The organism is Nonomuraea sp. NPDC050394, from assembly GCF_044459065.1.
GTDB lineage: Bacteria > Actinomycetota > Actinomycetes > Streptosporangiales > Streptosporangiaceae > Nonomuraea.
In genome coordinates, this window is sequence record NZ_JBITIO010000001.1 from 837385 (window position 1) to 893553 (window position 56169).

Consider the following 56169-nt stretch of genomic DNA (forward strand, 5'->3'; position numbering starts at 1 on the left):
GTACGTGGCCGGGCTGCTGGCCGCGCTCAAGCTGCGCGCGGTGCCGATCAACGTCAACTACCGCTACGTCGAGGCCGAACTGCTCTACCTCTACAACGACTCCGACATCGTGGCGCTGGTCTACGACGTGGAGTTCGCGGGACGGGTGGCGGCCGTGGCGCCCGAGGCGGCCAAGCTGCGTCACCTGATCTCGGTGGGCGGCGAGGCGGCCGGGGCGGTGCCGTACGAGAAGGCGCTGGAAGGTCAGCCGGAGACGCGCGGCTTCCCCGGGCGCAGCGGCGAGGACGTCTACATCATCTACACCGGCGGCACCACGGGCATGCCCAAGGGCGCGATGTGGCACGTCGAGGACCTGTTCATGGCGTTCGGGGGCGGCAATCCGTACGGCGAGCCGCGCGCGACCCCGCAGGAGGTCGTCGACGAGGCGGCCAAGGCGAACCCGATGGTGATGATGGCGGCGCCGCCGCTGATGCACGGGGCGGCGCAGATGGGCACGTTCATCGCCTGGTGGATGGGGGCGACGATCGCGTACGTGCGCCGGTTCGAGGCGGGAGACGTGTGGCGGACGGCCGAGCGCGAGCGGGTGTTCACCATGAACATCACCGGAGACGCGATGGCCAGGCCGCTGGCCGAGGCGCTGGAGGGCGGCTCCTACGACCTGTCGTCGTTGTTCGTGATCAGCTCGACCGGCGCGATCCTCAGCGGGACCGTGCGCGACCGGCTGCAGGAGCTGCTGCCGAACGTGATGATCCTCGACAACTTCGGCTCCACCGAGTCCGGCTACACCGCCTCCGGCGTGGCGGGCTCCACGCCCGAGAAGGGACTGCGCTACCAGCCGAACGCAACCGCCAACCTGGCCGTGCTGGACGAGAACCTCAAGCCCGTCGCCGAAGGGCAGCTCGGCACCGTGGCCAAGTCGGGGCGGGTCGCCTTCGGCTACTACAACGACCCGGAGAAGACGGCCCGCACGTTCGTCACCGACGCCGACGGCACCCGCTGGCTGCTGACCGGCGACCTGGCCACTGTGGACGCCGACGGCACCGTCAACATCTTCGGCCGCGGCTCCCAGTGCATCAACACCGGCGGCGAGAAGGTCTTCCCCGAAGAGGTGGAGGCGGTGCTCAAGGGGCATCCGGCGGTCTTCGACGCGGTCGTGACCGGGATCCCGGACGAGCGCTGGGGCAGCAGGGTGGCCGCGGTGGTCGAGCCCAGGCCGGGGGTGGAGGTGGCCTCCGCCGACCTCGACGCGCACTGCAGGGAGCGGTTGTCGAGCTACAAGGTGCCGCGGACCTACGCGTTCGTGGAGGAGATCATGCGCTCGCCCGCCGGAAAGGCCGACTACCGCTGGGCACGCGAGACGGCCGAACAGGCGTGGCGGTGAGCGCCATCGCGGCAGGGCCTCTATAGAGTTCCATGACCCCCCGAAACGGTCATCTATGTCGGGGGAAGAGTGGACGCGCTGCTGTTCGACTTGTTCGGGGTCATCGCGCCGGGCCAGACCGCGCAGGACCGTGCCGGGATCGAGGCGGCGGCGGGGATCAAGGGATCGGTGTTCTGGAACGCCTACTGGGACGCGCGCGACGGCTACGACCGGGGCGAGCTGACCGGGCGGCAGTACTGGCGGGCGGTGGGCGAGCGGCTGGGAAGATCGTTCGACGACACGGACGAGCTGGTCGCGCTGGACGTGGCAAGCTGGAGCCGGGTGGACACCGAGTTGATCGCCTACATCCGGACCCTGGCCAACCGAGGCATTCGCGTGGGTTTGCTGTCCAACATCCCCAGCGATCTATCCCAATATTTCGCGACTTATCATGCCGAAGTCTTCAAGATCTTCGAGGTCCTGGGACTGTCGAGCCGGATCGGCCACGCCAAGCCCTCACCCGAGGCGTACCTCTGGTGCGTCGAGCGGTTCGGCCTGCCCGCCGACCGGATCATGTTCGTGGACGCGCGCCCGGCCAACGTGGCGGGCGCGCTGGCCGAGGGCATGCAGGCGCACCACTACACCTCGCTGCCCACCCTGCGGGCGCACCTGCTGGCGCGCACGTACGGGATGCCTATGCCTTCTCGCCGGTGAGCATCGCGGCCAGGCCGATGTAGATCACGCCGCTGCCCACGTCGAGGCGCCGCCTGGCCTTGATCGAACGGCGCATCCGCCCGGCCAGCGCCGAGGAGGCCAGCGCGACCACGCCGTCGGAGGCCAGGCCCAGGACCACCCAGATGGCGCCGAGCAGCAGGATCTGCGGCCCGATCGGGCCCGATTCCGGGCTGGTGAAGTTCGGCAGGAAGGCCAGGAAGAAGATGGCCGTCTTCGGGTTGAGCACGTTGACCACGAACCCCTCCCAGAACATCCGCCGGCGCGACTGGACGGGGAACTCGACCGCCTCCTCGTCGGCCGGCTTGGACAGCAGCTTCCTGACGCCGAGGAAGAGCAGGTACGCGACTCCGGCGAACTTCACGATCGTGAACGCCGTGGCTGAGGCGGCCAGCAGCGCGCTGATCCCGAGGGCGGCGGCGGCCACGTGGACCAGCGAGCCCGCGTGCACCCCGAGAACCGACACCATCCCGGCCGCCCGCCCTTGCGCGACGCTCCGGGTCACGATGAACAACACCGCGGGTCCCGGCACGACCAGAATGGCCAGCGTGGCCACCGCGAACAGGGCAAGAGTCGAGATGTCCGGCATAACCCGAGCGTAGGGGCCCACCACCCCAACCGCCACAGATTTCCCACCCGGTCCCCACCCCCAGGCCCCACCCCCGGTCCCCACCCCCAGGCCCCACCCACGGTCCCCACCCCCTGGATGTCACCCCCCTGGATGTCACCCCACGGGACGTCACCCCACGGGACATCAGGCCCCGGATGTCGCCCCGGCGCGCGTCCTCGCCCGTGGCGTCACCTCGCCCCGTGGCATCACCCCCTGGCATCACCCCCTGGCGTCACCCCCGCCCTCGGCCCCGGCCCTCGCCCCGTCCTCACCCGTGGCGTCACCCCCGGCCCTCGCCCTCCGGCGTCGCCCCTGCCCTCACCCGTGGTGTCACCCCCGGCTCTCACCCGCGCCCCGGGCCTCACCCCCGCCCTTGGTCCCGCGCCCCGGTCTCGGACCTGGCGCTCGGCTCCGGTGTCACCTCCAGTCTCAGCCTGGCCAGGCGTCGGTGAGGGCGGTGAGCAGGGCCTGGGTGGCGGGTGGGTAGGGCGGGTCGCCGTATGTGGCGGCGAAGACGTGGCGGGTCGAGCCGGGTATCTCGGCCACCTCCACCGCCGCACTGCGGTGGGCGCTCAGGGCCAGGCCGGGCAGCACCGTCAGGCCCATCCCGGCGGCCACGAGCGCCTGGACGGCCACGATGTCGTCGCTGGTGAAGGAGATGCGCGGCTCGAAGCCCGCCTTGGCGCAGATGTCGAGCAGGTGGCTGCGGCAGCGGTCGCAGCCCGCGATCCACATGGAGTCGGCGTGCTCGGCCAGCGGGCCCGGGGGGTCGGGGGAGACCAGGTAGCTCGGGTCGTCCAGCAGGTGCAGCATCTGGACGCCGGTGTCCTCGGGGGCGGTGTCGTCGTAGCGGAACATGACCGCCACGTCCACCCGTCCGGCGCGGAGCAGGCGCAGGGCCTCGGGCGGCTCGGTCTCGATCAGGCTCAGCTGGAGCCCGGGGTACTCGGCCGACAGGCGGCGGACCGCTCTGGGGACGAAGGTGCCGAGGGCGGAGGGGAAGGCGGCCAGCCGTACGCGGCCGGAGCGCAGGCCCACGTGGGCGGCGAGTTCCTCCGCGGTGGCGTCCAGGCGGGTGATGATCTCGGCGGCGCGTTCGGCGAGCAGGTGCCCGGCGTCGGTGAGGCGGATGCCGCGCCCGACGCGCTGGATGAGCTGGGCGCCGGTCTCGGCTTCCAGGCGGGCCAGGTGGTGGCTGACGGAGGGCTGCGAGTAGTGCAGTTCCTTGGCGGCGGCGGTGACGGAGCCCTTGCGGGCCACGGCGACCAGGACCCGTAGCCGGGTGACATCAAGCATGTCTATGAATATCCCCAAATACTTCTGTTGGACCTATGAATCTCATTAGAGCACTGTAGAAGGGGAAGGCGGAATAACACCATTCCCTAGGGGGAAACCATGGAAATCATGCTGGCCAGGCCCGGACTCGATCAGCTCGTGTCCGGAATCAGGGACATCGTGGCCAAGGACCTTTCGCCGAGGGACACCGCCTTCGCCGTAGCGGACTTCCTGCGGCTGAACCTTCCGGGCCTGGACGTGCTCACCGACGAGGAGCGCGCGGGGGACCCGGAGACCTACCGCTCCTTCCCGTTGCACACGCAGGAGGAGTTCTCCGTCGTGGCCGTCGTGTGGCGGCCCGGCCAGCAGACGCGCATCCACGACCATGTGTCCTGGTGTACGTTCGGCATTCTCAGTGGCGTGGAGTACGAGACGCTTTATCGGGACATGGGCGACCACCTGGTGGAGATCGGCCGCGCCGCCAACCAGCCGGGCGAGGTCAGCGGCTTCGCGCCGCCCGGCGACATCCACAAGGTCGAGAACACCAGCGACGAGATCGGCGTCTCCCTCCACGTCTACGGGGCCGACGTGGGCAGGCTCGGCTCCAGCGTCCGCCGCTACTACGACCTGCCGATTCGTTAGCGGAAGGACCCGAAGGGCCGCCCAGCACACCCGGGCGGCCCTTCGCCGTTTTCGGTAAGCGGCTATTGACATCCTCCGACGTGTGGGACTACTAAATGCATTTAGTTCCCTACGTCCAACCCAGGGGTGCCATGGCCAGCGAGACACCTCCGACGATTGCCGACGTTGCGCGCCTGGCCGGCGTGTCGAAGGGCGCCGTGTCCCTGGCGCTCAACGACAAGCCGGGCGTCAGCGACGAGACCCGGCGCCGCATCAAGCAGGCCGCCCAGGACCTCAACTGGCGTCCGAGCATCCACGCGCGGGCCATGCTGAGCTCACGGGCGTTCGCGGTCGGGCTCGTGCTCGCCCGCGACACCCGCCACCTGGCCGTCGATCCGTTCTTCGCCGGCTTCCTCGGCGGGGTCGAGACCGTCCTGCAGGGCAGCGGGTCGGTGCTGGTGCTGCAGGTGGTGGGCGAGGACGAGGAGGTCGAGGCCGCCGCCTACCGGAGGCTGGTCACCGAGCGGCGTATCGACGGCGCGTTCCTGCTCGACATCCGCGACGGCGACCAGCGCCCCGCGCTCCTCGGCGAGCTCGGGCTGCCGACCGTCGCGGTCGGTCCCGCCGGTGCCGACTACGGGGACATGCCCGCGGTGGGCGTGCGCGACGGCGACGGCATCGCCGCCGCGGTCGGCCATCTCGTCCGGCTCGGCCACCGCGACATCGCCTTCGTCGAGGGCGCGCCCGCCTACCGGCACTCCACCTCCCGCCTGCTCGCCTGGCGCCGGGCCATGGAGGATCACGGGCTGCCCGCCGTACTGCGGGATGCCGGGCACTTCACCGGCGACGGCGGCGCGGCCGCGACCAGGCGGCTGCTCGAACACGGACCCACCGCGATCGTCTACGCCAGCGACCTGATGGCCATCGCCGGCATGTCCGTGGTCAGGGAGAAGGGCCTGGACGTGCCCGGCGACATCTCCATCACCGGCTTCGACGACAACCCCGAGGCGGCGCACCTGCACCCGCCGCTGACCACCGTCCGCCAGGACCCGATCGGGATCGGCGCGACCGCCGCCGAACTGCTCCTGGCCAGGATCGACGGCCGGCCGGCCGACCCCGACCCCCCTTCGCCCGAGCTGATCGTGCGGGCCTCCACCGCGCCACCGCGGGTCACCCCCTAACACCGAAGGAACCCCCATGTCAGAATCCCGTCACCTGTCCCGGCGCGGCTTCCTCGCCGGCGCCCTCGCCACCTCGGCCCTGGCCGCCTGCGGGACCTCCAAGAAGAGCGCCTCGACCGGCAAGGGCGCCGAACTGACCCACTGGGACCAGATGGTCAGCCAGGAGCCCTGGATCAAGAAGGAGATCGAGCTCTTCCAGGCCGCCCGCCCCGACATCGTGGTCAAGCGCACCCAGCAGGCCAGCGGCGACCTGGAGAAGCTCCTCGACCTGGCCTGGCGCGGCGGGAACGCGCCGGACATCTTCAAGGTGCCCAGCGACAAGCTCGACGACTACGTGGAGGAGGGCCGCGTGCTGGCCCTCGACAAGTACGCGACGCTGGAGTGGCAGAAGACCTTCCCCGCCTACTCGTTCGTGGAGGGCGTTAACGCCATCGGCGGCAAGGTGTACGGCGCGCCGTTCGACGGCGAGGCCCCCTGGGTGCAGCTCTACGTCAACAACAAGGTGTTCAAGGACGCCGGTCTGGTCGAGGCGGACGGCACCGTCAAGATCCCGAAGACGTGGGACGAGGTGACGCTGTTCGCCGAGCAGATCGTCAAGAAGGGCAACGGGAGCGTTCACGGGCTCGGGTTCGGCAACAGCGCGTTCGCGATGATCCCGTGGTGGACGGAGCTGTTCACGGCGGGGGCCGGATACCCGGGTTCGATGCCGCCCGGTTTCCCCGGCGGGCTCGACCCGCGTACCGGGAAGTTCACCCGGAGCACCGACCGGGTGGTCAGCGACTTCCTCACGCTGTTCCTGGAGTGGAAGACCAAGGGCTTCATCGTGCCGAACGCGCTCAGCGTGGACGACGAGATCTCCCGCCAGCACTTCGCCCGCGGCAAGTTCGGCATGATCGTCGGCGGCGTCTGGAACCAGCCGGGCTGGACGGAACTCGGCTTCACCGACTACTCGGTGACGACCCTGATCACGCCGGAGGCGCAGCAGAAGAGCTTCTTCTACCACGGACCCGGCAAGTACAGCCTGGCCATCTCCGCCTCCACCAAGAACCCGGACCAGGCGTGGGAGTGGTTCAAGTGGTACCACGGCCCCGACGCCGGCAGCAGGTGGGTCCAGGAGCTCAAGGGCGGGCTGTCCTCACACCCCGAGGCGAACGACCCCGGCAAGATCGACTTCGCCCCCTTCGCCGCCTACGTCGGCATGGCCAAGCTCATCCTGCCCGGCCCCAGCCCGGCCCTGCGCAACCCGGCCACCGCCAACGTCGTGCCCAAGAAGATCACCCCGGACTTCGACGCCATCACCACCGGCCTCTACACCGGGCAGATCAAGGACCTGGCCGGCGCGCTCGCCAAGCTCGCCGAAGAGCAGGAGCGCGTCTTCACCGAGGCGCTGGACAAGGCCGGGAAGAAGGGCCACAAGGTGAGCCTGGACGACTACGTGTTCGCCGACTGGGATCTCACCAAGCCCTACAAGTGGGACATCCCCGAGTACATCGGCGCCAAGTAGGAATGGCGACGGCACAGCTCACCCGGGTGAGCGCCCCCACCCCCACCACCCAGCGTCCAGGCCCCGTCCGCCGCCACGGCTGGACCTACGTCTACCTGGCCCCGTTCGCGATCCTGACCGCGGTCTTCGTGATCTACCCGATCTTCGCCTCGCTCGGATACACCCTGTACGAGTGGGACGGGCTCGGCGAGCCCACCGACTTCATCGGGCTGCGGAACTTCGCCGACGTGGCGGCCGACGAGTTCTTCTGGAGCTCCTTCCGGCACGCCGCCCTGTACACGCTGGTGCTCGTACCGGTGCAGCTCGTGCTCGCGCTGGCTCTGGCCCTCGTGCTCAACAACCCCAAGCTGCGCGGCTCCACCTTCTACCGGGCCATCTACTTCCTGCCCGCGGTCACCTCGGTGGCCATCGTCGGCATCGTGCTCAAGCTCATGCTGTCGAACTTCAGCGACGTGCTCAGCCGGCCGCTGATGGCGGTGGGCCTGACCGACCAGCCGCTCGACTTTCTCGGCGACCCCGGCACCGCGCTCTGGGCGGTGATCGTCATCGGCATCTGGAACACGCTCGGCTACAACATGGTCTACTTCCTGGCCGGGCTCCAGACCATCCCCAAGGAGCAGTACGAGGCGGCGCAGATCGACGGAGCCGGGAAGATCGCCCAGTTCGTGCATGTCACCGTGCCCGGCCTGCGCGGCGTCGGCGTGGTCATCGTCTTCCTCGCCATCATCGGCAGCCTTCAGGTGTTCGACCTGGTGATGGTGCTGACCGGCGGCGGGCCGTACTTCGCGACCGAGGTCGTGAACACCTACATCTACCACCAGGCCTTCGGCGGCAGCATCGGCAGCGGCGGCTCGGCCGAACCCAACGTCGGCTACGCCTCGGCGGCCTCGTTCTTCTTCGGGATCATCCTGCTCGTGCTCACGCTGGGACAGATGTGGGCCATCAAGGTCATGCGGGCGCGGAAGGCGGCACGCGCATGAAGGTGACACGGCACATCCTGCTGCTGGGCTTCGGGCTCGCCTACGTCTATCCGTTCCTGTGGGCGCTCGGCAGCTCGCTGAAGACGCCCATGGACTTTCTCGACGGCGGCCTCAGCCTGATCCCGCCGGAGATGCGGTGGGAGAACTACGCCAAGGCCTGGGACCAGGCCAGCTTCGGCACGTACTTCGTCAACACGCTCGTGATCTCGCTCGTCACGGTGGTCTTCACGCTGCTGCTGACCGCGATGGCCGGCTACGCGCTGGCCCGGCACACCTTCCCCGGCCGCAAGACCCTGCTCTTCGTCATCGGCGCGACGTTCCTGCTGCCGCACGGCTACACGATCATCCCGGTCTTCGACATCGTGAAGGCCCTGGGACTTCTGGACACCATCTGGTCGGTGATCCTCGTGCAGGTAGGTGGCGGGCTGGTGTTCGGCACGTTCATGTTCATGGCGTACTTCCAGGCGATGCCCAAGGAACTGGAGGAGGCGGCCCGGGTGGACGGCGCCGGCTACAACACGCTGTTCTTCCGCGTGATCCTGCCGCTGTCGCGGCCGATGGCGGCGACGCTGGGGTTGTTCACGTTCATCGGCTCGTGGAACAACTTCTTCCTGCCGCTGGTGTTCACCCTGGGCAAGCCCGAGCTCCGCACGCTGGGAGTGGGCCTGTACGCCTTCACCAGCCAGACGTCCACCAACTGGACCCTGCTCTGCGCCGCCGCCATCATCTCCCTCGCGCCCATCGTCGTGGTGTTCGTCGTCGCCCAGCGCTACGTGGTCGACGCCATCGCGGGCGCGGTGAAGGCGTGACGTCTCTCTTCATCCCGTACGGCAAGCCGCCCCCACGCCACCCGCCGTCGCGGGCGGGCGCCGATCGTGGGGGTCGCTTCTCACGCCGGACACACGCCCCGCCGCGACGGCACGGGAAACGGCGTCAGAAGTTGCTCACCACCGCGGTGAACACCTGGTCGATGCTCCCCGGTTTGCGGGAGTCGTAGGCCGCCGCGTCCGTGGCCTCGGAGATCCGCTTGAGTACCCCGAGGTCGGCGTCCTTGCCGTAGGCGATGGTGAACAGGCGGACCGTCTCCGCGCCCTGTTCCGTCTTCAGCTTGGGCAGCAGGTTCTTCAGGGAGATGCTCTTCTTGTCCTCGTTCCGGCCGTCGGTGAGGAAGACCACGGCGTTGATCGCGTCCTGGCTCTGGATGCCGGACACCTGCCGGTGGGCGGCGAGCGCGGTGTCGTACAGGCCGGTGCCGCCCGCGGGGGCCAGGCCCTCGATGCGCCGCCTGATCTCGTCGCGGTGCCGGGGCGTCATCGGCGCGATCTCGGCCAGGCGCAGGTGGTCCTTGTCGCCGTCGCGTTTCAGGGAGAACATCCAGAGTCCCACCCGGTCGGCCGGGCCGAACTGGGGAAGTGTCTTGACGGCCGCCTGCTGGGCCAGTTCGAGCTTGCTCTTGCCGGTCTTGGGCGCCGGCGCGCCCATCGAGCCGGAGGTGTCGATCACGAGCAGCACGTTGGCGGGCTTGCGGAGCTCGGCCCAGCTCCGCAGCACCTTGTCGAGCACGTCCGGCGCGGGGGGCTTGAGCTCGGTGGCGGGCCGGCCGGGCAGCAGGCCGTTGGCCTCGGTGATCAGCTTGCCCGGAGTGCCGTCGTGGCCGCGGAAGGCGTACTCGGCGAAGCGGGCCTGCTGTCCGGGTGCCTGGAGATATTTCACGAAGTCAGCGGCGGCCTGTGCTTTTGCCGGGTTGAGCAGGGCGAAGGGGTTGTCGGAGAAGAGGGTGCCCTCCTTCGGATAAATGGCCACCAGCGGGACCTTCGGCTTGGGGTGCTTGCCCAGCGTCTTCGGGTCGCCGGTCGGGTTGCCCTGGTTGTAGTCCCACACCGACTTCTCCTCGACGGTCACCGCCGAGATGTAGGTCAGGCCGGCGCCGGCGTCGTCGGCGCGGCGCAGGTTCGACAGGAACGTGAGCGTGGTGTCGCCGTAGTGCACGATCGAACGTTCCATCGCCTGGACGAACCTGCGCGTCCCGGCGTCGGCCACGTTCTTCTCGGTGAGGTCGCCGGACAGGCCGGTGGCGGCGAAGTAGGCGCCCACGGTCGCGTTCAGGCCGGAGGTGGAGAAGTTCGGGTTGGTCTTGCCGAGGCGGAAGCTGCCCCACTCCGGCCGGCCGTACTTGGCCCAGCCCTGCCCGGACAGTTCGAGGATGTCGGACCAGCCGAGCGCTTTGTCGGGCCAGCCCAGCGCTTCGGCCATGGGCCGTGGCATCGCGATGACCAGCGGCGTCCTGGCGATCGACGGGTTGTCGCCGGCGACCGGCGAGGGCTTGCCGGCGGCGGCCGCGCGCTGGCGCAGCAGTGTCAGCCAGCTACTGCTCGCCGGTGACCAGACGTCGGGGCGGGGGCCGTCGAGCCGCTTGTCCCATGTGGTGGCCAGCGCGGTGAGCGCGCTGCCGCTGGCCTTGGTGACGACGACCACGTCGGTGCACGAGCCGCCGGAGCCGCGCCGGTTGTAGGCGGCGGCCATCCTTTCGAGCAGCTCGGACTTCTCCGGCGAGGCGAGGACCCTGAGCTTGGCGCCGTCGTTGTCGTCGCAGGCGTACTGCCGGTCCGGTCGCGGGGCGGCGTCCGTCCCGACCCCGACGAAGATCACCCGCAGCGCCACGATGAGCCCGCCGGCCAGGATGGCCACGACGACGACGCGCCCTAACCAGCGCCTGCGCCGCTGAGTCGGTGTGTACACCCCAGCCTCCCCGTGTCGCTACCTGTCCGACGAATGAGAACCCCGCGGAGTTGCAGCGCGCTTTCGTGGGTGTACGCTGAAATTTGTACTGACTGGTCAGTTCAAGAGGTGAGTGTCGTGATTGTCGCCGGCGGGTTGGCGGTGGACGGGGTGTTTCCCGAGGTCACGTTCGAGTCCGGAAAAGGGACTCTGACGGTGGTCGCGGGTCCGGCGGGTAGCGGGCGGACGAGCCTGCTGCTCACGCTGGCCGGCCGGATGAAGCCGACGGGGGGCACGCTCAGCGTCGCCGGGCACACCCGGCCGCGCGCCATCCGCAAAGCCGCCGCGCTGGCGCTGGTCGACGGGGTGACCGACCTCGACCGGTCGCTCACCGTCCGGGAGCACCTGCGTGAGCGGCGGCGCAAGCCGTACACCCAAGTCCTGAAGAGGGCGGGCGTGGTCGCGGACGAGCGCGCGCTCACCCGCGAGCTCGACCGCGAGCAGCGTGTACGGCTCGGCCTGGCCCTCGCCCTTCTCGACGATCCCCAAGTGATCATCGCCGACAACGTGGACCTCGGGCTGCCCGACGACCGGCGGCTCGCGCTCTGGCAGGTCCTGCGGGACCTGGCCGCGGCCGGGCACACCGTGGTGGCCTCCGCGGTCGAAGCCCCGGCCCGCGTCGACACCCTGGTGGAGCTGTCATGAAGGCGATGTTGCGCTCCCGGCTGACCAGGGCGGCGCTGGCGGCCGTGGTGGTGCTGCCGCTGCTGTACGCGGGTCTGTACCTGTGGTCGTTCTGGGACCCGCAGGGCAACCTCGACCGGGTGCCGGTGGCGCTGGTCATGGAGGACCGGCCGGCCACCGTGGACGGCAAGACCGTCGACGCCGGAAGGGAACTGGCCGACGAACTGGCCGGGCGCGAGGTCTTCGACTGGCGTCGCACGACCGCTCAGGAGGCGGCCGACGGCGTCAACGACGGCAGCTTCTACCTGTCGCTGACGATCCCGCGCGACTTCAGCGCCAACCTCGCCTCGCCCTCCGACGACAAGGGCACGCCGTCTCCCGCCCAGCTCGGGCTGCGGGTGGACACCGGGCGCAGCTACATCGTCGGCACCATCTCCGACGCGGTCTTCAACGAGGTGCGCTCGGCCGCCGCGCGCACCGCCGTACGCGACTACTTCGACAAGGTCTTCGTCTCCATCGGCGACATCCACGACAAGACCACCGAGGCCGCCGACGGCGCGGGCGAGCTGCGCGACGGCACGGTCAAGGCCGGTGACGGCGTCTCCCGGCTCAACACCGGCCTCGGCAGCGCCGAGGACGGCGCCAAGCAGCTCTCGGTGGGACTCAACAGCGCCAACACCGCCACCGGCAAGCTCCAGAACGGCTCCGCCAAGGTCACCCAGGGCATCGGCAAGGCGACGGACGCGATGGGCAGGCTCAAGAAGGGCCTGGACGAGCTGGGCGACGGCGCGGGGAAGCTGGCCGGCGGCAGCCGGCAGGCGTACGAGCGGGTGCACGCGCAGCGTGGCACGGTCAACCAGCTCGCCGGCAAGTACGTGCCGGTGCTCAACGAGTACGGGCCGATGGTGGCCGAGTCGGCCAACGCGGTCGCCGACGCCGCCGACCAGCTCGCCGACGGGCTGGAAGGGCTGGCCGGGCGCGCCGGCGGCAACGCCCGGGAGGCCGCCTCCCAGGCACGGGCCGCGCTCGACCTGCTGGACGGCGAGTCCGACCCTCAGCTGCGCGGCCTGCTCAGGAGCACGGCGAACGCGGCCGAGCGCGCCGCCGAGCAGGCGGGGCAGCTCCAGGAACGCTTCGGCGGCACCTCGGACCTGCCCGGACGAGCCCGCGAGCTGGCCGGGAACGCGCGCAAGATCGCCGCCCTGGCCCCCGAACTCGGCCCCAAGCTCGACCAGGTCAGGGAGCAGGTCAACGCGCTCGACGCGGGCCTGGCCAAACTGGCCGACGGTGCGGCGAAGCTGGACGCGGGCGCCACCAAGGCCGGGCAGGGCGTCACCAAGCTGCACACCGCCGCCACCAAGCTCCAGGACGGATCCCAGCAGGTCACCGACGGGATCGGCAAGCTCGGCGGCGGACTGGTCAAGCTCGGCGACGGAGCCACCCAGCTGCACTCGGGCGTCGGCAAGCTGCACGACGGCGCGGGCAAGGTCGACGACGGCATGACCAAGCTGACCAAGGGCTCGCAGGACCTCGCCGACGGCCTCGGCGACGGCGCCGAGAAGATCCCCGACTACTCCAAGCAGCAGCGCGAGTCCCGCACCGACGTCATGAGCGACCCGGTACGGCTGGCCAAGACGGTTGACAACGAGGTGCCGAACTACGGCACCGGATTCGCCCCGTTCTTCCTGCCCCTGGCGCTGTGGGTGGGCGCGATGATCGCGTTCATGGTGCTGAAGCCGCTCAACCAGCGGCTGCTGGCCGGCGCCTCGGGCCCGATGCGGATCGTCATGGCCGGCTGGCTGCCCGCCCTCGCGCTGGGCGCGGCCCAGGTGGGCGTGCTGCTGGCCGTGCTGAGGTTCGCCCTCGGCCTGGAGGCGGCGCATTGGGCGGGCGTGGCCGGGTTGCTGCTGCTGACCGCGGCGGCGTTCATGGCGATCGTCCAGGCGGTCAACGCGCTGCTCGGCGCGCCCGGCCGGGTGGCGGCGCTGGCGCTGCTCATGCTGCAGCTGACCTCGGCGGCGGGCACGTACCCGATCGAGACCTCGCCCGGGTTCTTCCAGACGATCTCGCCGTGGCTGCCGATGAGCTGGGTGGTCTCGGCGCTGCGCCGGCTCATCAGCGGCGGGGATCTGACCGTGGTGTGGCAGGCTTGCGGGGTGTTGTCAGCCTTCCTCCTGCTCGCGCTCGCGCTGACCGCGCTCGCCGTGGAGCGCGGCCGCGTCTGGTCCGTGAAACGCCTGCACCCGGAGCTGTCGCTGTGAGTCGCGCCGACACCCGCATGAAGGTGTTCGGCGCGGCCGTCGCGCTGATCGCCGAGCAGGGCTACTCGGCCACGACGGTCGACGCGATCGCCGAGCGGGCCGGGGTGGCCAAGGGCACCGTGTTCTACAACTTCGGCAGCAAGGAAGGGCTGTTCGGCGCCCTGCTCGAGCACTCGATCGGCAAGCTGGCCGAGGCGCTGTCGGAGGCGGCGGTGGGCGCGAGCGCGCTGGAGCGCCTGGACGCGGTGGTGCTCGGGCAACTGCGCTTCTTCGAGCAGTACGGCCCCTTCGCCCGGGTCCTGCTGGCCGAGATGTGGCGTACCGCCTGGCAGGAGGCGGTGGCCCAGCTACGCGCGCGGGCGCTCGGCGTCTACGCCGAGGTGCTGCGCCAGGCGGCCGACGGCGGCGAGGTCCGTGCCGACCTCGACGTGGAGACGGCGGCCACCGCCATCTTCGGCATGGTGCTGACGGTCTCGATCGAACGCCGGGTCATGCACCCGGAGCGTCCGCTGGAGGAGACGCACGCGACGCTGGTCGAGCTCCTGCACGGCAGGGTCCGCTAACCGGGACGTGTAATATCCCGGTTATGCGGATCGGTGAAGGGGTGGAGTGGGGGCTGCACTGCTGCCTCACGCTCGCGTGGCTCGGTGAGCGGCCGGTGTCGACGGCCAAGTTCGCGACGTTGTTCGAGCTGCCGCCCGCGTACCTGAAGAAGAGGCTCCAGGCGCTGGTCAGGGCGGGCATCCTCACCTCCGCGCCGGGGGCCAAGGGCGGTTTCCTGCTGGCCAGGGCGCCCGAGCGGATCACGCTGATGGACGTCGTGACCGCGCTCGAAGGGCCGGACGAGGCGTTCCGCTGCACCGAGATCCGGCAGCGCGGGGTGGAGCCGTCCCCGGAGTTCGCCCGGCCGTGCGGGGTGGCCACCGCCATGCGCAAGGCGGAATTGGCCTGGCGGCGGGAACTGGCCGGGCAGACCGTGGCCGACCTCGTGGCCACGGCGCCGCCGGGCGCGGCGGCCCGGATGCGTCAGCGGTTCGCACGTCTGTAGTTTTCTCGTGAGGAGAATAGGGATGTCTACTATCCCGATTAGAAGCTGGGTGCTGGCACTCGGGACGTTCGCCGTCGGGACCGACGCCTTCGTGGTGGCCGGGTTCCTGCCGGAGATGGCCGCCGACCTCAGGGTGTCCGAGGCGGCGGCGGGGCAGTCGGTGACGGTGTTCGCGGTCGCCTACGCGCTGGGCTCGCCGGTGCTGGCCACGCTGACGGCCCGGGTGCCGCGGCGCAGGCTGCTGGTGGCCGCGCTGGTCGTGCTCGGGCTGGCGAACCTGGGGTCGGCGCTGTCGTCCGATCTGGGCGTGCTGATGGTGACGCGGGTGGTGGCCGCGCTGGGCGCCGCCGCGTACACGCCGAACGCGGGCGCCGCGGCGGCGGCCCTGACCGCGCCGCAACACCGGGCGCGGGCGTTGAGCGTGGTGGTGGGCGGGCTGACGATCGCCACGGCGCTCGGCGTGCCGCTGGGCAGCCTGGCCGCGCAGCAGCTCAGCTGGCGCGGCGCGCTCGCGCTGGTGGCCGTGCTCGCGCTGGCCGCAGCGCCCGCGGTCCGCGCCGTGCTGCCCGAACTGCCCGGCAACCCGCGCGTGCCGCTGCGCGAGCGGCTGGCGGTGCTGCGCCACCCCGCCGTCATGCGCGTGCTGCCGCTGACCGTGCTCGGGATGGGAGCGGCGTACACGGCCTATGCCTACAGCGTCCCCGCGCTGGCGGGCGTCGGGGTGGGGGCGATCGGGCCGATGCTCTTCCTGTACGGCGCGGGCGCCGTGGCGGGCAACCTGCTGTCCGGCTACGCCACCGACCGGTGGGGCGCCCGTCCTGTCCTGGCCGCGGGCTACACGGTCATGGCGCTCACCATGGCCGCCCTGGCCTGGCTGGCCGCGTCGGGCGTGCGGCTGCCGGTGCTGGTGGGCGTCCTGATGGCGGCGTGGGGCGCGAGCAGCTGGTGCCAGACCCCGCCGCAGCAGCACCGCCTCATCGCCGCCGCGCCGGCGGAAGCCGCGCTCCTGGTCTCCCTGAACTCCTCGGCGATCTACTCCGGCATCGGGCTCGGCACCATACTCGGCGGCCTGGCCCTCAGCGCCGGAACCCTCTGGATGTACGGCGCCGCCGCCCTGCTCGCCACCCTCTCCCTGGCCTACACGGCGCAACATGCCGATACGGAGATGTCGTCTTGACGGCGGCGGACACGCAGGAGAAGGGTGAAATGCCGCGGACGGAGGAGTGGGGCATGTCCTGGAGCCGGTTCATCGTGCCGACCGCGAAGCAGGTGCGCAGGACCGTGACGCGTGAGCAGACGGTGCCGGCTGAGCAGGCCCTGGAGCGCACCGACAGCAAGACGACGCCCGCCAAGCCCGCCGAGAGCGTCCGGCGCTTCATGGCTTCGCGGCACGAACCGCTCGCGCGCCTGCGCAAGGCCGTGCGCGAGGTGGAGAAGCAGCCACCGGCGCCGCGCAGGACCGAACAGGCGCAGCGGCTGCTGACCGAGGTGAATAGCCTGGAACGCCCCGCAGGGCCGCAGGCTGAGCTGGCGAAACTGAGGCAGCGGCTGGAGGCGGTCATCGCCCCGCCGCCCCCGGAGACGACGCTGACGGCGGGGCGGCAGGACGCGGGCGGCGTCACCGTCGAGGAGACCGTGCTGGACGGACGCACCCGCAAGGTGGACATCGACGGGTCCTTCGGCGTGGTGGTCGGTGACGACAACCGGCAGGACAACCACTTCCACTACGAGGTCGCCGACAGCCCGGTCTCGCTGCCGGAGCTGCTCACCGCGACCCCCGCCCTCGAACGCGCGCTGGCCAACCTCATCGAAGACCCCGGCAACGCCCGCGCCGCGCGCACCATGAAGGACCTCCTGGAACAGCAGGCCGACAAGCTCCTGTCCGGCAAGGGCGCCATCACCACCACGTCGGAGCCCAAGCGCGCCCGCCTGACGGGCGTGCTCGGTCCCGGCGGCGAGGTCGTGGTGACCCGGTCGAAGGGCGTCGTCGTCGGCAGGGGCAACGTGCAGAAGAACCACTTCCACTACCGCGTGGAAAAGCCGCAGGCGCTCCTGGCCAGGGCCCTGGCCCAGAACGCGGGCGCGCTGAAGCGCATCGCCGAGGTCTACGGCAAGCCCGGGACCCGGGACGCCGACCGGGATCTGGGTGCCATGCTGGCCAAGCTCATCACGGCGAAGCCGCAGGTGAATCAGGTCATCGGCAGCGCGCCGGTCAAGAGTGTGCGGAACGCGACAGGTGTCACGCTCGGTGCGCGCAACCTCCGCACCGACACGGTCCACCCCCGGCTCCGCTACAAGCTAGGGGTGACCGTCCGTGCCGAAGGTCGCCAGCAGTGAGGGCACCAGGTCGTCGGCGCCGGAGCGCCATTCGTCGGTGCCGCGCAATCTGAGCAGAGACAGGTGATGGCCGTCGCGTAGGACGCCGATGGCCAGGTGCGCCAGGCGCCAACGGACGTGCATGCCGCGGGGCCGCCTGACCAGGGCGGTCCGCACGACCATCTCGGCGATCAGCACACAGCCGTGCACATTGTCCGGCCAGGTCACCTTGGTCAGTTCCGTCCTGAGGTCACCCCCGGGCAGCGGGGTGAGCGGGATCGCCAGGAGGGTGCCGGGCGGCAGGTCCGTCAGCTCGTCCAGGGGGTAGGCCGTGTCGAGGTAGGTGTCGCGGTCGGTCAGGGCGTACAGGCGGCGCTCGCCGTCCCAGCCCTCGGCATCGGCGTCGCGCTCGGCGGCGATCACCGCGGCGGCCAGCGCATCGTGATCTGCCATGCCGGGATCATCCCGCCGCACGGGCGCGAGGGATAGCCCCTCTCCGGTCAGAGGTAGGACTCCAGGCGGTCGGCCAGGTCCTTGGGGCGCGACAACATGGGGGAGTGGCCGCCGTCCATCTCGTCGGGGACGACGCCGAGCCGTTCGCGCGCCATCCTGCGCATGAACGCGGCCTCGAACCACCGGTCCTCCCGGCACAGCAGGAACCGGGTCGGCACGTCGGGCCAGGCGGCCAGCGGCCACGGCTCCAGCAGCGCCTTCTCCTTGTGCTCGCGCCCCGTCGAGACCACCTCGGCGGCCAGGTCGGGTGGCACGTCCTGCAGGAACAGCGCGATCTCGTCGCCGATGTCCTTCATGCCGAAGCCGGAGTTCGTCCACCAGTCGGCCGGCGGCTCGCCCGGTACCGGGACCATCGCCGCGACCAGCACCAGCAGCCTCGCGGCCGGCAACCGGTCGCAGACCAGGGGGCCGATGAAGCCGCCCCACGAGTGGGCCACGACCACCACGTCGTCACGCGGCCCGAGCGCCCGCACCACCGTGTCGGCGTAGTCGAGCAGCCCGGCGTCCGGGTCCTCCACCGGCAGGTCGACGGCGACCGTCTCGTGCCCGCGCGATCGGAGCTGGGCTTCCAGGAGCCGCCAGTGCCAGGCGTTCCCGCCGCCGCCGTGGATCAGTGCGAAAGTGGCCATGTGCCCCATCCTGGCAGGCGGTCACAGCGCGTTCAGCAGCATCTGGACGAAGACCAGGTTCGTCACCACGTGGATGAACACCGGCACCCACAGGTTGCGGTAGCGCGACCACAGGTATCCGGTCAGCAGCCCGAACACCCCCTGGAAGGCGATGATCGTGGCGATGCCGAGCAGCGGGTCGTCGGGCTTGATCCGGGAGGTGTGCATGAACGCGAACAACAACGAGGACGCCATGATCGCCGGCCACCTGCCGTACAGCACCTCCAGGCGCGTCTGCAGCCACGCCCGGTAGAAGAACTCCTCCAGCACGCTCGCCGTCAGCAGCGTGAGCAGGGATAGCACCACGAGCGTGACCATGTCCGGCAGCTCACCGGGCGGCGGATGCGCCAGCGGCCCGATCTGCGACAGCACGAACCAGGCCACCACGGCGGGCAGCGGCGCCAGCCACGTCACCGGCTTCGGGATCGCCCTGGCCTTGGGCTCGCCGCCCCGGATCACCCGGAAGGCCACGAGCGGGATGAGCAGGAGGAAGACGACCTTCGCGCCGTGGTAGAGAAGCCCCTGGGCGAACGGCGCGGCGATCGCCATGAGGACGGCGGCGCCCACCAGAACCTGGGTCTCCCTGACCAGCCGGGCACGGGGCAACTCTGCCAAGGGCAGCGGCGGCTCGGTCCTCGGTGACACCAGCATCGCCAGCACGATCGCGGCCAGCGCGGGCACGAAGGCGGACCACAGGGAGATGCCGGGCGCGCCGGAGCCGGAAGACGGAACGATCTCGGTGTGGCCGGTCAGCACCAGCCAGCCGTACGCCAGGACGAAAAGGGCGCCGCCCGCCACCACGAAGGCGAGGTGAGAACGGGACGTCTGGGACACCGTGGAGCGCATGGGGACCATCATCGCGGGATTTGGTCAGCCTGACAGTCCTCCAAAAGCAGGATGCCCTAGCCTGCTTGTGATGATCTCCGACTGAAAGGTGTCACGTGAAGAGAGCCCTGCCCGTCGCCGCCGCCGCAGTGAGCCTCGTCGCGCTCCTCGCCCCGCCCGCCGCCGCGGCGGACACCCACAAGAACGCGGACACCTACAAGAACTACGCCGACCTGGCCGCGCACGAGCGCGAAGGGACGGACTACCGGCGGATCCAGCGATTCCCGAGTGGGGCCAAGGTGGCGCACATCGCCATCCACGGCGGCGCCATCGAGTCGCCCACCACCCAGCTGGCCGACCACGCCGCCGGTTCCAGGTACGCGTTCTACTCCTTCGTCGGCCTCAAGCCCGACGGCAACAGCAAGCTCCACATCACCTCGACCCGCTTCGACGAGCCACGCGCGCTCAAGCTGGTCGGCGCGGTCGGCACCACGGTGTCCTGGCATGCCGCCGCGGGCGACAACGTCACCACGTACGTGGGCGGCAGGGACAAGGCGCTGATCAAGAAGGTGAGCCGCGCGCTGCGGGCGGCCGGGTTCCGCGTGGCGGCCGAGGTGCCCCAGGAGATCGGCGGCGACGACCCCCGCAACATCGCCAACCGCAACCGCCGCGGGATGGGCGTGCAACTGGAGATCAGCAGGGGACAGCGGGAGCGGTTCTTCGAGGACGGGAAGCTGGCCAGGGCCTGGGTCGAGAACCCCGCGCACCGGACCAAGGACTTCTACTCCTACGTCGCGGCGGTCAACCGCGCGCTGCGCTGAGCCGAAGGGCCCGCCCCCGGCCGGGAGCGGGCCCCTGACGGCTAGACGCCGAGAGCGGAGGGCAGGCTCAGCTCGTGGAGGAACAGGGCCTCCGTCGTGGCGATGCGGCGCAGCTCCTCCAGGTCCACCCGCTCGTTCGGGGCGTGGATGGCCGCGTCCTCGTCCTCCGCGCCGAACAGCAGGATCTCCGCCGCGGGGAACTGCTTGAGCAGCGTGTTCACCAGCGGGATCGAGCCGCCGGCGCCCACGTCGCGGGGCGGGCGGCCGAAGGCGCGGTCCATGGCGCGGTTGAGCGCGGAGCGGGCCTTGCCACCCGAGTCGGCCTGGAAGCCGGAGCCCACCGTGAAGTCGGTGAAGCCGACCTGCGCGCCCCACGGAGTCGCCTGGCGCAGGAAGTCGACGACCGCGTCCACGGTCGTCTTGGGGTCGGCGGCCGGCGGGATCCGGACCGTGACGCGCGCCCTGGCCGCCGGCTGGACGGCGTTGACCGCGCCCGACACCGACGGGACGTCCAGACCGGTGACGGTGATCGCGTACGACGACCAGAGGCGGTCGGCCAGGCTGCCCGAGCCGACCAGGCTCACGTGGTCCAGGACACCGGCGGTCTGGCGGAACTCCTCCTCCGACGGGCCCTGGCCCAGGAACGTGCCACGCGGCAGGCCCGGGACGCGGATGTCGCCGTTGTCGTCGTGCAGGGTGGTCAGCATGCGCATCAGCGCCGACAGCGCGTCGGGCGCCGCGCCGCCGAACGAGCCGCTGTGGACGGCCTCCTTCAGCGTGCGCACCTCGATGGTGAAGGCGGCCATGCCGCGCAGCGACGTGGTCACCGACGGGTCGCCGATCTTCGGGTTGCCGGTGTCGGCCACCACGATGGCATCGGCGCGCAGCAGGTCGGGGTTGCGCTCGACGAAGGCCTCCAGGCGCTCGCCGGCGTACTCCTCCTGGCCCTCGATGATGACCTTGATGCCCACCGGGAACTGGCCCTGGAAGGCACGTAGTGCCAGGACATGGCTGATGATGCCGGACTTGTCGTCCGCGGTGCCCCTGCCGAACAACTGGCCGTTGATGAGCGTCGGCTCAAACGGCGGGGTACGCCACGCCGCCGGGTCACCCGCGGGCTGCACGTCGTAGTGCGCGTACAACAGGACGGTTGGGGCGCCGGGAGGCGCGGGGGCCTCGCCGTACACCGCGGGAAAGCTTCCCTCGACCGCGATCTGCTGGACGTGCGGGAGGCCGGCGGAGCGCAGCAGTTCCTCGGTTACGGCAGCCGCGGCGTGAACCGGCTCTGCGGGGTGCCCGGGAAAGGCCACGGAGGGGATGGCAGCGAGGCGCTTGAGTTCCTCGACGGCCTGCGGCATCGCGGCGGCGACGGCGCTCTCGATCTGGTCAGGAGTCACGGGACGGTCCCCCGGGTCGGTCTAACAGTACAACTCATTGGATCACAGAAGGTTCCACAGGGTGGAAACCGACCAAGCTAATCTACCTGCGGATTTCGTTGCCGTTACATATAGGTTCTGCGGATCTCGGTTTTCTTGCATATTGGTGCGACGCTTTCACTTGGCAATACCCCAGGTGAAAGGGCAGACTGTTGGGAGCTCAGACACGAGGGAAGATAACCATGACGCAGCCGGAATCCGACATCCTCAAGGCCGCGCAAGACAACCTGTGGCTGCACTTCACCAGGCACAGCGCCTACGAGCAGAACGAGATCCCCACCATCGTGCGCGGTGAGGGCTCCTACATCTACGACATCCACGGCAAGCGCTACCTCGACGGTCTCGCGGGGCTCTTCGTCGTCCAGGCCGGGCACGGGCGTAGCGAACTGGCGGAGGCGGCCGCCAAGCAGGCCCAGGAGCTGGCCTTCTTCCCGCTGTGGTCCTACGCGCACCCCAAGGCGATCGAGCTGGCCGCGCGCCTGGCCGAGCACACGCCGGGCGAGCTCAACCGCGTCTTCTTCACCACCGGCGGCGGCGAGGCGGTCGAGACCGCGTGGAAGCTGGCCAAGCAGTACTACAAGCTCGTCGGCAAGCCGCTCAAGCACAAGGTCATCAGCCGCCAGATCGCCTACCACGGCACCCCGCAGGGCGCCCTGTCGATCACCGGCATCCCCGCGTTCAAGCAGATGTTCGAGCCGCTGGTACCCGGCTCGATCCGGGTGCCCAACACGAACCACTACCGCGCCGAGGAGATCTCCGGCGTCGCCGGGATGACGGCGGAGGAGTACGGCCGCTGGGCCGCCGACCGCGTCGCCCAGGCCATCGAGATGGAGGGCCCGGACACCGTGGCCGCCGTCTTCGCCGAGCCGGTGCAGAACGCGGGCGGCTGTTTCCCGCCCCCGCCCGGCTACTTCCAGCGCCTGCGCGAGATCTGCGACGAGTACGACGTGCTGCTCGTCTCCGACGAGGTCATCTGCGCCTTCGGCCGGCTCGGCACGATGTTCGGCGGCCAGAAGTTCGACTACGTGCCCGACATCATCACCTGCGCCAAGGGCATGACCAGCGGCTACTCGCCGATCGGCGCGATGATCGCGCACGAGCGGCTGTTCGAGCCGTTCAAGAGCGGCGACACGATGTTCGCCCACGGCTACACCTTCGGCGGCCACCCGGTCAGCGCCGCCGTGGCCCTCGCCAACCTCGACATCTTCGAGCGCGAGGACCTGCTCGGCCACGTGACCCGCAACGAGCCCGTCTTCCGCGGCAAGCTCGAAAGCCTGAAGGACCTGCCGATCGTCGGCGACGTCCGCGGCGCCGGGTACTTCTGGGGCATCGAGCTGGTCAAGGACAAGGACACCAAGGAGACCTTCGACGCGGACGAGTCCGAGCGGCTGATCCGCGGCTACCTGTCGCACGCGCTCTACGACGCCGGCCTCTACTGCCGCGCCGACGACCGCGGCGACCCCGTGATCCAGCTCGCGCCGCCGCTGATCGCGGGTGAGAAGGAGTTCGACGAGATCGAGTCGATCCTGCGCTCCGTCCTCACCGAGGCGTGGAAACGCCTCTGACACCCTCCGTCCGGCACAGCGTGGTGCCGGAGAACGAAAGGAACGACCCATGAAGATCGGCGTGCCTGCCGAGGTCAAGAACCACGAGTATCGCGTCGCCGCCACCCCCGCCGGAGTTCACGAACTCACCCGCGGTGGCCACGAGGTCTTCGTCCAGCGTGGTGCCGGACTCGGCTCGTCCATCACCGACGAGGAGTTCCTCGGCGCGGGCGCGAAGATCCTCGACACGGCCGACGCCGTGTGGGGCGAGGCGGACATGGTGCTCAAGGTCAAGGAGCCCATCGCCCAGGAGTACCACCGCATGCGCGAGGGCCAGGTGCTGTTCACCTACCTCCACCTCGCCGCGGGCAGGGAGTGCGCCCAGGCCCTCCTGGACAACAAGGTCACCGGTATCGCCTACGAGACCGTCCAGGTGGGCAACGCCCTTCCGCTGCTCGCCCCGATGTCGGAGGTGGCCGGTCGGCTGGCTCCGCAGGTCGGCGCGTACAACCTGATGCGGTTCAACGGCGGGCGCGGCGTGCTGCCCGGCGGCGTGCCCGGCGTCTCGCCCGCCAAGATCGTCGTGATCGGCGGCGGCGTGTCCGGCCTCAACGCGGCGCAGATCGCCGTCGGCATGGGCGCCGACGTCACCGTCCTCGACACCAACGTCGACCGCCTGCGCTTCATCGACGCCATCTACCAGGGCCGCCTCAAGACCCTGGTCTCCACCTCCTACGCCATCGAGCGCGAGGTGCTGCAGGCCGACCTGGTGATCGGCGCGGTCCTCATCCCCGGCGCCAAGGCCCCGACGCTCATCTCCAACGAGCTCGTGTCGCGGATGAAGCCGGGCTCCGTGCTCGTCGACATCGCCATCGACCAGGGCGGCTGCTTCGAGGACTCCCGCCCGACCACGCACGCCGAGCCGACGTACATGGTGCACAACTCGGTGTTCTACTGCGTGGCGAACATGCCGGGCTCGGTGGCCAACACCTCCACCTACGCGCTGACCAACGCGACCCTGCCGTACGCGGTCAAACTGGCCAACCGGGGGTGGAAGGAAGCCCTCAAGAGCGACCCGGCACTCGCCCTCGGCCTCAACACCCACGACGGCGCCCTCACCAACGCTCCTGTGGGCGTGGCGCTCGGCCTTCCGTCTGTTTCCGTCGCTGAGGTGCTCGTTTAGCTTCCCCTTTTTTGGTTGCGGCTCTCGGTTACGGCCGGCCCGGCTGCCCCCACCCCCGCACGGGGCTGGGGGCATTCCAGGGAAACGGCAGGCAGGCCGCGCGTGGCGGGCCCCCGTAACGTGCGCACCGCCGGCCGGCATCCACCAACCGGGGCCCACCCGCCGCCTCCCGGCCACCTCTGCCCGGGTGTTGCCGACCGGGGCTCATCCGGCGCGGGTCGCCCGTGAGTCGCCGGCCCGGACTCGCCCGCCACGGTCGGCCGCGAGCCCGGCACGGTCGGCCGCGAGCCGGCCGGGGTTGCCTGCCGTCGCCGGTTGGTCGCCCGTTGTTGTCTGGGCGGTCAGCTGGGTTCTTCGGGGGGTTGGTGGGTGGGTATCGCTGGGGTTTGGTCGATGATGTCGTCCGGGGTGAGCTGTTCGCGGGCCGTCGTCACCGCCCACCGGTGGCCGAACGGGTCCCGGATGACCCCGTACTTCTCCCCCCAGAACGCCTCCTGCACCGGCATCTCCGAGACGGCGCCCGCGTCGAGGGCACGCCGTTCGACCTCGTCGGGGTCGTCGATCTCCAGCAGGATCAGCACCGGACTGCCGCCCACCGTCGGCGGCGCCAGCGCGCCCAGTTCGGGCGTCTCCTCGCTCACCAGCAGCCGCCCGTCGCCGACCTGCAGCTCGACGAAGAGGATCGCCCCGTTGGGCAGCGTGTTCCTGAACACCTCGACCGCCCCGAACGCGGCCTTGTAGAACGTGATCGCGCTCTCGGTGTCGAGCACGAACAGGTGTGGGCTCAGCCCCTGCGGCCTCATCGTCGTCACGTGACCAGTCCAGCCTCTCGTGCGGCCGTCACCATGCGGGCCATGAGCTCGGCCTCGGCGCGCGCGGCCGCCTCACCCGCCCGGGTCAGCCGGTAGTAGCGGCGCCGGGCGTCGTGGGGGGCTGCCGGATCGCCTTCCTCCGTCTCTTCCACCAGTCCGTCGGCCAGCAGTCTGCTGATGGTCCGGTAGAGCGTGCCCGGACCCAGTTTGACCGCTCCGCCGCTGACGTGCTCGACGAACCGCATGATCGCGTAGCCGTGGGCGGGTTCGCCGGCCAATGCCAGGAGCACGTGGAACCCGGCGGTGGTGAGCATGCTTGACACCATAGCACCACAGTGGTTATATCCGAACTGGATATAACCAAGGAGAATACAATGACGATCAACGTCACCAAGGTCACGCTCTACGTCCAGGACCAGGCCGCCGCCCTCGACTTCTGGACCCGGAAAGTCGGCTTCGAAGTCACCACCGACCAGCCCTACGGCCCCGACACCCGCTGGATCGAGGTCTCCCCGCCCGGCGGCGGCGTCGGCCTCGTCCTGTTCAAGGCCGGCCCCGACTGGCCGGCACTCAGCCAGGACCAGCCGAACTACGTGCTGTTCGACACCGAGGACATCGTCAAGACCCACGAGAACCTGGCCGCCAGGGGCGTGACGTTCGACGCCCCGCCCAAGGAGGAGCCCTGGGGCTGGTCCGCCGTCTTCCTCGACAACGAAGGCCACCGCTTCCACCTCAGCCAGCGCTGACCCCTCCGCCCGGTTTTCGGGCGGACTTTCCGTTACGGCTCCCGCCCCACCCACCCGCCCCGCCGACGTGGGCGCGCGGCTGTCGAGCGATGGTCGTGAGGGCTCACGGGCTCCTCGCCGTAACAACTCCGCCCTGGGCCGGTTACCGGCCCCCGAAGACGGCATCCCGAACCTCCGCGAAAGGGCGCAAACGCGAAGGGACGGAGACGCGTAAGAGCGGAGACGCGAAGGGTGCGAACGCGAAAGGGCGCGAAGGGGTTGGCTACAGGGGGCCGTAGAACAGGCGGAGGCCGGTTCTGGCGTCGAGGACGGGGCGGTCGCCCAGAGGGGTGCGTAGTTTGACCGGGCGCTTCTCGATCGACGCCCATCCGGAGCACGCCGCCCCGTACGGCTGGACGCGCGGCTCGACCACGACCGCGTCCGGCTCCTCGTGGACGTTCATCCCCAGCAGGCGGCCGCACTTCAGGTGGATGAGGTGGATCGTCAGCGTGCCGTCCGGCGCCTCCTCGAAGCTGCCGTCGAACGGCGTCGTCGGCCCGAGACCGGGCGGCATCGGGTCGACCGCCGCGTCGGCGACCGCCACCCGCCGGATCGGTCCCGGCAGTCCGTCCACGTCGAAACGCCAGGCCGGTGCCTCGGCCGGGCCCCGGTGCGTGCGCACGGTGACCGTCTCCAGGCTCACCCGGGTCACCTTCGCCTGCCGGCAGTTCGCCGGGTCCTCGCCGGTCTCCTCGCTGCGCCGTTCTCGCTCCTCCTCGGTGATCCCGCCCTGGCACACCGGGTTCACCGACGGCCTCCCGGGGATCTCACGTGGGTTGGCCACCTGGTAGGCGGCGATGTCCGCGGGGGTGAGCGGCACCTCCAGCGTGCGGCCGTCGGCCCATCGGACCGTCCCCTTGGCCGGGCTCGTCACGGTGGGCTGGTCGTAGACCAGGCCAAGATCAGGATTTCCGAACCGGGCCGCCGCGACCTCGGGTGACATGATCGTCAGGTCCTGCCGGGGGTTGAAGCCGGACCGCCACACCGCTCCCGGACCCGCTCGCCAGGTCATCAGTGCCCGTTCCGCCCGTCCCTCGAAGGACGCCGGCGGCCCTGCCTCGTTCCGTGCGCCCGGCACCACTGCGGCCAAAAGCACCAGGATCATGAAATATCTGATCATCAAGCCCACCTAAGATCACCAGCTCACCCTCCCTGAGACGCGCCACACCCGTCTCCGGGCCCACGGCCGGGGATGATCAGCTGATGTTCTGTGCGCCCGCCCAAGGGATCTGTGCGCGCGCCCAGGCGCGGCGTCAGCGCAGGCCGAGGCGGGTGCGCAGGTCGCGGGCCGTGGCCAGCACGTGGCCGACCTCGCCGGGGCTCGGCCACGGGGCGGAGCCGGGGCGGATCAGGGTGGTGCGGATCGAGGCCAGGTGGTCGATGGCGCCCGCGTGCAGGCCGCTGCGTTCGACCAGCCACACCACCACGTCGGCGTGGTCACGCAGCGGACGGGTGACGAGGTCCCAGGTGCCGAGGATCTCGGTCAGTTCGGGCACGCTCAGCGGGACCCCGCCGCGCCGGCCGGTCGCGGCGGCGGCGAGTTCGGCGCGGGCGTGGAGTTCGGGTTCGGCCAGGCGGTCCCAGGTGGGCTGGGGCGGGTCGGCGAGCCACTGCTCGGCCTCGTGGTTGTGGCCCGCCGCCGACAGCAGGCCGCCGAGCTCCATCGCCGCCCTGTGGTGGCCGGACAGCGCGGCCTGGCGGAACCAGTGCTGACCCCCGGCCAGGTCGCCGAACTCGGCGATCAGCAGCAGGCCGAAGTTGAAGGCCGACTCGGCGTCGCCGCTGGCCGCCGCGCGGCCGAACCAGTGGCTGGCGGCCGGCGAGTCGCTGAGCTCGACGCAGACGAACCCGGCCATCCGCTGGTCCTCCAGCCGCCCGGCGTTGGCGGCGCGCTCGAACCACGCGCGCGCCGTGCGCAGGTCGCGCCGGGACAGGGCGATGCCGCCGAGCTGGGAGGCCGCGCCGGGGTGCTCGCTCTTCGCGGCCAGCCGGTAGTAGGCCTCCGCGCCCTCGGGGTCGCGGCTGGCCTGCAGGAACAGGCCGAGGTGGTAGGCGGCCTCGGCGTGGCCGCCGCGCGCGGAGAACTCCCACCACTGGACGGTCTCCTCGTCCTCGCCCGCCGAGTAGGCGAGGAAGCCCAGGTCGTGGCCGGAGGCGACGTCGCCGTCCACGGCGGCTCTGCGGTGCCAGTCGCGGGCCGCGGCCTGCTCGCCGGCGTCCTCGCAGAGCAGCGCGAGACGGCGGGCGGCGGTGCGGGAGCCGGCGCGGGCGGCCTTGTCGTACCAGGACTTGGCGCCGGCCAGGTCGCCGCGCTGCTCCAGCAGGAGCGTGGCGAGGTTGAGCGCGGCCTCGGCGTCGCCGGTGCCGGCGGCCAGCTCGTACCAGGACACGGCCTCCTCCAGGCTGCCGTGCTTCTCGTGCCAGACGCCCAGGTTGTAGGCGCTGTCGATGTTGCCGGCCGCCGCGGCGCGCTCCCACCAGTGCCGCGCCGCGGAGCGGTCGCCGCGCTGGGCGTAGAGCTTGCCCAGGCGATGGGCCGCCTGCGGGTCGCCTGACTGGGCTTCCGCGATCAGCTCGGGTTCGTCTCCGGTACGGGGCGCCGGAACGGCCGCCTCCGCCACCTCTCCTTGCCACCACGCCATCCACTCAGCGTGACATGTAATCAAGCGACTGCGGAATGTAATCGCGGAGCTGGTGCTCTAGGAGAAGCGAATGAAACCGGTGTACATGCCCATGGAGCAGACGTAACGCAGGGTGCCGGGGGGCTGGGGCGGGAGCCGTACCGTGGCGGGAAGGGTGTGGTCGCGGCCGGCGAGCGTCACCGTGCGGGTGCATCCTTGGCCGGCCAGGTGGAAGGTGACCTCCACGGGCACGCCCGCGCGCGCCTCGACCATCGCGGGACGGTAGCCGTCGCGCATGGCCCAGATGTCCACCTTCTGTTCGCCGCGTGCGGTCATGGCCAGGGCGGGCGCGGGGGAGGCGGGCAGCCAGCCGCCCAGGCTGACGCCGGAGCCGATCGTCCAGAGGCCGACGGCGATCGCGGCGGCCCCGGCGAAGGCGGCCAGACGGGTACGGGACAGTCGTCGCAGGATGTAGCCGAGCAGGGCGAACGCCGGTGAGGTGCCCAGGACGAACCCGGCCATCACCGCCGCTCCTGACAGCGCCGAGCCGGTGGAGACGGCCACCATCTCGATGCCGAGCGTGACGCCGCACGGCAGCAGGATCGTCGCGGCGCCCATGACCGGCGCGGCGGCCCGGCGCGGGGTGCGGTGCGGCGCGCAGGCGGCGCGCCGCCGGATCAGCCGGACGGCGAAGGCGATCACGATGATCCCGGCCGCGACGAGCAGTCCCGCGCGTGCCCGCGGCGGCAGTTGAACGGCGGAGCCGAGCCAGCCGAGCAGCGCCCCGGCCAGCACGTACGCCGCCAGCCGTCCGGTCAGGAACTGGGCCACCAGCCAGGGCCGGGCCTTGCCGTGGCCGCAGTCCTCGCGGCATCCGCCGCCGGTGAGGCCGACGAGCAGGCCGCCTTGCACGGCCGTACAGGAAGCGGTCCCCGCCACCAGTCCGGCGGCGAGGCCACTGACGAACAGTGCGCCCGGCCCCATGCTCAGGGTGAGGGGGCCGGGGTGTCGGGCCGCATGGACGCAGCGTAACCCGCGCCTGTCAAATGCGGCCAGTGACACTTCTTTCACTCTGTGGAGCGCTTAGGAGCGGAGCACCGACATGCGCTCCATGTACTCGTCGTCGCTCATCTCGCCGCGCGCGTACCGCTCGGCGAGAATCTGCTCGGCCGACGCCGTGGGGCTGGCTGCCGCGGTACGGCGCGGCCCCCACCGGCCGGTGCGCTTGGCCCAGATGACCAGCCCGATCACGGCCACCCAGAACAGTCCCCAGAAAGCCGGGAAGATCGGAAAGAAGTGTCCATACATGTCGCTCTCCTCCTTCGGTGTCGTACCTCCAGAGTCGGCGGGAAAGCGGGCGGGCGAATCAGACGCCGGTCGCGCTCCCCTGTACATCGCTGGCCGTATCCCTATACTCCCGCCTTGAGGGGAGTGATAGGGAGTGGATTTCACCGTGAGCCAGGTCGCGGACCTGCTGGATCTGCACGTCAAGACCGTACGCGGCTACGTCCGCGACGGCCGGCTGAAGGCCGTGAAGGTGGGCAAGCAGTACCGGATCTCCAGGGCGGACCTGGAGTCCTTCACAGGTGCGCCCCTCGCCTCCCGCCCCAGCCGGGACCGCTACGTCGAGGTCTCCACGATCGTCCAGGTGGACGCGGTCGCCCGGCATGACCTGGACCGGCTGAACACCGCCGTCATGGCGACCGCCACCGGGCTGCGGGTGGAGATGGTCTACAACGAGGAGCGCGCCACGCTCAAGGTGATCATCCTGGGCGATCCCGGCCGCACCGCCGACGTCCTGCGGCTGATCGAGGCGCTGACCTAAGCGTTCTTCTCAGAGCCAGCCCGGCTTGACCAGCCCCGACTCGTAGGCGATCACCACGAGCTGCGCCCGGTCCCTGGCGTGCAGCTTCATCATCGCCCGGCTCACGTGCGTCTTCGCCGTGGCCGGAGACATGAACAGCTTGCTCGCGATCTCGTCGTTGGTCATCCCGGTGCCCACCAGTGCCAGCACCTCGCGCTCCCGGTCGGTGAGCTGGTCCAGGCCCTCGGTCGAGACCGGCGCCTTGGCCCGCGTGGCGTACTCGGCGATCAGCCGCCTGGTCACGCTCGGCGACAGCAGCGCCTCGCCGTCGGCCACCACCCGGACCGCCTGGATCAGCTCGGCCGGTTCCGTGTCCTTCACCAGGAAGCCGCTGGCGCCGCCGCGCAGCGCCTCGAAGACGTACTCGTCCAGCTCGAACGTGGTCAAAATAATGATCTTCGGTCCCGGCGGCATCTGGCGGGTGGCGGTCAGGCCGTCGGTGCCGGGCATCCGGATGTCCATCAGCACCACGTCGGGGGAGTGCTGGGCCGCCAGCCGTACCGCCTCGGCGCCGTCGGCGGCCTCGGCCACCACGCTCATGTCGGGCTGGGCGTCCAGCAACGCCTTGAACCCCGCGCGCACCAGCGCCTGGTCGTCGGCGAGCAGCAGTTTGATCATTCGTTCTCCTCAGGTAGGGGCAGCCTGGCCTCGACCTGGAAGCCGTTGCCGACCGGGCCGGCGACCAGCGAACCGCCCAGAGCCGCGGCCCGCTCGCGCATGCCGGGGATGCCGTTGCCGCTGCCGTCCTCCGACAGCGGGGCGTGCGAGGTGGCGCCGGTGTCGGTGACGCGGACGGTCAGCTCGGCCGTGCCGTACTCCAGCCTGACCGTGACCTTCGCGCCGGGTGCGTGGCGCGTGACGTTGGTGAGCGACTCCTGCACGATCCGGTACGCCGCCCGCTCGACCTGCGCGGGAAGGGGCCGCGAGCCCACGCGCTTCAGCGTGACGTCGAGGCCGGAGCGCTCGATGAGGTTGTCCAGATGGTCCAGGCCCGAGGTGGGGGCGCGCGGGGCGCCCTCGCGCAGCACGTTCAGGACCGAGCGCATCTCGCCGAGCACCTCCTTGGACGCGGTCTTGATCGTGGCCAGCGCCGTCCTGGCCTGGTCGGGCCGGTCGTCGATGAGGTGCAGCGCGGTCGAGGCCTGGACGTGGATGAGCGAGATGTTGTGCGCGAGCACGTCGTGCAACTCCTGCGCCATGGTCAGGCGCTCCTCGCTGGCCTGCCGCCTGGCCTCCTCCTCCTCCGCCCTGGTCCGTTCGGCACGGCGTTCGCGCAGGATCCTGACCAGCTCGGCCATGACCATGAGCAGCATCATCGCCGTGGAGATCCACACGGCGTGGAAGAGGTTGCGGTTGCCGATCACCCACGCGTAGACCTCGAAGAAGCTGAACATGCCCGCCGCCAGCAGCCAGGCGACCAGCCGCCGCCCGTCGATCACCAGCCAGAACAGCATCACCGCGGGCGTGAAGAAGATCGGCCCGTAGGGATAGCCGCCGACCAGGTACGCGCCGGTCACGAGCAGCGTGATCGCGGTCGTCGCGACCGGATAGCGGCGGCGCACCAGGATCAGCGCCGGACCGATCAGCAGCAACGAGTAGGCGTACCAGTCGAGCGGCGCCCTGGTGAGGCGCTGCCCCCACTCGGCGCCCTGGCCGATCACCACTTGGGCGACCGCCAGCACGAGCGCCAGATAAGGGTCGAGACGGGACTTCACGGTCCTACGCTATTTCAGCTCCCTGACCAGCGCATCATCTGGATGTGGCAGGGGGCCCTACCACCGGAGGCGTACCTGGTCCATCGTGGAGACCATGCGCCGAGTGATCGTTCCCGCAGCAGCAGTCCTCGTCACGCTCACCACCGCGCCACCCGCCATGGCTGAGCCCCAGCAGAAGGTCCCGGTCGCCGAGGGGTACGGCGGCGCCGTGTCCACCGTCGACCTCGACGCCAGCAAGGCCGCGGTGGCCGTGCTGAAGAAGGGCGGCAACGCCATGGACGCGGCCGTCGCCGCGGGCGCGGTCCTGGGCGTCACCGAGCCATATTCCTCCGGGCTGGCCGGAGGCGGCTTCATGGTCTACTACGACGCCTCCCGCCGTAAGGTCTACACGATCGACGGCCGCGAGACCGCGCCGCGCGCCATGACCTCGACCTCGCTCGAAGGCATCCCCTTCGACGAGGGCGTCACCAGCGGCCTGTCGGCGGGCGTGCCGGGCACGGTCGCCCAGTGGGAGACGGCGCTGCGCCGCTTCGGCACCATCAGCCTGAGACAGGCGCTCAAACCCGCCATCGACGTGGCCTCCAAGGGCTTCGTCGTGGACCAGACCTTCCACGACCAGACCGCCGCGAACGCCGCCCGCTTCAAGGACATCGCCTCCACCGCCAAGCTCTACCTCCCGAACGGCGCGCCGCCGCCCGTGGGCTCGGTCTTCCGCAACCCCGAACTCGCCGACACCTACCGCGAACTGGGCAGACGCGGCACCGACTGGCTCTACAACGGCCGTCTCGGCCAGGAGATCGTGGCCACGGTCAAGAAGCCGCCGCTCACCCCCGGCACCACGCGCAACGTGCGGCCCGGCCTCATGGAGATGTCCGACCTGCGCGCCTACCGCGCGCTGATGCGCGAACCGAGCCGCGTCGAGTACAAGGGCCTTCAGGTGTACGGCATGGCGCCCCCGTCCTCCGGCGGCTCCACGGTCGGCGAGGCGCTCAACATCCTGGAGGCGCTGCCCGGCGTCGGCCTGCACGAGTACCTGGAGGCCTCCCGGCTCGCCTTCGCCGACCGGGGCAAGTACGTCGGCGACATCCCCGGCGTCCCCATGCGCGAACTCCTGTCCGACGGCTTCGCCAAGGAACGTTCGTGCCTGATCGGCGAACGCGCCATGGCCCACCCGGCGGCCCCCGGCTCGCCCGACGGCTCCTACTCCGACTGCGAGCAGCCCACCGGCACCGCCCCCGACGTCGCCGCCGAGGGCCCGGAGACCACGCACCTCACGGTCGCCGACAAGTGGGGCAACGTGGTGGCCTACAACCTGACGATCGAGTCCACCGGCGGCAACGGCATCGTCGTGCCCGGCCGCGGCGTCCTGCTCAACAACGAGCTGACCGACTTCACCTTCGGCCCCGCGCCCGGCGACCCGAACCTGCCCGCCCCCGGCAAGCGCCCCCGCTCCTCGATGGCGCCCACGCTGGTGTTCAAGCACGGCAAGCCGGTGCTGGCCGTCGGCTCGCCAGGCGGGTCCACGATCATCACGACCGTGCTGCAGATCCTCGTCAACCGCTACGACCTGGGCATGAACCTGCCCGACGCGCTGGCCGCACCCCGGGCCACGCAGCGCAACACCGCCGCCACCCAGGCGGAGCCCGCCTTCCTCGCCCGGCACGGGGCCGCCCTTGAGTCGCGCGGGCACGTGTTCGCGCCGAACCCGGAGATCGGGGCGGCGACCGGGCTGGAGTTCCTCGGCCGGGGACGGGTACAGGCGGTCGCCGAGCCCGCGCGGCGCGGCGGCGGCAGCGCGCTGGTGGTGCATCCGTCGCGATGAGCGAACCGTCCGGCCCCGCGCCTCAGGTGCGGCACGTCGTCGTGTTGATGCTGGAGAACCGGTCGTTCGACCACATGCTCGGCTACCTCGTCCATCCCGATCCCGGGTATGACGGATTGCGGGGCGGCGGGCCGTACACCAGCCCCGGCTGGGACGGCGGCCCGCCCGTGGCGGCCTCGGCGGACGCGGGCCCGCTCGCCACGATGGACTTCGACCACTCGCACGACGCGGCGATGGAGCAACTGGGCGGCGGCTGGGTCAGCGCGCACGAACGCAAGGCGCGCGGGCTGGCGGAGCCGCGGTTCGGCGGGTTGCTGGGGCCGCTGATCGGGTGGCTGTATCCGAAGTTCGCGAAGAAGGAGCCGGTCTTCGGGGTCGGGCCCGAGGTGATGCGCTGCCAGGACCCCGCCGGGGTGCCGGTGCTGGCGACGCTGGCGCTGGAGTTCGCGGTGTGCACGCGGTGGTACTGCTCGGTGCCGGGGGAGACCTGGCCCAACCGCAACTACCTGCACGCCGCCACCTCCGACGGGATGACCAACATCCAGCCGCGCTTCTACACCGACCCGACCATCTTCGAGACGCTTGAGGCGGCGGGACACGGCTGGCACGTCTACCACGACGACGTGCCGCAGGTGTGGGCTTTCTCCAACCTGTGGAACGACGCCGACCGGATCGCCCGCTGGTTCGACATCTCGGAGTTCACCGCCCACGCGGCGGCCGGAGAGCTGCCCGCGTACTCCTTCATTGAGCCCAACCATCGCCCCCCGGTCCGCCTGAACGACCGCCCGTCCAACAGCCAGCATCCCGGCAACAACCAGATCAAGGACCAGGTCGGCGCCTCGACCGACTTCGCCCGCGCCGAATCGCTGATCGCGGCCGTGTACGAGGCGCTGAAGTCCAACCCCGAGGCGTTCGGCCAGACCGTGCTCGTCATCACCTACGACGAGCACGGCGGCCTCTACGACCATGCCCCGCCGCTGACCGGCCTGCCCGATCCCGGCTCCGCCCCCGGGCTGCTGGCCCGGATCCTGCGTCTGCTGGCACACAAGAAGAGCGCCGCCTTCGACTTCTCCTCCTCGGGCGCACGGGTCCCCGCCGTGATCGTCTCCCCTCTCATCCCCAAGGGGACGATGAGCAGCACCCCCATGGAGCACGCCAGCGTCCCGGCCACGCTACGCGCGCTGTTCGCCCCCGACCGCCCGCCTCTGACCACCAGGGACGCCGTGGCGGGCCGCTTCGACACGTTGCTCACGCTTGCTACTCCCCGCACCGACCTACCCGACCTGACCCGCTACGCCCTCCCCCTGGGCAGCGCGTCGTCCTCCGACGGCGACCCCGCCCACGACACGACCGCCGCCGCCCAGCCTCCTCGGGACCACCTGCCCGACCACTGCCGCGACCTGGCCGTACTGGCCCGCCGCGTCCGCGCCCGCCTCCGCGGCCGTCCTGCGGTCTTCGCGGGGGTGAGCTGGCGCGCCCGCGACCACCGAGCCCTGGCCCAGGCCCTCCCCGCCTTCCGCACCGCCGCCACCAACGCCCGCCACCAAAGCCCCCCACCCTGACCCCGTCCCGCACCCCCCGCATCTCACACCCACACCCACACCTCGCGCCTCGCCTCCGGCACGCCAAGCCCTCGCGCTCCGTAGGCGCGTCCTTGGTGCCGCCCCTCCGCGCTTCTTGTCGCCAAGAGCGCATCCTGCGGGGCTGGTTGGGCGGGCTTCTTGTCAGGGGATGAGGGCCGGGGCGGTCAGGTAGGTGTGGAGGCGGCGGGCCTGGCGGACCAGGTCGCTGGTGCGGGTTCGGGTGGCCAGGTCGGCTATGGCGGGGAGTTCGCCGCGTGCTCCCGCCCAGGCGGCCGCGTCGGCGGCGAAGGAGACCAGGCGGGTGTGGGTGGTCGTGGCGCGTTCGGCTTGGAGGTAGGCGGGGAGCAGGCCGGTCATCACCTGCCATACCTCTTGATGGGCCCCGAGCTCCGCCAGCTCCCGCAGGGTGCGTAGCGCGTCGGGGAGGTCGCGTCTCAGGTGGGGGAGCAGGGCGGCGAGTTGCCTGCCGATCTCCTCGCCCGGCAGGTCGCCCGAGGCCGCCAGCCACAGGAACGGCCTCTTGGCCACCGCGCCACCATCTCCGCGCAACAGCGACCAGGCCAGCAGCAGCGCGATGCCCGGCCCGGCCGGCCCGTCGGCGCGTGCCAGCCGGCGCAGGTCGTCCGTGTCCGGCCGGGCGATCGGCCAGGCGGACAGCAGCCCGTACACCGACCGCGCCGCCGCCACCTCCCGGTAGCCGGCCAGCACGGCCAGCATCCGTCCGCACGACTCACCGTGTGTCCGCACCGTCAGCAGGTCGCGGAAAAGGTCGCGATCCTCCGGCGCCGGGATGATGTCGGCGACGACGCGCGGGTCGTCGCCGTGCATCGTCCACCGCAGCGTCACCTGCGGCTCCGCGGGCCGGGCGGTCAGCCGCGCGGCCACCATCCGTCCTGCCTCGCCGGGCAGTCGCCGGGCCCGTGCCACCACCCCCTCGCTCGCCGTCCTTCGCAGCCGCAGCAGTGCCTGCCGCAGGTCGGTGGGGAGCGGGAGCATGCCGTCCGGGTATGTCGCCAAGCGCTCCACCAGCACCGCCGCGTCCAGCCCGCCGTCCTCGCGGCTCGGGGTGGCCAGCAGGTACGGCGGAAGCCGTTCGTCGAGCAGAGCTTGGTAGACCTCCGCGTAGCGGGCCAGCGGCAGGTACTTCGAGGCGTCGCACTCCGTGGGGCCGGGGACGCGCTCGGCGATCGTGCGGGTGGGAACGCCGCCCAGGTTGGACAGGATCTGCTCGCCCACCGGGCTCCCCGCGGTCGCGGCCAGGCCGGCCCGGGAGGGTGCGGTGCGTTCCGCGCCCGGCTCGGTCAGCTCCCTGGCCATGGCGGCGGCCCAGTCGGCGGTTTCCCACCACGGCGACGTCCAGTACTCCAGGTCCTTGCAGCGGGCGGCGAGTCCCGCCAGCCCGGCGGCCAGTGCGGCGCGGTCGCCTGCGGCCAGCCGGACGAACGCGTCGAGCCACGTCTCCTGGCTCGGCCAGTCGAACTCCGTGGGCAGGAACACCGCCAGCTCCCCGGGCGTGGACGGCGGGGCGGCGAACGGTCCCGGCTCCGGGGCCGGAGGCAGCGGCCGGACCGGCAGCGGCGCGGGAGCCTGGTCGGGGGAGTTGGCCTCGCCACCGAAGGCCGTCGCGAGAGCGGCGCCCTGGTCGGCGGGCAGGACTTCGACGACCTGCCTGATCGTCTCGGCGCCGAGCGGGCTGAACCGGGCCACGTGTTTGACCGCCAGCTTCACCGCGCGATCACGGACGACGGCGGACTCACCGGCCAGCGTCGTGGCCAGCGCGGAGGCGTAGTCGTCGAGGTCGTGGGCGGGGTCGCGCAGCAGCCGTTCCAGCCAGCTCAGCCCGGCGCCGACCAGTTTGCTCTCCTGCCGGAACAACAGCCCCAGCACCGCCTCGCTCGCCTCGTGGGCGGGCAGTTCGCCCAGCCTGCGCACCCGCTTGAGCGCCAGCTCCGCCACGTTGCCCGGCGCGGTGGGCAGCAGCCGCAGGTAGTCGCGCCCGTGCTCGGCCACCTCGCCGTCGGTGGGGTCGAGCAGGTCGTGCAACCGCACGAAGAAACGCAGGTCGGCCGCCTGCCCCCCGCGCAGGAAGCGGCGCACGCAGCCCGACAGCAGCGCCTTCCTGGACACCCGCGCCGCGCCGGTCAACGATCTCGCGGTCAGCTTGTGCAGCGCCTTCGGCCAGTCCGCCGAGTCGCGCAGCGCCCTGCCCACGCCCTCCGCCTCGAACAGCCGGGGCACCATCGCGTCGAGCAGCCCGTCCTTGGCCAGCGTCGCGGACGACGACGGGGTGGTGGCGGCCAGCCACGCGAGCGTCAGCGGGTCGTGCGCGGGCGGTTCGGCTCCGGTACGGCGCAGCATCTCCAGCACGAGGCGCACCTGGTTGTCCGCCTCCGGCCGGGCGCCGCGCAGCCGGAGCGCCAGCCGTACCGCGAGGTCGGACTGCCAGGCGGCGGGGCGGGCCGACAGGACCGCGACCAGTTGCGGGACGTCGTCGATCGACCCCCGCCACCCGCCGAGCGGGCGGCGCAGCTCGCGGCGGTTGAGCCAGGCGGCCACGGCGGCCGCGCCCGGCAGGGTGGCGGCGCCGGCGACGCGCATCGGCTCGATCCAGCGCTCGGAGATCCAGGGCCGCATGAGGTGCTGGGCTTCGGGCAGGCTGTGGACCGGGGTGTCCAGTTCGTCGGCGCGGGCCTGGAGCGCGTCCCACTTCTCGTGGTGGCGTCCGAGGCGGCGCTCGTCGTCCTCCTCGCCGAGGCTGCGCGCCACCGGCAGGTACGCCGTCAGCTCCGCGGCCACCTCGCGGCGCTCGTCGTCGCCGAAACCGGCGGCCAGCAGGGCCACCGCGTGCATGTCATAGGCGTCGACGGCCTTGCGGACCGCCTCCCATGCCCCAGTCGTCATGCGGAAGACTGTAAAGATCGTCACCGACAGTTTTCGGAGATGCGTTCGCATGCCCGGCCCCTCGGGGCCCGGCTCTGGTGCGCCTCGGCGTGCCCGCGTAGCGGGGTGGGCGAGACGGTGGGGTCAGTAGATGAGGTCGTAGGCGGCCGGGTCGACGCGGAGGGTGCGGGCCCAGTACTCGAAGGTGAAGCCGGGCCAGACCGTGCGGTTGACGCCGTGCTCGTCGAGGTACCAGGACTTGCAGCCGCCGGAGTTCCAGACCAGGGGGTCGAGGCGCCGGTGCAGGCGGTCCTGGAAGGTGCGCTGGTGGCCGGGCTTGACGTCGATGGCCCTGGCCTGGGTCCTGGAGAGGAGGCGCAGGCAGTTCATGACATAGCGGACCTGGGACTCGATCATGAAGACGACCGAGTTGTGCCCGAGGCCGGTGTTGGGGCCGAGCAGGAAGAACAGGTTCGGGAAGCCGGCGGTGGCGATGCCGTAGTAGGTCTCGATGCCGTCCTGCCAGGCGTCCTGGATCTTGCGGCCGCCCCTGCCGACGATGCGTTGCTCCTGGAGCGAGTCGGTGACCTTGAAGCCGGTGCCGTAGACGATGACGTCGGCCTCGTGCTCGGCGCCGGTCGCGTCGACGATCGAGCGGTCCCGGATCTCGGTGATGCCGTCGGTGATCAGGGAGACGTTCGGCCTGGTCAGGGTCGGATAGTAGTCGCTGGACAGCAGGATGCGCTTGCAGCCGATGGTGTAGTCGGGGGTGAGCTTGGCGCGCAGCGCAGGGTCGGGGACCTGGCGTTCGAGGTGCCTGCGGGCCATGGTCTCGTGGATCTTCATCAGGCGCGGGTCCACGGCGAAGCCCAGGGCGCGGGTCTCCAGGCCCCAGTAGATGGTGTTGCGCAGCAGGCGGGCGGCGCCGGGCAGGCCGAGGGCCCTGCGCATCGCGCCGGGGATAGCGAAGTCGGGCTTGGCCTGGATCCAGGGCGGGGTGCGCTGGAAGAGGAGGAGTTCCCTGGCCAAGGGGGCGATCTGGGGGACGAACTGGATGGCCGAGGCGCCCGTGCCGATGACCGCGACGCGCTTGCCCGCCAGGTCGGCTGAGTGGTCCCAGGCGCTGGAGTGGAAGGACGGCCCGGTGAACGCCTCACGTCCCTTGATTTCGGGAAATTTCGGGATGTGGAGGGCGCCGATGCCCGAGATGACGGCGTTGGCCCGCATGGTGGCGCCGTCCTCGGTGGTGATCTGCCATTCCCTGGCCTCGTCGTCGTACTCCAGACCGGCGACCTGCTTGCCGTACCGGATATGCGGCCCGATGCGGTACTTGTCGACGCACGCCCGCATGTACTCCCAGATCTCATCCTGCGGGGAGAACATCCGCGACCAACCGGGATTCAGCTCGAACGAGAAGGAGTACATGTGCGACGGCACGTCGCACGCGCAGCCGGGGTAGACGTTGTCGCGCCAGGTCCCGCCCAGGTCGGCGGCCTTTTCGAGGATGACGAAGTCGTCGAAGCCGGCCTCCTTGAGCTTGATCGCCATCCCGATGCCGGCGAACCCCGAGCCGATGATCACGATGCCCGGCTTAGTCACTGGACCTCCTGTAGGTCTCGAACTCGGCGTGCGCGGGAGAGATCGCGATGTAGTCGAGCGCCTGGCGTAGGTCGCCCTCCTGGCTGGGGTGGAAGCCCGGCCGCAGATAGCGCGGTACGGCCAGCGCCAGGCTGCGCAACGTGGGCACGCGCCCCTGGTGCGCGCGGTAGAAGTAATGCGTCCATTTCGCCCGCAGCCGTCCGCGCAGAATCGGGTCGTTGGCCATGAGGAACCCGGCGCCCCGCTTCAGCAGCAGGACGATCATCGGCCCGGTGACCATCATCGTCCGCGTGCGCCGCGCGTACGAGCCGTCGAGGTGCATGAACAGGTCGAACGCCACGCTCCTGTGCTCGACCTCCTCGGCCCCGTGCCAGCGCAGCAGGTCCATCATGACCGCGTCGGCGCCGGCGTCGTCCAGGGGCCGGGCGTCCAGGATCCACTGCCCGAGCACCGCGGTGTAGTGCTCGATGGCCGCGATCAGCGCGACCCGTTCCTTCAGCCAGTACGCCCGCGCGATCGGCGGCATCGTGCCGTCGCCGAGCATCCGCTCGAAGATCCACTCGATGTTCTCGACGTACGGCCCGGGGTCGAGCCCCTGCTCCTTCATGTGCTCCAGCACCCGCTGGTGCGCGACCGCGTGCGTGCCCTCCTGCCCCATGAACCCCTTGACCTCGGCTTTCAGCCGCGGATCCCGGATGTACGGCAGAGCCTGCTTGAACACGTGCACGAACCAGCGCTCACCGGCGGGCAGCAGCATGTGCAGCACGTTGATCAGGTGCGTGGTGAACGGGTCGCCGGGCACCCAGTGCAGCGGCGTCTCCTCCCACGAGAACCTGACCCGGCGCGGCCTGATCGAGGTGTCGGTCATCGGGACTCCCAGCGGCGGACGTGGGGAAGGTCGTCATCCAGCCAGTAGGCGTCGTCCTCGGTGACGACCAGCAGTTCCTCGAACTTGGCGCCGACCGTGTCACCCGCGGTGCCCAGATGCGGCTCGACGGCCCACAGCCCGGGGGTCGGCGGATGCTCGCTGGCCTTGCCGCCCGCCCAGAGCGGTGAGCGGCCTTCGAGGCGTTCCTTGACGAGTTCGCGCCCGATCGTACGCAGGGTCCTGACCCCGAAGGACTGGAAAACCACGAAACGCGGCCCGCCCAGGCGAATACGGGCGACCTGATGCCCGATCACCCGCCCGGGATAAACCTTGTGCCGGTTTCGATGCCCTTGTTCGGCGATGAGCCGGTCGACTTCCGCGTAGATATCGCGAAAGGTACGGCGGGCCCGTACCAGCTCCAGGATCTTCCCCCGGAACTCGGCCAGATCCCGATCCAGGCCGTGCCAGTCGGCGTTGTCCCCCAAGCACCCCGAATACCCGATGTCGGCGACGAACCCATCCCTGACCGGCGCGCAGTCCAGGACGAAGGGCATGCCCTCTTCGAGCCTCCGCGAAGTAGGCAGAAATTGGGTCGGAACCCGAAATTTCCGGAATGCCGTCCGCTCGCCGAACCACGCGAACGGCACGTGGAACCAGTCGTCCGCGCCGTGCCGTTCCAGCCACTTCCGCAGGGCGGTGGCGGCCATGCGCTCGGTCACTCCGGGTTCGAGCCGCGCGGCGACATGCTCGGCGCCCCGATAGGCGAGCTGCTGCAACTCGCGGAACCGGTCGAGGTCCGCAGTCTTATTGGACACATTGTCCAATGTAGTCAGCCGAGGTTGCCCGGTCCAGAGTGAGCCGGGTCACATCGCATGCTTGCCCGCCGGGCAGGGCCAACGTGCGGGTGGTGAAGGCGACGGCGCCGGAACGCGCTCGTCAGCCGGGACGGCCGTTCAGGCCGGGCGCGGACCGCTGAGGTTCACGCGGGGAGAAGAGCTGAGGTTCGCGCGACGGGATGAGCTGGGGTTCGCGCGGCGGGTCGAGCTGGGGTTCGCGCGGCGGGATGAGCTGGGATTTCCGCGGCGGGAAGGGGGAGGTGTGCGCTCGCGGTAGCCGGGCCGATGCGACGGGCGGGCCTTTCCGGACACACGAAAAGCGCCGAGAGCGTGGCCGTCGGCGCTTGGCTTTGTCGGAGTCGGGTTACTTCAGGACGAGGTAGACCGCCACCGCGATGATCGCGAGGACGACCACACCGGCGATGATGGGAAGGGCCGCCGAGCGCTTGCGCGCGCCGTCCTGCTCGCTCTGCTGTGCGAACGCGCGGAACTGCTGCGTGTTGCCGGCCGGGTCGAGATGCTGGTCAGACATGCGCAGCACTCTAGCCGGAACAGGTGAGCCGTTTGCACCTTTTGCCAGGACTGGTAGGTGTCGGCCGGGTGGGTGCCCCTGATGACGGACCACGCCGTCCGGCGGATAGTTTTGAAGCATGCTCAGGACCCTGTTCTCCCCGCGACTGATCGGGCTGCATCTGCTCACGATCGGGGTCCTGACCGCGTTCATCCTGCTCGGTCGCTGGCAGCTCGGGGTCTTCCAGGACTCCGGCAAGCCGCACGCCGCCACCGATCCCGCCCCGGTCGCCGTGGACGGCCTGGCCAAGGTGGGTGCCGGGTTCGAGAACGCGGCCGTGGGGCGGAAGGTCACCGCGCAGGGCGTCTACGACGGGGAGCGGCAGCTTCTCGTCGCCGACCGCAGGCCCAGCGTGGACACGCCGGGCGGCAACGTCGCGCGGGACAAGGGCTTCTGGGTGCTCACGCCGCTCCGGCTCGCCGACGGGACGCTCATGCCCGTGGTACGCGGGTGGGTGGCGTCGGCCGGTGACGCGGGCGCCGCCGTACCGGCCGGGAACGTGAACGTGTCGGGGCGGCTGCGGCCGCCGCAGGGGACCGACAGCGTGCAGCGGCGCGCGGAGGGACTGCCGGCGGGGCAGGTGCAGACCGTTTCCACGGGCGAGCTGATCAACCTGTGGAAGGGCGAGAAGGTGCGCAACGGGTTCGTCGTCGCGCAACCCGCCTCCGGCGCGCTCGCCCCCGTCTCGGTGGCGCCGCCGGTCGTCGGCGGTACGTTCACGTGGCGCAACGCGGCCTATGCGGCCAACTGGTGGATCTTCGCGGGGTTCGCCGTCTTCATGTGGTTCCACTTCGTACGCGACGCCGTACGGGGTGATCGGGGCCGTGCTCGACAGTCCCCTGAGATGGTTCTGGAAGGTTAGGAAAACTAGTGGAGTCCGCCCTCAAGCCCTTCCGGGTGCTCGCCTACATGGTGGGCGTGATGCTGCTCGTGCTCTGCGTGGGCATGTTCCTCAACTACGTCGTCCAGGTCACGTGGTGGCCGGGGCTGATCATCGCGCAGGTGCACGGGTTCCTGTACATGGTCTATCTGGTCACCGTCATGAACCTGGGCATGAAGGCGCGGTGGAGCTGGCCGTACATGCTGGGCATCATGCTCGGCGGGACGGTGCCGTTCCTGTCGTTCTACGTCGAGCGCCGGGTGACCCAGCGCGTTCAGGCCGCACTGGCGCAGGCCTGAGTACGGCGAGGGCCTTTCTCCCGGCCCTCGCCGTACCCCGTTGGCTCAGTTGCCGATGCCGCGCCTGCGCACGCGCTTGAGACGCTCGCGCTGAGACGGGTCGAGCATGAAATAGCCGACCACCGGAGCGGCGACCACGCCGAGGACGACCAGCAGGGTGAGCCAACCCGGCAGGAAGATCAGCGAGAGCAGTACGGCGGCGCCCGCGCCTACCGCGTACTTCTGGATTGGCGACATCCTCAACTTCCTCCGAACGCGGAGCGCGCGCCCCGCCTCTCTCACATTGTGCGTCTTCGGTCCAACGAGTGGGGGACCGATGGGGTTCCATTCACGATATGTCGCGTGGGTCGAGGCTCTGGGAGATGGTCAGGAACTCCTGGCGTAGCGGCGCCGGGGCCGGTCTGGCAGCCGGGTCGCCGGCCAGCAACGCGTACAGTACCGTCGCCAGCGCGCCCGCCCTCGTCAGCGGCGCGCCCGGAGCCGGCGGCAGCCCCTCGACGGCGGCGAACAGCGTCGCGCCCAGCGACCACATGTCCGCGGCCGGTCCCGTCGCGCCCTCGGGGGCGGTGTAGGCGGAGATCCCGTTCGGCATCAGCGGCGGACTGAGGATGGCCTGGCCGGAGGGTGACAGCAGGATGTTGCCTGGGCGGATGTCGCCGTGGTGCTCGCCGCGGGCGTGCAGACCCACCAGCTGATCCAGTACGGCCAGCCCGATCGCGGCCACCTGGACCGGAGGCAGCGGGCCGGTGGTGCCGATCACCTGATCCAGCGCCCGGTCCACCGGGGTGGTGCCGGGGGCGGCATGGCGTGGTCTGTGCGGGGGCGCGGGGTCGTAGGCGACCGGCCAGGAGGGCGACGGGTACAGCACGTCACTGAGCGGCGCGGCGTGCTCCGCCGGTGGCGTCGGGAAGTTCTGGACGGGTGGCGTGGGGAAGCCGTCGGACGGCGGGGCCGGGAAGGCGCCGCCGGGCGGTGTGGGGAACGCGGCTACCGGTGGCGTCGGGTAGGAGTCGTCGGCCGGGGGCGCCGGGGAGGCGCTGGGCTCGGGAGCCGGTGGGAAGGGGGGTGGCGGGAAGGGGGCGTCCGGTGGCGTGGGAAAGGCGTCCGGGGACTGCGCCGTGAAGGGGCCGTCCACGGGGTGCCCGAAGGGAGCGTCCACGGGGTGCCCGAAGGGGGCGTCCACGGGGTGCCCGAAGGGGGCGTCCACGGGCTGAGGGGTGGGCGGGCTCTGCGGTGGCGCGTTTGGGGGCTGGGGGAAGGGGGCGTCCTGCGGGAAAGGCCCGCCCGGGGTCTCCTGCGGGTGTGGGAAGGGGGCGTGCTGGAGGGGTGTTTCGGGCGTGATGATGGGCGGTGCGGTGAGCGGTGGCTCGGTGGGTGGCGGGTTCTCGGGGGCGGGCGGGGACTGGCGGCGTCGGCCGAACACCTTGCGCAGGCCCAGCAGGCGGGACTTGGCGGGCGGGCTGGACGCCTCCCCCTGCGGGCCGGGCGCGTCGCTCTGGGGGACGGGCGCGTCGGGTGCCGGGCCGCTCTTGTCGCCGGGGTGTGCCGCCTCACCACCGATGGGCGGGGCGAAGGGGGTGCCCAACGGCGGGGTCTCACCCAGATGACCGAGCACGGGCGGCGCCGGGTCACCGGGATGGCCGAAGTCCGGGCCTGCCGCATGGCCGGGGGCTGGGCCCGCCGGCTGATCGAAGGCGGGCGGCGACGGGTGGCCGAAGGCCGGTGGCGCCGGGTCGGCGGGGTGGCCGAAGGGCGTGGCGGGATGGTCGGAGGGCGTGGCGGGGTGGTCGGAGGGCGTGGCGGGGTGGTCGAAGGCAGGTGACGGGTGGTCGAAGGCCGGTGACGGGTGGTCGAAGGGTGGTGACGGGTGGCTGGAGGGTGGGTTGAGCGGGGAGCCGGGGGGTGTGGCCGGGGTTGGGGGGAAGCTGCCTGTGGTGGGGACCGACAGGGGGTGGGTGGTGGTGATGGGGTGGTTGAGTGCCAGGCGGGTCAAGGTGGAGGTGATGTCGTCCAGGGACGGCGGCCCGGCGGGGTCGAGCATGGCGCGGATCAGGGCGCGCAACGGCTCGGGGTCGGTGGCCGGTGCGGTGCCCGGCGGACGGCCCTCCACCGCGAAGTGCAGGGTGGCGGCGAGCGACCACAGGTCCGCCGGCGGGCGCAGGCCGGGGTGCGGCAGGCCGAAGCCGGTCAGTACGGCGCGGCCGGTCGCCGTGAGCATGACCTTTCCAGGATTGAGGTTGCCGTGCACGATCCCGGCCCCGTGCGCGGTCGTCAGGGCCTCCAGGAGACAGAGCCCGGCACGGGCGGCCTGGAGCTCCGGCAGGGGTCGCTTGGCGTCGACGGTACGCGCCAGCGAAGCCCCGGACACGAACTCCGTGACCAGCCACGGCCCGCCCTCCTCCTCCACGAGGTCGAGCAGTGGGACGATCGATGGATGCCGCAGTCCGAGCGCCCGCCGGGCCTCCTCGGCCGGCTGCGCCCGCATGTCCCTGACGGCGACGTCACGGTGCGCCACCTCGTCGAAGGCCAGCCGTACCGTGCCTTCGCCCAAGGGGTTCAGCAGCCGATAGCGCCCGCCCAGCTTCATGCTTTCTCCCATTTCGAAACGCACGATAGCGGGATATCTCCAGGCATAGCCATGCGCGGGGGGTACACCGATGTGTTTACCCGGAATCGTGCCTGGTGAGGTGGGCTGGTGCCCAGCCTTCCCGGCACCCTCGACAGCATGCGGAAACTCCTTCCCATCGCCCTCATCCTCGCCGCCGGTTGCCAGGCGGCGCCGCCGGCCGTACCTCGAACTCCCGGAACCAGGACGGACACCAGCATCGCGTGGAGCCCGTGCGGTCCGCGTGAGTGCGGCACCCTGGACGTACCACTCGACCATGCCCGGCCCCGGGGCGAACGCATCACGCTGGCCCTCACCCGCCTCCCGGCCCGCGACCCCGCCCGGCGGCTCGGCAGCCTCGTGTTCAACCCGGGCGGCCCCGGCGCGACCGGCCTCGACTTCCCGCGGGTCCTGACCAGGGCGCACGACACCCTCGGCGAGCGCTACGACCTGATCGGCTACGACCCGCGCGGCGTGGGCGAGAGCAGTCCCGTGCGGTGCCTCACCAAGGAGGACCTGGCAGCCGCGTTCACCGCCGACCCCACCCCGGACACCGACCGGGAGAAGGACGCCGCCTTCGCCGCCGCGAGGAAGGTGACGGCCGCCTGTGAGAAGGCCGCCGGGCCGCTCCTGCCGTACCTGGGGACCAGGAACCACGCGCGTGACCTCGACCGGATCAGACAGGCGCTCGGCGAGGACAAGCTCACCGCCTTCGGGCTGTCGTGGGGCGGATCGCTCATGGCCACGTACGCGGACCTGTTTCCCGGGCACGTCGGGCGGCTCGTGCTCGACTCACCGGGCAACCCGACGCTCGGCCAGTTCGAGGTGATCAGGCTCCAGATGGCCGGCACCGAGAAGGGCCTGCGCCGCTTCGCGGACGCCTGCGGGGCGCGGGCGGACTGCCCGATCGGCGCGACCGGCGAGGAGGTGCTGGACCGCTTCGACCGCTTCCTGGCCGGGGGCCTGCCGGTCGGCGAGCTCACCGAGCCCGCCGCGCGGCTGGCCGTCCTGTACGGGCTCTACCGCCCCGACGGCTGGCCCAAGCTGGAGAACGCGCTGGCCAAGGCCTACCAGGGCGACGGAGGGCCGATGCTGGAGATGTCCGCGTGGCTGGCGGGCGGCAGCCAGGAGAGCGGGTTCAGCAACTTCCAGGACGCCAACATGGCCATCAACTGCGCGGACTACACCGAGAGGTACGGCAGGCGCGACCTCGACCGCCTGGCCGCGAAGATCGCCGCGGACTCGCCCAGGTTCGGCCCGTCCTCGGTCTGGCAGACGCTGCTCAACTGCGCCTACTGGCCCACGTCCGCCGACCCGCACGCCGGCCGCCTGAGCGGCGCGGGCGCCCCGCCCATCCTGATCGTCGGCAACACCGGCGACCCCGACGGCGTCTACGAGTACGCCGCCGACGTCGCCGGGCAGCTCTCCTCCGCCCGGCTCCTCACCTGGGACGGCGACCGCCACGGCGCCTATGGCGGCAAGAACGCCTGCGTCGACGCCGCGGTGGACGCCTACCTGCTCAAGGGCTCTCTTCCCGTGCCGGGGAGCCGTTGCGGCTGATCCAGCGCTCCTGGGCCTCCTGGAGCCTGCGCCACAGTTTCTCCCGCTCCCGCGCGCTGACGTCGGCCATGGGGAGCCCGAACACGTCGGCCAGCGCGGCGAAGTAGTCCTCCTGGGTGGTGATCGTCGTGCGCAGCGAGCGGTCGCCGATCCTCGTCAGCACGAGGCCGCGCATGGTGTCCACGCCGCCGGCGTCGCGGCGCTGCACGACGGCGACCCGGACGAAGCCCGACTCGGGCGAGGTCGTCAGCTCGCGGTGCTTGCCGGCGAAGTCGGACATCCGCGCGGGCGCCGGGCCGAAGTCCATGCCGATGAACGAGCCGCGCGGGTCGTGGTCGAAGCGCCAGCCGCCGGGCGCGATCTCCGATGGGCGCAGGCCGTACTCGAAGGGTCCTTGGCGGTAGGTGCCCGCGACCAGGGGGAGCGGCTCGCGGATGGCGTCGCCGAGCCCGAGGTCGACCAGCCATTCGCCGTCGGGCAGGCGGACTGTCAGGACGAGGTGGTTGCCGGCGAGGTGCGGTCCGGTGGCGGCGTCCTGCTGGGCGCCGGCGAAGTGCTTGGTGACCTCGTAGCCGAGAGCCGTGGCCAGCAGGGAGAAGGCGCCGTTGAGGTGGTAGCAGTAGCCGCCCCGGCCGCCGATGATGCGGGTGGCCGACTCCAGCGGGTCGACCGTGGTGGGCCGGCCGAGCCAGATCTGCAGGGCCTCGTAGGAGACCCGTTCGATATGGGCGATGTGCAGTTCACGCAGGTTGTCCGCACTGGGCGGGGCGTTGAGGAGGTCGGGGCGGCCGATGCGGGAGAGGTACGCGGCGACGTTCACGAGCACAAGTCTGCACGGGATGTCCACAAATTGCCGAGTGTCGTCTGCACAGTCCCCTTCTAGGCTTCGAGTCGTGAAAAGGGTCCTGGTCGTCGAAGACGACGAGACGATCGCACGCGCGGTACGCGACCGGCTGGCCGCCGAGGGCTTCGACGTCCAGGTGGCCGGCGACGGCGAGAGCGCGATGGCCGCCTACGGCAGAGCCGAACCCGACCTGGTGATCCTCGATCGCCTGCTGCCCGGTCTCGACGGCCTTGAGGTGTGCCGCCGGATGCAGGCGGCCCGCCCGGTGCCGGTCCTGATGCTGACGGCACTCGGGGAGGAGACCGACGTGCTGGTCGGGCTGGGGGTGGGCGCGGACGACTACATCGCCAAGCCGTTCAGCATGCGCGAACTGGTGGCCAGGATCCACGCGCTGCTGCGCCGGGTCGAACGGGCCGTCCAGCTGGCCGCCGAGGACACGCTGATCCGCGTGGGCGAGGTGGAGATCGACACCGCCGCCCGCCGCGTGTTCGTCGGCGGACAGGAGGCCCAGCTCACCCGGACCGAGTTCGACCTGCTGCGCCGCCTGGCTGAACGGCCCGGCCAGGTCTTCGAGCGCGACCGGCTGCTGTCGGACGTGTGGGGTTTCTCCGAGGCCGCCGCCACCAGGACCGTCGACAGCCACGTACGGGCGCTGCGCCGCAAGCTCGGCCCGGACGTCGTGCGCACCGTGCACGGCGTGGGCTACGCCCTGGTGCGGCGATGAGGCCGCTCGACTTCCTCGGCCGCATCAAGGTCAAGCTGGGCCTCGTCATCGTCCTGGCCGTGGGCGTGGCGTTCGTGGTCAACGAAGTCGGCATCAACTCCGGCTACTCGCGCGAGGTACGCATCGCCGTCGCCGCCCTCCTCGCGCTGATCATGGTCCAGTGGCTGGCCAGAGGCATGACCAAGCCGCTGCGCGAGATGGCCTCGGCCGCGCAGACCATCGCCAAGGGCAGCTACGCGCTCCGGGTCCGCGCCACCTCGCGTGACGAGGTGGGGGAGCTGGCCAGGGCGTTCAACGCGATGGCCGCCGACCTGGCCGAGGTCGACAGGCAGCGCCGCGAGCTGATCGCCAACGTCAGTCACGAGCTGCGCACGCCGATCACGGGGCTGCGGGCCGTACTGGAGAACGTCGTCGACGGCGTCTCCACGCCCGACCCCGTCACGATGAGCACCGCGCTCGCCCAGACCGAACGGCTCGGCCGCCTGGTCACCCAGCTGCTCGACCTGTCACGGCTCGACTCCGGCGCCCGCCTGATCGAGCCCGAGGCGATCGAACTCGGGCCGCTGCTTGAGCAGGCGCTGCGCGAGGCGGAGCTGGCGCGCGAGGACGTGCGGCTGGAAGGGCGGATCCCGCCCGGCCTCGTGGTGCGCGCCGACCCCGACCTGCTGGCGCAGGTGCTGGCCAACCTCCTCGACAACGCGGTACGGCACAGCCCGCCCGGCGCCCTGGTCACCATCACGGGGGCGGGCCAGGGCCAGGGCATCCGCATCACCGTCGCCGACGAGGGGCCGGGCATTCCTTCCGAGGCCAGGGCGCGCGTGTTCGAACGCTTCTCCCGGCTGGACTCCGGCCGGGCGGCCGACTCGGGCGGCTCGGGGCTCGGGCTGGCCATCGTCAAGGAGATCGTCGAGCTGCACGGCGGCTCCATTCACATCGGCGACGGCACCGGATGCCGGATGGTCGTCGACTTACCGGGGAGGACCACGATGGCGGAAACATCGGTCGGGACCGGGGAGGAGCGCCCGGCGGAACGGGCACTCCCCGAGGCGGCCCACCCGGCCCCCGAGGAGGCGGTCCCAGCCACCGAACAGGCCCCAGCGGCGGCGGCCGTGGCAGAAGTGACGGCAGAGGCAACGGCCGGAACAACACCGGAAGACCCGCCCATGTCACAGGATGAGCCGGCGGTGGCGGCCGGAGATGTCCCCGCAGAGCCACAGGACAGCGTGGCCGCTACGGCGACGACCGGGGCGAGCTCGGGGGCGACGGCACAGGTGCGGTCCGGAGAGATGCCTGCGCCGGTGAAGGACGGCGTGGCGGTGACAGCGCGGGCCGAGGGGGTAGCGGCGGTCACCCGCACCGGGCCGCTCACCGTGCCGGTCGAGGCCGCGCCCACACGACCGATGCCGGTCGGGGGGAATGCGGCGGTGCGGCCTGTGCCGGTTGGGGCAGGTGGTCCGGTGCGGCCCACGCCGGTTGAAGGCGGCCCTCCTGGCGCGGGTGGCGGGCAGCGGCAGCCGGGGAACTGGTTCGGGCGGTTGTTCTGGGGGATCTTCCTGGGGCTGCTGGCCGGGTTCCTCGTCGGGTTGTTCGCCGCCGTCGTCATGGGTGTCGCGTTCGGCGGTGTGGCCGCGCTGGTCACGCTGATCCTGGCCACGGCCGCGGGCGGCGCCGTGGGTTCGGTCGTGGCCGCCGACACGGCGGCGCGGCAGCCGTACAAGCAGCGGAGACCTCCGCAGCCCCTCGCGCCGGGCGCCTACGGACCGCCGCCACCCCCCTACCAGCCGCCCCCGCTGCTGCCGAGGCCCGAGCTGCCCGAGACGCCGCGCTGGCTGCTCCCGGCGGCGGCGGGCGCGGGGGTGTTCGCCGCCGTGGCGCTGCCGGACGCGCAGAGCGGGCTCGGCCTGGTGCTGGTCGCGCTGGTGCTCGGGGCCGCCGCGCTCCCGGCGGTGCTGCGCAGGGCGACGCCGTGGACGCTGGCGTTCGGGCTGACCGGCTATTGGCTGATCTCGACGGCCGTGATCAGGGACGCCGACTGGCTGGTCCTGATCATGGTGATGGCCGGCGCCGGGCTGATCGCGCTGGCGGTCTCCGGCGCGGGCACCGGCTGGCTGGGCGTGATCAGGGGCGGCATGTCGGTGGTGCTGGCGCTCGGCCCGGTGCCCTGGCTGCTGTCGGGGCCGGTCAAGCGCCTGGTCGCCCGGCGGCGGATCATGCCCGCGCTGGCGGGCGTGGGCATCGCGGTGGTGCTGGTCGGGGTGTTCGGGCTGCTGTTCGCCTCGGCCGACCGGGTGTTCGCCGGGTACCTGGAGCGGCTGACGGCCACGCCCGACTGGATGGAGTCGCTCCCGTCGCGCATCCTGCTGTTCGCGGTGTTCGGGGCGCTGCTGTCGGCGCTGGTCCTGGTCGCGCTTCGGCCGGTCAAGGACCCCGTCGGACCCGGCGTCAAGGTCACGGTCGCGCGGTCGGTCTGGCTGGTGCCGCTGACCGCGCTGAACCTGCTGTTCGGGGCGTTCGTGGCGGTGCAGATCAGGTTCCTGTTCGGCGGCGCGGCGACGGTGCGCAACACCGAGGGCCTGACCTATGCCGAGTACGCCAGGGAGGGCTTCTTCCAGCTCGTCCTGGTCAGCATGATCGTGCTCGGCATCGTGGCGGTGGCCGGGGGCGTGCTGCGCACCGGCCGCCGCGAGCGCTGGGTGCTGGCCGGTCAGCTGGGCGTGCTGTGCGCGCTGACGCTGGTCATCCTGGCCTCCGCGCTGCACCGCATGGACCTCTACACCGAGGTGTACGGGCTGTCGCGGCTGCGGATCTCGGTCCAGGCCACGGTCTGGTGGCTCGGCCTGGTGTTCGCGCTGGTCCTGCTGGCCGGGGCGGCCCGGCTGGCGGGCCGCGGCTCGGGCTGGCTGCCGCGCACGATCGTCCTGGTGACGGCGCTCGGCCTGGGCGCCTTCGCCATGGCCAACCCGGACCTGCGTGTGGCCGAGACCCAGGTGGCGGTGCGCGGCGTGGCGCAGATGGACTCCGACTACCTGGGCGACCTGGGCGCGGAGGCCGTGCCCGCGCTCGTCCGGCTGCCGGAGCCCCAGCGCAGCTGCGTGTTGTTCAACGTGGTCAAGGCCAACGGCCTGGACCGGCCGGACCCGTGGAACGGCTGGAACCTGGCCCGCTCGCAGGCCAGGGAGCTGCTCGCCCGGCAACCGGTCACCGTCACGGCCAGCTGCCCCCCCGGAACCAGGGGCAGCTAGGGCACCCAGTGGTTGCCGGAGGCGACGATCATCGACTGGAGCTGCACGGTGGCCGCGAAGTAGTCCTTCTTCTCGATCTCCCGCGAGGTCAGGTACGCCCACAGCTTGTCCAGCCAGGCCTGCCCGTCCGGCTGGACGAGCGCGGCCACCGCGAACGGCGCCACGAACGCCGGCTCGGGACCCTCCTCCAGCGGCTTGCCGTCCAGGGTGTAGCCGCCGGCGATCTTCTCGGGGTCGCCGACCTTGGAGATCCAGGTGCTCATCTTGCGGGCGGCGGCGGTGGAGGCGGCGTCGCCGCTGGTCACCGCGTCGGCGCCGATGCGCCACGGGTCGCGCAGGGCGTTCCAGTTGTAGTCGCCGTCGTGCGCGTCCTCCAGTACCTGGCCCTTGACCGGCTTGCCGTCCTTCACGAAGTCGGGCAGCAGGCCGGTCTCGTTCGGGATCTCGGCGATGAGCTTCTGGTGCGCCTGCCGGATCTCCGCCCAGGCCGGGTCGATCTTCTCGAAGGCCCGGAAGTGGTCGATCATCCAGTCGGAGGTGCGTGAGACCTTGGACAGCGGGTCGTCCTGGGTGGCCCAGTCGCCCAGCTTGACCAGTTTGGTGTCCGGGTTCACCTCCGACTCCTTGATCGCGGCGATCCGCTTGACCGCCTTGTCCCGATAGCCGCCGCCCCACTGCCGCTGGGCCATGAGCAGGCCGTAGGCCACGTCGAGGTCGCCGTCGGTGGCCGAGTCGGAGCCGTTGACACTCTTGCAGTTCTTGTCCTGCTCGGCGGCGAGCAGGTCGGGGTCGTTGACCGACGGGTGCGCTTCGACGTAGGTGAGGATGCCGTCGAAGAGGTCCCGGTCGCCCATCGTGGCCGCGATGACCAGGCCGTAGCCCTGGGCCTCGGCGACGTACGGGTGGTCGGCGTCCGGCGAGACCACCTGCAGCGAGCCGCACTTCGCGGTGACGAAGGCCGCCTTCCACCTGGCGTAGTAGTCGCGCACCTGCCCGTCCGCGTCGCCCTTCGGGCGCAGCACACCCTGCGCGTACGGCACGCGGTGACTGCCGAACGGCACCGGCTGCTCCATCGAGGCGGGGCCGGTGGCGGCGGGCTCGGCGGCGGGCCGCGCACCCGCGCATCCGGTGGCGCCGGCTATCAGGACTGCGAGGGAGAGGATGGTCAGGCGGCGCACGGGTGTCCCTTCTGATAAGTCGCCAGACGGTATGAGAACGGCAGCCCGGGTGCCAAATCAGGTTTAATCCTTGAGTGGCTTTCGATGTGATCATCAGCGGTGCCCGGGTGCTCGACGGGACGGGCGCTCCGCCGTACCGGGCCGACGTGGCGCTCAGTGGCGATCGTGTGGCGGCGGTCGGCCGGCTGGACGGCGCGCGGGCGGCGCGGATCGTGGAGGCGGCCGGGCGGTTCGTGGCGCCCGGGTTCGTCGACTGCCACGCGCACGGTGAGGCCGCCGTCTTCGACCCGGCGGTGCAGCTCGCGGCGCTGCGGCAGGGGGTGACCACGTTCGTGCTGGGGCAGGACGGACTGTCGTTCGCGCCGGGCTCCGCCGCGACCGTGGCCTATGCCACGCGGTACTTCACCGCCGTCAACGGGCGGCTGCCGCACGAGGGGCCGCTGTCGGTCGGCGAACTGCTGGACGGCTACGACCGGACGGTCGCGCTGAACACCGCCTACCTGCTGCCACACGGCACGATCCGCTACGACGTGATGGGCCCCTCGCCGAGCGCGGCAGGGCCCGCCGAGATCGCGGCGATGCTGGCCAGGGTGGAGCGCGGGCTGAGCGAGGGGGCCGTCGGGCTGTCGAGCGGGCTGGAGTATCTGCCGGGCCGTTACGCCACGGCCGAGGAACTGGCCGCGCTCTGTGCTCCGCTGGGCGGCCTGCCGTACGTCACCCATATGCGCGCCTATGGCGCGAAGGCCGCGATCGGCATGGACGAGGTCGGCGAGATCGCGCGGCTGTCGGGGGCGGCGGTGCACGTCTCGCACCTGCACGGGCCCGCGGGCGTGCTGCTGCCGCTGGTGGAACGGGCGCTGGCCCAGGACGTCGACCTGACCTTCGACACCTATCCCTACCTGCGGGGGAGCACGATCCTGGCGATGGTCGTGCTGCCGCCGTCGGTGCCGGGGGCCGAGGTGGACCGGGCGGTCGAGATGCTCGCCTCTCCCGACCTCGACACCTGGTGGGCCTCGCTGGAGGACACCTGGCCGAGGCTGACGATCTCGCACGCGCCCGGCTCCGCCTGGGCCGAGGGGCTGACGATGGTGGAGGCGGCGGCCCGCGCCGAGCTGCCGCCCGCGGAGTTCTGCAAGAAGCTGCTCATCGACACGCGGCTCGAAGCCGGGTGCGTGACCGCGCGGCCCGACGAGGGGCCCGAGGGGGAGGAGTCGGTCCGCCGGATCCTTCGCCACCCCGTGCAGACCGGCGGCTCCGACGGCATCTACGTCGGCGGCCACCCGCATCCGCGCGGCTGGGGCGCCTTCGCCCGCTTCCTGGGGCGGCACGTGCGCGAGCTGGGCGACTGGACCTGGCAGGAGGCGGCCGTGCATCTGGCCTCCCACCCGGCCCGCCGCTTCGGACTGGCAGGGCGCGGGCTGGTGCGCGCCGGGTCGGCGGCGGACCTGATCGTCCTGGATCCGGTCAAGGTCGGCGACGAGGCCACCTACGCCGCGCCGCGCGCGCCGGCCACGGGGGTGGATGACGTGTTCGTCTCCGGTGTCCAGGTGCTGGCGGGAGGCGAGCTGACCGGGGCCACCCCAGGCCGGGCGCTGCGCTCGCGTTGATAGGGTCAACGCGGATGAATGGGGGCATCGTGCAGGGAATTCTCGCGGAGTCCGAGCTGCCGTTGATGGTCGTGCATCGCGCCGCGCTTGAGCACAACGTGGCCACGATGGCCGCCTTCGCGCGCGGCCACGGGCTGGAGCTCGCGCCGCACGCCAAGACCCACCTGTCGCCCGAGATCGCCGCGATGCAGCTCGGCGCCGGGGCCTGGGGCCTGACCGTGGCCGACTCCCGGCAGGCGAGGATCGTCCGCGGCTTCGGCGCGAGCCGGATCATGGTGGCCAACCAGGTCGTGGACCCGGTCGGGCTCGGCTGGCTGGCGGCAGAGCTGGAGCGCGACCCCGGGTTCGACTTCCTGTGCTTCGCCGACTCGCGCGAGGGCGTGGACATCCTGCGCGCGCACGCGCCGTCGCGGGGGTTCCGCGTGCTGGTGGAGCTGGGGCACGCCGGTGGGCGCGCGGGCTGCCGGTCGGTGGACGAGGTCGTGGATCTGGCCGGATACATCCAGACCGTGGATGGTGTGTCGCTGGCCGGAGTGGCCGGGTACGAGGGCGCGCTCACCTCCGCCGGAGAAGTCCGGAAATATCTGGGCCTGCTCCAGGACGCGGTCGAGTACCTGCGGGTCAAGAACCCCATCCTGACCGTCGGCGGCAGCCAGTGGTTCGACGTCATCGGGCGCGAACTGGTCGCCGCCCAGGCCACGGTGGTGCTGCGCAGCGGCGCGTACGTCACCCACGACGACGGCTACTACCGCGAGCGCACCCCCTTCAACCGGATCGACGGCGAGCTGCGCCCGGCCTTCGAGATCTTCGCGCACGTGCTGTCCACCCCCGAGCCCGGCCTGGCGATCGTCGGCATGGGCAAGCGCGACGCGCCCTATGACGAGGGGCTGCCGGTGCCCAGGCGCGAGGGGCTGACCGTCGCCAAGGTGCAGGACCAGCACACGGTCGTGCACGGCGACGGCCTGCGCCCCGGTGACGTGCTCTCCTTCGGCAT

At 71.3% G+C, this 56169-nt stretch carries 51 protein-coding genes (2 of these 51 cut by a window edge); 27 read left to right on the plus strand and 24 right to left on the minus strand.

The annotated features are described in order from the left end of the window. On the plus strand, positions 1-1381 hold the 3' portion of the coding sequence (locus ACIBKY_RS04160; RefSeq protein ID WP_397094264.1) for an acyl-CoA synthetase. Its footprint begins 194 nt before the window's first position; 1381 of the gene's 1575 nt are visible here — the last part of the coding sequence; the start codon falls outside the window, past its left edge; the stop codon is at positions 1379-1381. A 69-nt stretch (positions 1382-1450) separates the two neighbouring features. Continuing rightward, positions 1451-2074, plus strand: coding sequence for an HAD family hydrolase (locus ACIBKY_RS04165; protein WP_397094266.1), 624 nt, complete (start codon positions 1451-1453; stop codon positions 2072-2074). Here the strand turns inward: ACIBKY_RS04165 and ACIBKY_RS04170 are convergent. After that, positions 2055-2681: a LysE family translocator gene (locus ACIBKY_RS04170; protein ID WP_397094268.1), complete on the minus strand. Its 627-nt coding sequence runs from the start codon at positions 2679-2681 to the stop codon at positions 2055-2057. The two genes, ACIBKY_RS04165 and ACIBKY_RS04170, sit on opposite strands and share 20 nt — an antisense overlap. A 450-nt stretch (positions 2682-3131) precedes the next feature. Then, entirely contained in the window at positions 3132-3998 is an 867-nt protein-coding gene (locus tag ACIBKY_RS04175; protein WP_397094270.1) for a LysR family transcriptional regulator, read from the minus strand. A 99-nt stretch (positions 3999-4097) separates the two neighbouring features. Between ACIBKY_RS04175 and ACIBKY_RS04180 the strand changes: the two genes are divergently transcribed. The 5 genes from ACIBKY_RS04180 (at position 4098) to ACIBKY_RS04200 (ending at position 9072) form a co-directional block, all read left to right on the plus strand. Further along, positions 4098-4619, plus strand: coding sequence for a cysteine dioxygenase family protein (locus tag ACIBKY_RS04180; protein WP_184957638.1), 522 nt, complete (start codon positions 4098-4100; stop codon positions 4617-4619). 131 nt (positions 4620-4750) lie between these two features. After that, the gene (locus tag ACIBKY_RS04185) at positions 4751-5779 is read left to right on the plus strand and encodes a LacI family DNA-binding transcriptional regulator (RefSeq protein WP_397094272.1); all 1029 of its coding nucleotides are present in this window, start codon (positions 4751-4753) and stop codon (positions 5777-5779) included. Between the two features lie 16 nt (positions 5780-5795). Further along, complete coding sequence (locus ACIBKY_RS04190; protein WP_397094274.1) at positions 5796-7283, plus strand: ABC transporter substrate-binding protein; 1488 nt, start codon at positions 5796-5798, stop codon at positions 7281-7283. 2 nt (positions 7284-7285) lie between these two features. Continuing rightward, positions 7286-8263: a carbohydrate ABC transporter permease gene (locus ACIBKY_RS04195; RefSeq protein ID WP_397094275.1), complete on the plus strand. Its 978-nt coding sequence runs from the start codon at positions 7286-7288 to the stop codon at positions 8261-8263. Further along, positions 8260-9072 carry a carbohydrate ABC transporter permease gene (locus ACIBKY_RS04200; protein ID WP_397094277.1) on the plus strand — a complete coding sequence of 271 codons (813 nt, stop codon included), beginning with the start codon at positions 8260-8262 and terminating at the stop codon, positions 9070-9072. The genes ACIBKY_RS04195 and ACIBKY_RS04200 overlap by 4 nt, the downstream gene beginning before the upstream one ends. 124 nt (positions 9073-9196) lie before the next feature. On the opposite strand, the gene ACIBKY_RS04205 is transcribed toward ACIBKY_RS04200, so the two are convergent. Continuing rightward, positions 9197-11002, minus strand: a complete 1806-nt coding sequence (locus ACIBKY_RS04205) for a substrate-binding domain-containing protein (protein ID WP_397094279.1) — start codon at positions 11000-11002, stop codon at positions 9197-9199. Between the two features lie 108 nt (positions 11003-11110). On the opposite strand from ACIBKY_RS04205, the gene ACIBKY_RS04210 reads away from it, so the two are divergent. The 6 genes from ACIBKY_RS04210 to ACIBKY_RS04235 are packed head-to-tail and all read left to right on the plus strand — an operon-like array spanning position 11111 to position 17311. Next, complete coding sequence (locus tag ACIBKY_RS04210) at positions 11111-11686, plus strand: ATP-binding cassette domain-containing protein (protein ID WP_397094280.1); 576 nt, start codon at positions 11111-11113, stop codon at positions 11684-11686. Further along, complete coding sequence (locus ACIBKY_RS04215; protein WP_397094282.1) at positions 11683-13926, plus strand: YhgE/Pip family protein; 2244 nt, start codon at positions 11683-11685, stop codon at positions 13924-13926. The genes ACIBKY_RS04210 and ACIBKY_RS04215 overlap by 4 nt, the downstream gene beginning before the upstream one ends. Further along, positions 13923-14489 (plus strand): TetR/AcrR family transcriptional regulator, encoded by a 567-nt coding sequence (locus ACIBKY_RS04220; RefSeq protein WP_379621924.1) that lies wholly within the window; start codon positions 13923-13925, stop codon positions 14487-14489. Before ACIBKY_RS04215 ends, ACIBKY_RS04220 begins: the two co-directional genes overlap by 4 nt. Before the next feature lie 23 nt (positions 14490-14512). Further along, positions 14513-14974: an RrF2 family transcriptional regulator gene (locus ACIBKY_RS04225; protein WP_397094284.1), complete on the plus strand. Its 462-nt coding sequence runs from the start codon at positions 14513-14515 to the stop codon at positions 14972-14974. 22 nt (positions 14975-14996) lie between these two features. Then, positions 14997-16151, plus strand: coding sequence for an MFS transporter (locus ACIBKY_RS04230; protein WP_397094286.1), 1155 nt, complete (start codon positions 14997-14999; stop codon positions 16149-16151). Between the two features lie 53 nt (positions 16152-16204). After that, positions 16205-17311: a hypothetical protein gene (locus tag ACIBKY_RS04235; protein ID WP_397094288.1), complete on the plus strand. Its 1107-nt coding sequence runs from the start codon at positions 16205-16207 to the stop codon at positions 17309-17311. Here ACIBKY_RS04235 and ACIBKY_RS04240 read toward each other — a convergent pair. Genes ACIBKY_RS04240 through ACIBKY_RS04250 form a run of 3 tightly spaced genes read right to left on the minus strand, consistent with a single transcriptional unit; the run spans position 17273 to position 19317 of the window. Further along, positions 17273-17743 (minus strand): PPA1309 family protein, encoded by a 471-nt coding sequence (locus ACIBKY_RS04240; protein ID WP_397094289.1) that lies wholly within the window; start codon positions 17741-17743, stop codon positions 17273-17275. The genes ACIBKY_RS04235 and ACIBKY_RS04240 overlap by 39 nt on opposite strands. Before the next feature lie 47 nt (positions 17744-17790). Next, positions 17791-18432 (minus strand): alpha/beta fold hydrolase, encoded by a 642-nt coding sequence (locus tag ACIBKY_RS04245; protein WP_397094290.1) that lies wholly within the window; start codon positions 18430-18432, stop codon positions 17791-17793. Between the two features lie 21 nt (positions 18433-18453). After that, entirely contained in the window at positions 18454-19317 is an 864-nt protein-coding gene (locus ACIBKY_RS04250) for a lysostaphin resistance A-like protein (RefSeq protein ID WP_397094292.1), read from the minus strand. 95 nt (positions 19318-19412) lie between these two features. On the opposite strand from ACIBKY_RS04250, the gene ACIBKY_RS04255 reads away from it, so the two are divergent. Beyond that, complete coding sequence (locus ACIBKY_RS04255; RefSeq protein WP_397094293.1) at positions 19413-20117, plus strand: poly-gamma-glutamate hydrolase family protein; 705 nt, start codon at positions 19413-19415, stop codon at positions 20115-20117. Positions 20118-20158: 41 nt separating this feature from the next. Here the strand turns inward: ACIBKY_RS04255 and ACIBKY_RS04260 are convergent, their stop codons facing one another. Continuing rightward, on the minus strand, positions 20159-21514 hold the full coding sequence (locus ACIBKY_RS04260) for a dipeptidase (protein ID WP_397094295.1): 1356 nt from the start codon (positions 21512-21514) through the stop codon (positions 20159-20161). A 221-nt stretch (positions 21515-21735) separates the two neighbouring features. Between ACIBKY_RS04260 and ACIBKY_RS04265 the strand changes: the two genes are divergently transcribed. Together ACIBKY_RS04265 and ald are read left to right on the plus strand one after the other, a co-directional pair. Continuing rightward, positions 21736-23118 carry an aspartate aminotransferase family protein gene (locus tag ACIBKY_RS04265; RefSeq protein WP_397094296.1) on the plus strand — a complete coding sequence of 461 codons (1383 nt, stop codon included), beginning with the start codon at positions 21736-21738 and terminating at the stop codon, positions 23116-23118. 49 nt (positions 23119-23167) lie between these two features. Next, complete coding sequence (ald, locus tag ACIBKY_RS04270) at positions 23168-24280, plus strand: alanine dehydrogenase (protein WP_397094297.1); 1113 nt, start codon at positions 23168-23170, stop codon at positions 24278-24280. 341 nt (positions 24281-24621) lie between these two features. Here ald and ACIBKY_RS04275 read toward each other — a convergent pair whose 3' ends face one another. Both ACIBKY_RS04275 and ACIBKY_RS04280 read right to left on the minus strand, forming a co-directional pair. After that, a complete protein-coding gene (locus ACIBKY_RS04275) occupies positions 24622-25083 on the minus strand; it encodes a VOC family protein (RefSeq protein WP_397095442.1) in 462 nt (153 codons plus the stop codon). Between the two features lie 5 nt (positions 25084-25088). Then, positions 25089-25406 carry a PadR family transcriptional regulator gene (locus tag ACIBKY_RS04280; RefSeq protein ID WP_379621908.1) on the minus strand — a complete coding sequence of 106 codons (318 nt, stop codon included), beginning with the start codon at positions 25404-25406 and terminating at the stop codon, positions 25089-25091. A gap of 60 nt (positions 25407-25466) precedes the next feature. Here ACIBKY_RS04280 and ACIBKY_RS04285 point away from each other — a divergent pair, with 60 nt between their 5' ends. After that, positions 25467-25838, plus strand: a complete 372-nt coding sequence (locus ACIBKY_RS04285) for a VOC family protein (protein WP_397094298.1) — start codon at positions 25467-25469, stop codon at positions 25836-25838. A gap of 262 nt (positions 25839-26100) precedes the next feature. Here ACIBKY_RS04285 and ACIBKY_RS04290 read toward each other — a convergent pair whose 3' ends face one another. The 4 genes from ACIBKY_RS04290 to ACIBKY_RS04305 all read right to left on the minus strand — a co-directional run bounded on the left by ACIBKY_RS04290 (position 26101) and on the right by ACIBKY_RS04305 (position 29806). Continuing rightward, positions 26101-26997: a hypothetical protein gene (locus ACIBKY_RS04290; RefSeq protein ID WP_397094300.1), complete on the minus strand. Its 897-nt coding sequence runs from the start codon at positions 26995-26997 to the stop codon at positions 26101-26103. 133 nt (positions 26998-27130) lie between these two features. Beyond that, a complete protein-coding gene (locus ACIBKY_RS04295; RefSeq protein ID WP_397094301.1) occupies positions 27131-28519 on the minus strand; it encodes a sel1 repeat family protein in 1389 nt (462 codons plus the stop codon). A gap of 57 nt (positions 28520-28576) precedes the next feature. Beyond that, positions 28577-29482, minus strand: a complete 906-nt coding sequence (locus ACIBKY_RS04300; protein ID WP_397094303.1) for a sulfite exporter TauE/SafE family protein — start codon at positions 29480-29482, stop codon at positions 28577-28579. Between the two features lie 99 nt (positions 29483-29581). Beyond that, entirely contained in the window at positions 29582-29806 is a 225-nt protein-coding gene (locus ACIBKY_RS04305) for an SHOCT domain-containing protein (RefSeq protein WP_397094304.1), read from the minus strand. Between the two features lie 145 nt (positions 29807-29951). Between ACIBKY_RS04305 and ACIBKY_RS04310 the strand changes: the two genes are divergently transcribed. Next, a complete protein-coding gene (locus ACIBKY_RS04310) occupies positions 29952-30323 on the plus strand; it encodes a helix-turn-helix domain-containing protein (RefSeq protein WP_397094305.1) in 372 nt (123 codons plus the stop codon). Positions 30324-30332: 9 nt separating this feature from the next. Here ACIBKY_RS04310 and ACIBKY_RS04315 read toward each other — a convergent pair whose 3' ends face one another. Together ACIBKY_RS04315 and ACIBKY_RS04320 are read right to left on the minus strand one after the other, a co-directional pair. Continuing rightward, positions 30333-30980 carry a response regulator gene (locus tag ACIBKY_RS04315; protein WP_397094306.1) on the minus strand — a complete coding sequence of 216 codons (648 nt, stop codon included), beginning with the start codon at positions 30978-30980 and terminating at the stop codon, positions 30333-30335. Continuing rightward, on the minus strand, positions 30977-32077 hold the full coding sequence (locus ACIBKY_RS04320; protein WP_397094307.1) for a sensor histidine kinase: 1101 nt from the start codon (positions 32075-32077) through the stop codon (positions 30977-30979). Before ACIBKY_RS04320 ends, ACIBKY_RS04315 begins: the two co-directional genes overlap by 4 nt. 94 nt (positions 32078-32171) lie before the next feature. On the opposite strand from ACIBKY_RS04320, the gene ggt reads away from it, so the two are divergent. Together ggt and ACIBKY_RS04330 are read left to right on the plus strand one after the other, a co-directional pair. After that, a complete protein-coding gene (ggt, locus tag ACIBKY_RS04325; protein ID WP_397094308.1) occupies positions 32172-33899 on the plus strand; it encodes a gamma-glutamyltransferase in 1728 nt (575 codons plus the stop codon). Further along, positions 33896-35461 (plus strand): alkaline phosphatase family protein, encoded by a 1566-nt coding sequence (locus ACIBKY_RS04330; RefSeq protein ID WP_397094309.1) that lies wholly within the window; start codon positions 33896-33898, stop codon positions 35459-35461. Before ggt ends, ACIBKY_RS04330 begins: the two co-directional genes overlap by 4 nt. A gap of 162 nt (positions 35462-35623) precedes the next feature. Here ACIBKY_RS04330 and ACIBKY_RS04335 read toward each other — a convergent pair whose 3' ends face one another. The 5 genes from ACIBKY_RS04335 to ACIBKY_RS04355 all read right to left on the minus strand — a co-directional run bounded on the left by ACIBKY_RS04335 (position 35624) and on the right by ACIBKY_RS04355 (position 42197). Further along, on the minus strand, positions 35624-38383 hold the full coding sequence (locus ACIBKY_RS04335; protein ID WP_397094311.1) for a hypothetical protein: 2760 nt from the start codon (positions 38381-38383) through the stop codon (positions 35624-35626). A gap of 123 nt (positions 38384-38506) precedes the next feature. Beyond that, a complete protein-coding gene (locus ACIBKY_RS04340) occupies positions 38507-39961 on the minus strand; it encodes a flavin-containing monooxygenase (protein ID WP_397094312.1) in 1455 nt (484 codons plus the stop codon). After that, positions 39954-40829 (minus strand): metal-dependent hydrolase, encoded by an 876-nt coding sequence (locus ACIBKY_RS04345; RefSeq protein WP_397094313.1) that lies wholly within the window; start codon positions 40827-40829, stop codon positions 39954-39956. The genes ACIBKY_RS04340 and ACIBKY_RS04345 overlap by 8 nt, the downstream gene beginning before the upstream one ends. After that, on the minus strand, positions 40826-41644 hold the full coding sequence (locus ACIBKY_RS04350; protein WP_397094314.1) for a M24 family metallopeptidase: 819 nt from the start codon (positions 41642-41644) through the stop codon (positions 40826-40828). The genes ACIBKY_RS04345 and ACIBKY_RS04350 overlap by 4 nt, the downstream gene beginning before the upstream one ends. Before the next feature lie 385 nt (positions 41645-42029). Next, on the minus strand, positions 42030-42197 hold the full coding sequence (locus ACIBKY_RS04355) for a hypothetical protein (protein WP_397094315.1): 168 nt from the start codon (positions 42195-42197) through the stop codon (positions 42030-42032). Between the two features lie 118 nt (positions 42198-42315). Between ACIBKY_RS04355 and ACIBKY_RS04360 the strand changes: the two genes are divergently transcribed. After that, positions 42316-43098, plus strand: coding sequence for an SURF1 family protein (locus ACIBKY_RS04360; protein WP_379621876.1), 783 nt, complete (start codon positions 42316-42318; stop codon positions 43096-43098). 8 nt (positions 43099-43106) lie between these two features. Further along, the gene (locus ACIBKY_RS04365; RefSeq protein ID WP_397094317.1) at positions 43107-43415 is read left to right on the plus strand and encodes a DUF3817 domain-containing protein; all 309 of its coding nucleotides are present in this window, start codon (positions 43107-43109) and stop codon (positions 43413-43415) included. Between the two features lie 45 nt (positions 43416-43460). Here ACIBKY_RS04365 and ACIBKY_RS04370 read toward each other — a convergent pair whose 3' ends face one another. Together ACIBKY_RS04370 and ACIBKY_RS04375 are read right to left on the minus strand one after the other, a co-directional pair. Next, positions 43461-43652 carry a hypothetical protein gene (locus ACIBKY_RS04370; RefSeq protein WP_379621872.1) on the minus strand — a complete coding sequence of 64 codons (192 nt, stop codon included), beginning with the start codon at positions 43650-43652 and terminating at the stop codon, positions 43461-43463. A 91-nt stretch (positions 43653-43743) separates the two neighbouring features. Continuing rightward, positions 43744-46002, minus strand: coding sequence for a hypothetical protein (locus ACIBKY_RS04375; protein WP_397094318.1), 2259 nt, complete (start codon positions 46000-46002; stop codon positions 43744-43746). A 108-nt stretch (positions 46003-46110) separates the two neighbouring features. Between ACIBKY_RS04375 and ACIBKY_RS04380 the strand changes: the two genes are divergently transcribed. Beyond that, positions 46111-47580 (plus strand): alpha/beta hydrolase, encoded by a 1470-nt coding sequence (locus tag ACIBKY_RS04380; RefSeq protein ID WP_397094319.1) that lies wholly within the window; start codon positions 46111-46113, stop codon positions 47578-47580. On the opposite strand, the gene ACIBKY_RS04385 is transcribed toward ACIBKY_RS04380, so the two are convergent. Beyond that, entirely contained in the window at positions 47540-48400 is an 861-nt protein-coding gene (locus tag ACIBKY_RS04385; protein WP_397094321.1) for an arylamine N-acetyltransferase, read from the minus strand. The genes ACIBKY_RS04380 and ACIBKY_RS04385 overlap by 41 nt on opposite strands. 73 nt (positions 48401-48473) lie before the next feature. Here ACIBKY_RS04385 and ACIBKY_RS04390 point away from each other — a divergent pair, with 73 nt between their 5' ends. After that, positions 48474-49148: a response regulator transcription factor gene (locus ACIBKY_RS04390; protein WP_397094322.1), complete on the plus strand. Its 675-nt coding sequence runs from the start codon at positions 48474-48476 to the stop codon at positions 49146-49148. Further along, positions 49145-52390 carry a DUF4153 domain-containing protein gene (locus ACIBKY_RS04395; RefSeq protein ID WP_397094323.1) on the plus strand — a complete coding sequence of 1082 codons (3246 nt, stop codon included), beginning with the start codon at positions 49145-49147 and terminating at the stop codon, positions 52388-52390. The genes ACIBKY_RS04390 and ACIBKY_RS04395 overlap by 4 nt, the downstream gene beginning before the upstream one ends. Here the strand turns inward: ACIBKY_RS04395 and ACIBKY_RS04400 are convergent. Beyond that, entirely contained in the window at positions 52387-53568 is a 1182-nt protein-coding gene (locus tag ACIBKY_RS04400) for a glycosyl hydrolase family 8 (protein ID WP_397094325.1), read from the minus strand. The two genes, ACIBKY_RS04395 and ACIBKY_RS04400, sit on opposite strands and share 4 nt — an antisense overlap. A 74-nt stretch (positions 53569-53642) precedes the next feature. On the opposite strand from ACIBKY_RS04400, the gene ACIBKY_RS04405 reads away from it, so the two are divergent. Further along, entirely contained in the window at positions 53643-55175 is a 1533-nt protein-coding gene (locus tag ACIBKY_RS04405; protein ID WP_397094326.1) for an amidohydrolase family protein, read from the plus strand. Positions 55176-55204: 29 nt separating this feature from the next. Further along, on the plus strand, positions 55205-56169 hold the 5' portion of the coding sequence (locus ACIBKY_RS04410; protein WP_397094328.1) for an alanine racemase. The gene runs 94 nt beyond the window's last position; only the first 965 of its 1059 coding nucleotides appear in the window; its start codon is at positions 55205-55207; its stop codon lies beyond the right edge, outside the window.

What these genes read in the sequence shown, in the direction of transcription:
- ACIBKY_RS04230 (WP_397094286.1), top strand. Translation starts at nt 14,997, where the DNA reads ATGTCTACTATCCCGATTAGAAGCTGGGTGCTGGCACTCGGGACGTTC.
- ACIBKY_RS04300 (WP_397094303.1), bottom strand. Translation starts at nt 29,482, where the DNA reads ATGGGGCCGGGCGCACTGTTCGTCAGTGGCCTCGCCGCCGGACTGGTG.
- ACIBKY_RS04240 (WP_397094289.1), bottom strand. Translation starts at nt 17,743, where the DNA reads ATGGCAGATCACGATGCGCTGGCCGCCGCGGTGATCGCCGCCGAGCGC.
- ACIBKY_RS04235 (WP_397094288.1), top strand. Translation starts at nt 16,205, where the DNA reads ATGTCCTGGAGCCGGTTCATCGTGCCGACCGCGAAGCAGGTGCGCAGG.
- ACIBKY_RS04175 (WP_397094270.1), bottom strand. Translation starts at nt 3,998, where the DNA reads ATGCTTGATGTCACCCGGCTACGGGTCCTGGTCGCCGTGGCCCGCAAG.
- ACIBKY_RS04335 (WP_397094311.1), bottom strand. Translation starts at nt 38,383, where the DNA reads ATGACGACTGGGGCATGGGAGGCGGTCCGCAAGGCCGTCGACGCCTAT.
- ACIBKY_RS04215 (WP_397094282.1), top strand. Translation starts at nt 11,683, where the DNA reads ATGAAGGCGATGTTGCGCTCCCGGCTGACCAGGGCGGCGCTGGCGGCC.
- ACIBKY_RS04395 (WP_397094323.1), top strand. Translation starts at nt 49,145, where the DNA reads ATGAGGCCGCTCGACTTCCTCGGCCGCATCAAGGTCAAGCTGGGCCTC.
- ACIBKY_RS04275 (WP_397095442.1), bottom strand. Translation starts at nt 25,083, where the DNA reads ATGAGGCCGCAGGGGCTGAGCCCACACCTGTTCGTGCTCGACACCGAG.
- ACIBKY_RS04370 (WP_379621872.1), bottom strand. Translation starts at nt 43,652, where the DNA reads ATGTCGCCAATCCAGAAGTACGCGGTAGGCGCGGGCGCCGCCGTACTG.
- ACIBKY_RS04315 (WP_397094306.1), bottom strand. Translation starts at nt 30,980, where the DNA reads ATGATCAAACTGCTGCTCGCCGACGACCAGGCGCTGGTGCGCGCGGGG.
- ACIBKY_RS04345 (WP_397094313.1), bottom strand. Translation starts at nt 40,829, where the DNA reads ATGACCGACACCTCGATCAGGCCGCGCCGGGTCAGGTTCTCGTGGGAG.
- ACIBKY_RS04295 (WP_397094301.1), bottom strand. Translation starts at nt 28,519, where the DNA reads ATGGCGTGGTGGCAAGGAGAGGTGGCGGAGGCGGCCGTTCCGGCGCCC.
- ACIBKY_RS04245 (WP_397094290.1), bottom strand. Translation starts at nt 18,432, where the DNA reads ATGGCCACTTTCGCACTGATCCACGGCGGCGGCGGGAACGCCTGGCAC.
- ACIBKY_RS04170 (WP_397094268.1), bottom strand. Translation starts at nt 2,681, where the DNA reads ATGCCGGACATCTCGACTCTTGCCCTGTTCGCGGTGGCCACGCTGGCC.
- ACIBKY_RS04355 (WP_397094315.1), bottom strand. Translation starts at nt 42,197, where the DNA reads ATGTCTGACCAGCATCTCGACCCGGCCGGCAACACGCAGCAGTTCCGC.
- ACIBKY_RS04305 (WP_397094304.1), bottom strand. Translation starts at nt 29,806, where the DNA reads ATGTATGGACACTTCTTTCCGATCTTCCCGGCTTTCTGGGGACTGTTC.
- ACIBKY_RS04360 (WP_379621876.1), top strand. Translation starts at nt 42,316, where the DNA reads ATGCTCAGGACCCTGTTCTCCCCGCGACTGATCGGGCTGCATCTGCTC.
- ACIBKY_RS04330 (WP_397094309.1), top strand. Translation starts at nt 33,896, where the DNA reads ATGAGCGAACCGTCCGGCCCCGCGCCTCAGGTGCGGCACGTCGTCGTG.
- ACIBKY_RS04250 (WP_397094292.1), bottom strand. Translation starts at nt 19,317, where the DNA reads ATGCGCTCCACGGTGTCCCAGACGTCCCGTTCTCACCTCGCCTTCGTG.
- ACIBKY_RS04195 (WP_397094275.1), top strand. Translation starts at nt 7,286, where the DNA reads ATGGCGACGGCACAGCTCACCCGGGTGAGCGCCCCCACCCCCACCACC.
- ACIBKY_RS04265 (WP_397094296.1), top strand. Translation starts at nt 21,736, where the DNA reads ATGACGCAGCCGGAATCCGACATCCTCAAGGCCGCGCAAGACAACCTG.
- ACIBKY_RS04280 (WP_379621908.1), bottom strand. Translation starts at nt 25,406, where the DNA reads ATGCTCACCACCGCCGGGTTCCACGTGCTCCTGGCATTGGCCGGCGAA.
- ACIBKY_RS04285 (WP_397094298.1), top strand. Translation starts at nt 25,467, where the DNA reads ATGACGATCAACGTCACCAAGGTCACGCTCTACGTCCAGGACCAGGCC.
- ACIBKY_RS04290 (WP_397094300.1), bottom strand. Translation starts at nt 26,997, where the DNA reads ATGATCAGATATTTCATGATCCTGGTGCTTTTGGCCGCAGTGGTGCCG.
- ACIBKY_RS04180 (WP_184957638.1), top strand. Translation starts at nt 4,098, where the DNA reads ATGGAAATCATGCTGGCCAGGCCCGGACTCGATCAGCTCGTGTCCGGA.
- ACIBKY_RS04225 (WP_397094284.1), top strand. Translation starts at nt 14,513, where the DNA reads ATGCGGATCGGTGAAGGGGTGGAGTGGGGGCTGCACTGCTGCCTCACG.
- ACIBKY_RS04185 (WP_397094272.1), top strand. Translation starts at nt 4,751, where the DNA reads ATGGCCAGCGAGACACCTCCGACGATTGCCGACGTTGCGCGCCTGGCC.
- ACIBKY_RS04190 (WP_397094274.1), top strand. Translation starts at nt 5,796, where the DNA reads ATGTCAGAATCCCGTCACCTGTCCCGGCGCGGCTTCCTCGCCGGCGCC.
- ACIBKY_RS04375 (WP_397094318.1), bottom strand. Translation starts at nt 46,002, where the DNA reads ATGAAGCTGGGCGGGCGCTATCGGCTGCTGAACCCCTTGGGCGAAGGC.
- ACIBKY_RS04200 (WP_397094277.1), top strand. Translation starts at nt 8,260, where the DNA reads ATGAAGGTGACACGGCACATCCTGCTGCTGGGCTTCGGGCTCGCCTAC.
- ggt (WP_397094308.1), top strand. Translation starts at nt 32,172, where the DNA reads ATGCGCCGAGTGATCGTTCCCGCAGCAGCAGTCCTCGTCACGCTCACC.
- ald (WP_397094297.1), top strand. Translation starts at nt 23,168, where the DNA reads ATGAAGATCGGCGTGCCTGCCGAGGTCAAGAACCACGAGTATCGCGTC.